This window comes from Arthrobacter sp. LAR12-1-1.1, from assembly GCF_040676555.1.
Lineage (GTDB): Bacteria > Actinomycetota > Actinomycetes > Actinomycetales > Micrococcaceae > Arthrobacter.
Genome location: NZ_JBEGIG010000078.1, coordinates 1 through 57,205 on the forward strand (window position 1 = coordinate 1; position 57,205 = coordinate 57,205).

Annotated in this window: 51 protein-coding genes (1 of these 51 cut by a window edge); 31 read left to right on the top strand and 20 right to left on the bottom strand. The window is 67.5% G+C overall.

All coding sequences use genetic code 11. The features are described from left to right. Positions 1–1,418, top strand: a 1,418-nt coding sequence (locus tag MRBLAR12_RS22115) for a transketolase-like TK C-terminal-containing protein (protein WP_414645564.1), incomplete at its 5' end; no start/stop codon positions are given. Positions 1,419–1,498: 80 nt separating this feature from the next. Beyond that, positions 1,499–2,122 carry a nicotine blue oxidoreductase gene (gene nboR / locus MRBLAR12_RS22120; protein WP_364748471.1) on the top strand — a complete coding sequence of 208 codons (624 nt, stop codon included), beginning with the start codon at positions 1,499–1,501 and terminating at the stop codon, positions 2,120–2,122. Here nboR and MRBLAR12_RS22125 read toward each other — a convergent pair. The 6 genes from MRBLAR12_RS22125 to MRBLAR12_RS22150 form a co-directional block, all read right to left on the bottom strand. Then, positions 2,119–2,754, bottom strand: a complete 636-nt coding sequence (locus MRBLAR12_RS22125) for a uracil-DNA glycosylase (protein WP_364748474.1) — start codon at positions 2,752–2,754, stop codon at positions 2,119–2,121. The two genes, nboR and MRBLAR12_RS22125, sit on opposite strands and share 4 nt — an antisense overlap. Then, complete coding sequence (locus MRBLAR12_RS22130; protein ID WP_364748477.1) at positions 2,755–5,616, bottom strand: molybdopterin-dependent oxidoreductase; 2,862 nt, start codon at positions 5,614–5,616, stop codon at positions 2,755–2,757. 2 nt (positions 5,617–5,618) lie between these two features. Further along, the gene (locus MRBLAR12_RS22135; protein ID WP_364748479.1) at positions 5,619–6,557 is read right to left on the bottom strand and encodes an FAD binding domain-containing protein; all 939 of its coding nucleotides are present in this window, start codon (positions 6,555–6,557) and stop codon (positions 5,619–5,621) included. Beyond that, a complete protein-coding gene (locus tag MRBLAR12_RS22140; protein WP_364748482.1) occupies positions 6,548–7,831 on the bottom strand; it encodes an XdhC family protein in 1,284 nt (427 codons plus the stop codon). The genes MRBLAR12_RS22135 and MRBLAR12_RS22140 overlap by 10 nt, the downstream gene beginning before the upstream one ends. A 17-nt stretch (positions 7,832–7,848) precedes the next feature. Next, complete coding sequence (locus MRBLAR12_RS22145; RefSeq protein ID WP_364748485.1) at positions 7,849–8,343, bottom strand: nucleoside deaminase; 495 nt, start codon at positions 8,341–8,343, stop codon at positions 7,849–7,851. Between the two features lie 264 nt (positions 8,344–8,607). Further along, complete coding sequence (locus MRBLAR12_RS22150; RefSeq protein ID WP_229995486.1) at positions 8,608–8,790, bottom strand: hypothetical protein; 183 nt, start codon at positions 8,788–8,790, stop codon at positions 8,608–8,610. Positions 8,791–9,173: 383 nt separating this feature from the next. Between MRBLAR12_RS22150 and pucL the strand changes: the two genes are divergently transcribed. Further along, the gene (pucL, locus tag MRBLAR12_RS22155; RefSeq protein WP_229995485.1) at positions 9,174–10,082 is read left to right on the top strand and encodes a factor-independent urate hydroxylase; all 909 of its coding nucleotides are present in this window, start codon (positions 9,174–9,176) and stop codon (positions 10,080–10,082) included. Between the two features lie 108 nt (positions 10,083–10,190). Next, positions 10,191–11,717, top strand: coding sequence for a nucleobase:cation symporter-2 family protein (locus MRBLAR12_RS22160; RefSeq protein ID WP_364748490.1), 1,527 nt, complete (start codon positions 10,191–10,193; stop codon positions 11,715–11,717). Between the two features lie 98 nt (positions 11,718–11,815). Here MRBLAR12_RS22160 and MRBLAR12_RS22165 read toward each other — a convergent pair whose 3' ends face one another. Next, the gene (locus tag MRBLAR12_RS22165) at positions 11,816–12,571 is read right to left on the bottom strand and encodes an IclR family transcriptional regulator (RefSeq protein ID WP_229995483.1); all 756 of its coding nucleotides are present in this window, start codon (positions 12,569–12,571) and stop codon (positions 11,816–11,818) included. A gap of 205 nt (positions 12,572–12,776) precedes the next feature. Between MRBLAR12_RS22165 and MRBLAR12_RS22170 the strand changes: the two genes are divergently transcribed. From MRBLAR12_RS22170 to bcp (MRBLAR12_RS22225), 12 genes are all read left to right on the top strand, one after another. Beyond that, positions 12,777–14,189, top strand: a complete 1,413-nt coding sequence (locus tag MRBLAR12_RS22170) for an NAD-dependent malic enzyme (protein WP_229995482.1) — start codon at positions 12,777–12,779, stop codon at positions 14,187–14,189. Positions 14,190–14,224: 35 nt separating this feature from the next. After that, positions 14,225–15,823: a malate synthase A gene (gene aceB, locus MRBLAR12_RS22175; protein ID WP_229995481.1), complete on the top strand. Its 1,599-nt coding sequence runs from the start codon at positions 14,225–14,227 to the stop codon at positions 15,821–15,823. Between the two features lie 78 nt (positions 15,824–15,901). Next, positions 15,902–17,188, top strand: coding sequence for a DUF6986 family protein (locus MRBLAR12_RS22180; RefSeq protein ID WP_364748747.1), 1,287 nt, complete (start codon positions 15,902–15,904; stop codon positions 17,186–17,188). Continuing rightward, complete coding sequence (locus tag MRBLAR12_RS22185) at positions 17,185–17,997, top strand: bifunctional allantoicase/(S)-ureidoglycine aminohydrolase (RefSeq protein WP_229995480.1); 813 nt, start codon at positions 17,185–17,187, stop codon at positions 17,995–17,997. The genes MRBLAR12_RS22180 and MRBLAR12_RS22185 overlap by 4 nt, the downstream gene beginning before the upstream one ends. Before the next feature lie 126 nt (positions 17,998–18,123). Then, the gene (locus MRBLAR12_RS22190) at positions 18,124–18,285 is read left to right on the top strand and encodes a glycine zipper domain-containing protein (protein WP_229995479.1); all 162 of its coding nucleotides are present in this window, start codon (positions 18,124–18,126) and stop codon (positions 18,283–18,285) included. Between the two features lie 367 nt (positions 18,286–18,652). After that, entirely contained in the window at positions 18,653–19,453 is an 801-nt protein-coding gene (locus MRBLAR12_RS22195; RefSeq protein ID WP_229995572.1) for a hydroxypyruvate isomerase family protein, read from the top strand. Positions 19,454–19,657: 204 nt separating this feature from the next. Beyond that, positions 19,658–20,536 (top strand): 2-hydroxy-3-oxopropionate reductase, encoded by an 879-nt coding sequence (locus tag MRBLAR12_RS22200; protein WP_229995573.1) that lies wholly within the window; start codon positions 19,658–19,660, stop codon positions 20,534–20,536. A 107-nt stretch (positions 20,537–20,643) separates the two neighbouring features. Then, positions 20,644–22,434, top strand: coding sequence for a glyoxylate carboligase (gcl, locus tag MRBLAR12_RS22205; RefSeq protein ID WP_364748497.1), 1,791 nt, complete (start codon positions 20,644–20,646; stop codon positions 22,432–22,434). Between the two features lies 1 nt (position 22,435). Continuing rightward, positions 22,436–23,647: a glycerate kinase gene (locus tag MRBLAR12_RS22210; protein WP_364748499.1), complete on the top strand. Its 1,212-nt coding sequence runs from the start codon at positions 22,436–22,438 to the stop codon at positions 23,645–23,647. Further along, a complete protein-coding gene (gene allB, locus MRBLAR12_RS22215) occupies positions 23,640–24,983 on the top strand; it encodes an allantoinase AllB (RefSeq protein WP_364748502.1) in 1,344 nt (447 codons plus the stop codon). Before MRBLAR12_RS22210 ends, allB begins: the two co-directional genes overlap by 8 nt. Continuing rightward, positions 24,980–25,666: a winged helix-turn-helix domain-containing protein gene (locus tag MRBLAR12_RS22220; protein WP_229995577.1), complete on the top strand. Its 687-nt coding sequence runs from the start codon at positions 24,980–24,982 to the stop codon at positions 25,664–25,666. Before allB ends, MRBLAR12_RS22220 begins: the two co-directional genes overlap by 4 nt. A 45-nt stretch (positions 25,667–25,711) precedes the next feature. Then, the gene (gene bcp / locus MRBLAR12_RS22225) at positions 25,712–26,191 is read left to right on the top strand and encodes a thioredoxin-dependent thiol peroxidase (RefSeq protein ID WP_229995578.1); all 480 of its coding nucleotides are present in this window, start codon (positions 25,712–25,714) and stop codon (positions 26,189–26,191) included. Between the two features lie 64 nt (positions 26,192–26,255). Here bcp (MRBLAR12_RS22225) and MRBLAR12_RS22230 read toward each other — a convergent pair whose 3' ends face one another. After that, positions 26,256–27,251 (bottom strand): serine hydrolase, encoded by a 996-nt coding sequence (locus MRBLAR12_RS22230; RefSeq protein WP_364748504.1) that lies wholly within the window; start codon positions 27,249–27,251, stop codon positions 26,256–26,258. Positions 27,252–27,424: 173 nt separating this feature from the next. Between MRBLAR12_RS22230 and bcp (MRBLAR12_RS22235) the strand changes: the two genes are divergently transcribed. Next, positions 27,425–27,904 carry a thioredoxin-dependent thiol peroxidase gene (bcp, locus tag MRBLAR12_RS22235; protein WP_229995580.1) on the top strand — a complete coding sequence of 160 codons (480 nt, stop codon included), beginning with the start codon at positions 27,425–27,427 and terminating at the stop codon, positions 27,902–27,904. Between the two features lie 350 nt (positions 27,905–28,254). Here bcp (MRBLAR12_RS22235) and MRBLAR12_RS22240 read toward each other — a convergent pair whose 3' ends face one another. Then, positions 28,255–29,103 carry a class I SAM-dependent methyltransferase gene (locus MRBLAR12_RS22240; protein WP_364748507.1) on the bottom strand — a complete coding sequence of 283 codons (849 nt, stop codon included), beginning with the start codon at positions 29,101–29,103 and terminating at the stop codon, positions 28,255–28,257. 90 nt (positions 29,104–29,193) lie between these two features. On the opposite strand from MRBLAR12_RS22240, the gene MRBLAR12_RS22245 reads away from it, so the two are divergent. The 3 genes from MRBLAR12_RS22245 (at position 29,194) to purM (ending at position 32,489) form a co-directional block, all read left to right on the top strand. Next, positions 29,194–29,574: a hypothetical protein gene (locus MRBLAR12_RS22245; RefSeq protein WP_229995582.1), complete on the top strand. Its 381-nt coding sequence runs from the start codon at positions 29,194–29,196 to the stop codon at positions 29,572–29,574. A gap of 66 nt (positions 29,575–29,640) precedes the next feature. Continuing rightward, complete coding sequence (gene purF / locus MRBLAR12_RS22250; protein ID WP_229995583.1) at positions 29,641–31,323, top strand: amidophosphoribosyltransferase; 1,683 nt, start codon at positions 29,641–29,643, stop codon at positions 31,321–31,323. Then, positions 31,320–32,489, top strand: a complete 1,170-nt coding sequence (purM, locus tag MRBLAR12_RS22255) for a phosphoribosylformylglycinamidine cyclo-ligase (protein ID WP_229995584.1) — start codon at positions 31,320–31,322, stop codon at positions 32,487–32,489. The genes purF and purM overlap by 4 nt, the downstream gene beginning before the upstream one ends. Positions 32,490–32,573: 84 nt before the next feature. On the opposite strand, the gene MRBLAR12_RS22260 is transcribed toward purM, so the two are convergent. From MRBLAR12_RS22260 to MRBLAR12_RS22275, 4 genes are read right to left on the bottom strand one after another with little or no spacing between them, the layout of a single operon-like run. Then, positions 32,574–33,356, bottom strand: a complete 783-nt coding sequence (locus tag MRBLAR12_RS22260; RefSeq protein WP_364748510.1) for an amino acid ABC transporter ATP-binding protein — start codon at positions 33,354–33,356, stop codon at positions 32,574–32,576. Continuing rightward, positions 33,353–34,279, bottom strand: coding sequence for an amino acid ABC transporter permease (locus MRBLAR12_RS22265; RefSeq protein WP_364748513.1), 927 nt, complete (start codon positions 34,277–34,279; stop codon positions 33,353–33,355). The genes MRBLAR12_RS22260 and MRBLAR12_RS22265 overlap by 4 nt, the downstream gene beginning before the upstream one ends. 8 nt (positions 34,280–34,287) lie before the next feature. Then, positions 34,288–35,211: an ABC transporter substrate-binding protein gene (locus tag MRBLAR12_RS22270; protein WP_364748516.1), complete on the bottom strand. Its 924-nt coding sequence runs from the start codon at positions 35,209–35,211 to the stop codon at positions 34,288–34,290. Between the two features lie 4 nt (positions 35,212–35,215). Next, positions 35,216–36,283 (bottom strand): succinylglutamate desuccinylase/aspartoacylase domain-containing protein, encoded by a 1,068-nt coding sequence (locus tag MRBLAR12_RS22275; protein ID WP_364748517.1) that lies wholly within the window; start codon positions 36,281–36,283, stop codon positions 35,216–35,218. A 112-nt stretch (positions 36,284–36,395) separates the two neighbouring features. Between MRBLAR12_RS22275 and MRBLAR12_RS22280 the strand changes: the two genes are divergently transcribed. Next, complete coding sequence (locus MRBLAR12_RS22280; protein WP_364748520.1) at positions 36,396–37,022, top strand: GntR family transcriptional regulator; 627 nt, start codon at positions 36,396–36,398, stop codon at positions 37,020–37,022. 77 nt (positions 37,023–37,099) lie between these two features. Here MRBLAR12_RS22280 and MRBLAR12_RS22285 read toward each other — a convergent pair whose 3' ends face one another. Then, on the bottom strand, positions 37,100–37,882 hold the full coding sequence (locus MRBLAR12_RS22285) for a VOC family protein (protein ID WP_364748522.1): 783 nt from the start codon (positions 37,880–37,882) through the stop codon (positions 37,100–37,102). A gap of 245 nt (positions 37,883–38,127) precedes the next feature. After that, the gene (locus tag MRBLAR12_RS22290; RefSeq protein WP_018774150.1) at positions 38,128–38,361 is read right to left on the bottom strand and encodes a DUF3073 domain-containing protein; all 234 of its coding nucleotides are present in this window, start codon (positions 38,359–38,361) and stop codon (positions 38,128–38,130) included. A gap of 292 nt (positions 38,362–38,653) precedes the next feature. On the opposite strand from MRBLAR12_RS22290, the gene MRBLAR12_RS22295 reads away from it, so the two are divergent. Then, positions 38,654–39,406: a septum formation family protein gene (locus MRBLAR12_RS22295; RefSeq protein ID WP_364748525.1), complete on the top strand. Its 753-nt coding sequence runs from the start codon at positions 38,654–38,656 to the stop codon at positions 39,404–39,406. A gap of 140 nt (positions 39,407–39,546) precedes the next feature. Here MRBLAR12_RS22295 and clpB read toward each other — a convergent pair whose 3' ends face one another. Beyond that, entirely contained in the window at positions 39,547–42,204 is a 2,658-nt protein-coding gene (gene clpB / locus MRBLAR12_RS22300) for an ATP-dependent chaperone ClpB (RefSeq protein WP_229994103.1), read from the bottom strand. 818 nt (positions 42,205–43,022) lie between these two features. On the opposite strand from clpB, the gene MRBLAR12_RS22305 reads away from it, so the two are divergent. The 3 genes from MRBLAR12_RS22305 (at position 43,023) to MRBLAR12_RS22315 (ending at position 46,113) form a co-directional block, all read left to right on the top strand. Further along, entirely contained in the window at positions 43,023–43,514 is a 492-nt protein-coding gene (locus tag MRBLAR12_RS22305) for a carboxymuconolactone decarboxylase family protein (RefSeq protein ID WP_364748528.1), read from the top strand. Positions 43,515–43,753: 239 nt separating this feature from the next. Then, the gene (locus tag MRBLAR12_RS22310) at positions 43,754–45,091 is read left to right on the top strand and encodes an FAD-binding oxidoreductase (RefSeq protein ID WP_364748530.1); all 1,338 of its coding nucleotides are present in this window, start codon (positions 43,754–43,756) and stop codon (positions 45,089–45,091) included. A 152-nt stretch (positions 45,092–45,243) separates the two neighbouring features. Next, entirely contained in the window at positions 45,244–46,113 is an 870-nt protein-coding gene (locus MRBLAR12_RS22315; protein WP_364748533.1) for a DUF4031 domain-containing protein, read from the top strand. A gap of 58 nt (positions 46,114–46,171) precedes the next feature. Here MRBLAR12_RS22315 and MRBLAR12_RS22320 read toward each other — a convergent pair whose 3' ends face one another. The 3 genes from MRBLAR12_RS22320 to MRBLAR12_RS22330 form a co-directional block, all read right to left on the bottom strand. After that, entirely contained in the window at positions 46,172–46,645 is a 474-nt protein-coding gene (locus tag MRBLAR12_RS22320; protein ID WP_364748535.1) for an SRPBCC family protein, read from the bottom strand. A gap of 69 nt (positions 46,646–46,714) precedes the next feature. Further along, on the bottom strand, positions 46,715–47,128 hold the full coding sequence (locus tag MRBLAR12_RS22325; protein WP_229994098.1) for a YccF domain-containing protein: 414 nt from the start codon (positions 47,126–47,128) through the stop codon (positions 46,715–46,717). A gap of 143 nt (positions 47,129–47,271) precedes the next feature. Beyond that, positions 47,272–47,823: a YceI family protein gene (locus tag MRBLAR12_RS22330; protein ID WP_229994097.1), complete on the bottom strand. Its 552-nt coding sequence runs from the start codon at positions 47,821–47,823 to the stop codon at positions 47,272–47,274. A 322-nt stretch (positions 47,824–48,145) separates the two neighbouring features. Here MRBLAR12_RS22330 and MRBLAR12_RS22335 point away from each other — a divergent pair, with 322 nt between their 5' ends. Further along, on the top strand, positions 48,146–49,282 hold the full coding sequence (locus MRBLAR12_RS22335) for a metallophosphoesterase (RefSeq protein WP_364748538.1): 1,137 nt from the start codon (positions 48,146–48,148) through the stop codon (positions 49,280–49,282). Between the two features lie 58 nt (positions 49,283–49,340). Here MRBLAR12_RS22335 and MRBLAR12_RS22340 read toward each other — a convergent pair whose 3' ends face one another. Beyond that, entirely contained in the window at positions 49,341–50,066 is a 726-nt protein-coding gene (locus MRBLAR12_RS22340) for a glycoside hydrolase family 16 protein (RefSeq protein WP_364748541.1), read from the bottom strand. Between the two features lie 608 nt (positions 50,067–50,674). Between MRBLAR12_RS22340 and MRBLAR12_RS22345 the strand changes: the two genes are divergently transcribed. The 5 genes from MRBLAR12_RS22345 to MRBLAR12_RS22365 form a co-directional block, all read left to right on the top strand. Continuing rightward, positions 50,675–51,526, top strand: coding sequence for a glycosyltransferase family 2 protein (locus MRBLAR12_RS22345; protein ID WP_364748543.1), 852 nt, complete (start codon positions 50,675–50,677; stop codon positions 51,524–51,526). A 1-nt stretch (position 51,527) separates the two neighbouring features. After that, the gene (locus MRBLAR12_RS22350) at positions 51,528–52,526 is read left to right on the top strand and encodes a glycosyltransferase family 2 protein (RefSeq protein ID WP_364748544.1); all 999 of its coding nucleotides are present in this window, start codon (positions 51,528–51,530) and stop codon (positions 52,524–52,526) included. A gap of 99 nt (positions 52,527–52,625) precedes the next feature. Next, the gene (locus MRBLAR12_RS22355; protein WP_229994092.1) at positions 52,626–53,726 is read left to right on the top strand and encodes a hypothetical protein; all 1,101 of its coding nucleotides are present in this window, start codon (positions 52,626–52,628) and stop codon (positions 53,724–53,726) included. An 11-nt stretch (positions 53,727–53,737) separates the two neighbouring features. Then, complete coding sequence (locus tag MRBLAR12_RS22360; protein ID WP_364748547.1) at positions 53,738–55,828, top strand: glycosyltransferase; 2,091 nt, start codon at positions 53,738–53,740, stop codon at positions 55,826–55,828. An 8-nt stretch (positions 55,829–55,836) separates the two neighbouring features. After that, on the top strand, positions 55,837–57,205 hold the 5' portion of the coding sequence (locus MRBLAR12_RS22365; protein ID WP_364748549.1) for a hypothetical protein. Its footprint extends 527 nt past the window's final position; the window shows 1,369 of its 1,896 coding nt (coding positions 1–1,369); its start codon is at positions 55,837–55,839; its stop codon lies off the right edge, out of view.

Consider the following 57,205-nt stretch of genomic DNA (forward strand, 5'->3'; position numbering starts at 1 on the left):
TCACCGACGAGCAGCTGGAAGCGGACCTCTACCGGCCGCCGTACTACCACCCCGGCATGGACTCCCCCGAGATCCAGTACCTGATGGGCCGCCGCAAGGAACTCGGCGGCTTCGTCCCCGAGCGGCGGCCGGACCACACGCCCGTGGAACTTCCCGATCCCGCAACATATGAGGTGGCCAAAAGAGGTTCCGGGAAGCAACGGGCCGCCACCACCATGGCCTTCGTCCGCCTGCTCAAGGACCTGCTCCGGGACAAGAACTTCGGACACCGCATCGTCCCGATCGTGCCAGATGAATCCCGCACGTTCGGCATGGACGCGTTCTTCCCCTCGGCGAAGATCTACAACCCGGATGGCCAGGGCTACCTGTCCGTGGACCGGGATTTGGTCCTTGCCTATAAGGAATCGGCCAAGGGCCAGCTGATCCACCCGGGCATCAATGAGGCCGGGGCCGTGGCCGCGTTCACCGCCGCGGGCACGTCCTACGCCACTCACGGCGAACCGCTCATCCCGGTCTACGTGTTCTACTCCATGTTCGGGTTCCAGCGCACCGGCGATTCCTTCTGGGCCGCCGCGGACCAGATGACCCGCGGGTTCATCATCGGCGCCACCGCCGGCCGCACCACGCTGACCGGCGAAGGCCTGCAGCACGCCGACGGCCACTCCCCCATCCTGGCCGCGACCAACCCGGCCGTCATCACCTACGACCCGGCATACGGGTACGAAATGGGCCACATCATCCGGGACGGCCTGGAGCGGATGTACGGTCCGGAGTCGGAAGACCGGAACCTCATGTACTACCTCACGGTCTACAACGAGCCGATCTTCCAGCTGGCCGAACCCGAGAACCTCGATGTCAACGGCGTGCTGAAAGGCATCTACCGGGTGTCGGCGTCGGGCGCGGAAGGGCCTAAGAGCCAGATCCTGGCCTCCGGCGTGTCCGTTCCCTGGGCCCTCGAAGCCCAGCGGATCCTCGCCGAGGACTGGGGCGTCTCCGCCGACGTCTGGTCCGTGACGTCCTGGACCGAACTGCGCCGCGACGCCATGGCCGCCGAGGAAGAAGCCTTCCTCAACCCCGGCCGGCCCGCCCGCGTCCCGTTCGTGACCCAGCAGCTCGCCGGCGCCACCGGCCCGATCGTGGCAGTCACGGACTACATGAAGGCCGTGCCGGACCAGATCCGCCAGTTCCTCCCGCACCAGTTCGCCTCGCTCGGCGCCGACGGCTTCGGCTTCTCCGACACCCGCGCCGCGGCACGCCGCTTCTTCAAGAACGACATCCACTCGATTGTGGTGAAGACCCTCCAGCTGCTCGCCTCGCGCGGAGAGGTCGACGGCGGGGTGCCCGCCTATGCGATGGACCGCTACAAGCTCCTGGATGTCACCGCCGGGACCACCGGCGGAACGGGTGGCGACGCCTGACGCCACCGAGTGGGCAGTTGACGGCAGTGTTCCGCCCCGGGACTGCCGTCAACTGCCATCCGGGTGCATAGGCTGGGACCATGGCTGACTCATCGGAACCGCTCACGACGGCGGGATCAACGACGGCGGTGCTGCTGGCCGCCGGAGCCGGGACGCGGCTGGGGCTCGGGCCCAAGGCGCTGCTCCCCTTCCATGGCCGCACACTGGTCGAAGTGCTTGCTGACGTGCTGCTCGCGGGCGGCTGCCGGGAAGTTGTGACAGTCCTCGGCGCGGACGCGGCAACGGTCCGCGCCGCCACCGACCTCAGCCGGCACCGGGTCATCGACAACCCTGGCTGGGACACCGGGATGGGCAGTTCGTTCCGGGCGGGAGTTGCCGCGGCGGCCCCCGAGGACCATGTGCTCGTCGCGCTGGTGGACCAGCCCGGCCTCACCCCGGAGACCGTGGCCCGGCTGCTGGCAGCCCACCGGCCGGGCCGGGCGACGGCGGCCGCCTACCGCGATGCGGAGGGGAAGCTGCAGCGGGGACATCCGCTGCTGCTCGACGCCGGACTTCGCGCTGAAGCCGCGGAAACAGCAACGGGCGACGCCGGAGCACGTGTCTTCCTGCGGGCCCACCCGGACCTGGTTGATCTGGTGGACTGCAGCGACCTCTCCGGCGGCGAGGACCTCGACTCACCCGACCAGCTGCACCTCCTCGATTAAGCCAACAGCTCCTGCAGGCCACGCTTGAACCCGGCCCTGCCGCCATGGGCCGGATGCCTGATTTTCGGGACGTCCAGGCCGCTCCTCTGCAGGCTGCGGTGCGCCACATTGCCCACGGCCACCACGGTTTCGATGCGAAACGCCTCGATCAATGCCTGCCAAAACGGAGTTCCAAGGGCGGCCTCGGAAGCCCTTGGCGTGCGGTTGGACAGCGGCCGCCCGGGCACGTGGGTGTGCCACGGGCAGGCACTCCAGAGCAGGGGCAGGAACTCCAGCTCCGCCAGGACCTGCCACATCACCGTGGCCGTCGGTTCCGCGGCTATGCCTTCGGAATCGGCCGGAAGCACGTACCCCTTCCCCGGCCCAAACAGCCCAAACTCGTTGGCAGGGCCTTCGAGCATGGAGCGGTTTGTGAAGGGAATCCCGGTGATCCTCATGCCCCGGAATCCCGGCGCTTCGCCCAGCAGCAGCACCTTCGGGCGCCGGTCCAGCATTTCCTGCAGATAGAGCTCCAGGTTCCGGCGGCGCACGGCATTGCCGGCAGCGGCAGAATCAAAGAAGTTCTGGCAGTCCGGCCCGGTCTGCACGGACGCCAGCCGATCGACGAAGGCCCGGATCGCGGGATCGGCCATTCAGTGCGCTCCCCGGGAAGGGACCAGCCCTGCTTCTTTCAGGCCCAGGTAGATCTTGTCCCGGGAGATCGGCAGCTCGGAGAACCTCACGCCGGTGGCGTTCCGGATGGCATTCGCGAGCGCCGGCGCCACCGGGTTGAACGGGCTCTCGCTCATGGACTTCGCACCCAGCGGGCCCAGCTTGTCGCTGGTGTCGGCGAAGTAGACCTCGCTGCGCGGCACGTCGGCGAAGGCGGGGACGTGGTACTGCCGCAGGACGTCCGTTCTCACGCGGCCGGCGTCGTCCACTTTGACCTCCTCGTAGAGCGCGGAGCCGAGGGCCTGCGCGATCCCGCCTTCGATCTGGCCGCGGCACTGGCGCGGATTGACCACCACGCCGGCATCGGCAGCCTGCACGCTCTGCAGAATCCGCAACTCCCCTGTCCCGGTGTTCACTGCCACCCGAAAGCCCTGGACGTTGAACGCCACTGAGCGCGGGGTCCCGCCCCAGCGCCCTTCGGCGGCGAGCTCGACGCCGGCCTGCTCCGCGGCGTCGTAAATCTCCGTGAGCGGCACCCGCGTTCCCTCGCAGAGAACGGCATCCTGCTCCAGCACGCAGCCGGAGGGCTGCACGCGGCGGCTGCCGGCGGCGAAGACGCGGATGCGGAGGGCGAGCTCCTCTGCGGCGGCCAGCGTCGCCTTGCCCGCCACCACGGTGCCGGCAGATCCGAACGCACCGGAATCGTGGTCCACGAGGTCGGTGTCGGACTGCCGCACAGTGACCCGGGCGGCAGTGGTGGACAGCGCGGTGGCCGCGAGCTGCGTGTGGACGGTGGTGGTGCCGTTGCCGAATTCTGCCGTCCCGACGTCGGCGGCGTACGTCCCGTCGGGCAGCAGCCGGAGCCTGGAATGGGCAAAGTGGCCGCGTGGCGGGACGGTGTCGATCATGGACAGGGCCGTCCCCTCCCCGAGGACCCAGTCAGGGTCCAGCCTGTCGAGGCCGGCCGCGCGGTAGCGTTCCTGTCCACGGGCCAGGGCGTCCTCCACCAGCTTTATGCACTGGTCCAGGCCGTAGCTGCCGTAGCGGACGTCCTCTTGGGGCTCGTCGCGGGTGGAAAGCATGTCGTCGCCTTCCCGGACCATGTTCCGGCGGCGGAACTCCAGGGGGTCCATGCCGATCCCCGTCGCGAGCTCGTCGATGCCTGATTCGATCGCGAAGATCATTTGGCTGAGCCCATAGCCGCGGAAGGCACCCGCCGGCACGGTGTTGGTGTAGACGGCGTGGGCGTCCACTTTCTTGTTGGCGCACCTGTACACCGCCAGCGACTCGCCGCAGCCGTGGAACATGACGCCGGTCGCGTGGTTGCCGTAGGCGCCGGTGTTGGTGAGCACCTCCAGCTTCAGTGCCGTCAGCCTGCCGTCGCGGCTGGCGCCGGCCTTGAGATGGATGGTGAAGGGATGCTTGGTGGTGGCGGCGGTGAACTGTTCGGTCCGGGTGAATTCAAGCTGCACGGGGCGGTTGAGCTTCAGGGCTGCCAGCGCCACGACGTCCTCGGTGAGCACCTCTTGCTTGCCGCCAAAGCCGCCGCCTACCCGTCCCGCCACCACCCGGATCTGCTCTTCCGGCAGACCGAATACCCGGCACAGGGTCCGCCGCACCAGGAACGGGACCTGGCTGGACGTGCGGATCAGCAGCCGCCCGTCGCTGCCGAAGGAGGCGATGGAGGCATGGGTTTCGAGCGCCATGTGCTGCACCCGTTGGGTCCGGTAGGTGTGTTCGTGGATGAAGTCCGCCGCGGCGAAACCGGCCGACACATCGCCGAGCTCGGAATGCAGCTCGGCCACGACGTTCCGTTCGGGCCGGCTGATGCGGGCCGCGGCTGCGTCCTTGTCCCCATGGAGGGCGGGGGCCCCGGGGAGCATGGCGTTCTCCGGGGTGAAGACGGCGTCCAGTACCTCGTAGTCGACCTTCAGGGCCCGCACGCCTGCCTCCGCCGCCGCCACCGTGCCGGCGACCACGGCCGCGACCCGCTGGCCGATGAACCGCACCACGTCGTCGAACACGCGGGTGTCGTCAGGATCGTCGGTGTAGAGCTCGTGCTGCGCGGTCGAAAACAGCTGCGCCGGGGAGTCTTCGTGGGTGAAGACCGCCGCGACGCCGGGAATCGCCAGCGCGGCCGCGGCGTCGATGGAGCGGATCCGGGCGTGGGCATGCGGGGAGCGCAGCAGCTTCACGTGCAGCAGCCCGGGCAGTTCTTCGGCCGGGACGTCCAGGGTGTAGCGGGCCTGCCCCGTGACGATGGCGAGGCCGGCGGGTGCCGGAACGTCGTCGCCCAGTTGTCCGGGTCGCGGCTCCGGCCGGCCGCGCCCCTCCGATGCTGTGTCCGTACCAGGGGTGTCCGTACCAGGGGTGTCCGGCTGGCTCGCCCTCCCGCAGACGGCGTCCTCGATGGCCGTGTACCCAGTGCACCGGCACAGGTTGCCCTTCAGGTTCCGCGGCAGGTCCGCCTTCTGCTGGTCATCGAAGGTCGCGGCCGTCATCACCATGCCGGCCGTGCAAAAACCGCACTGGAAGCCCTGCCGGTCCAGGAACTGCTGCTGCATCGGATGGAGTGCGGTGCCGTCGGGGTCATCGGATCCGCCGGAGGCGCAGGTGGCGGCCAACCCTTCCACCGTGGTGACGGCGCGGCCCTCGGCGCGGACGGCGGGATAAATGCAGCTGTGCACCGGCACCCCGTCCACATGCACGGTGCACGCGCCGCAGTCGCCGGCGTCGCAGCCCTTTTTCACGCCGAGGTTCCCCTGTTCGCGAAGGAACGTCCGCAGGCACTGCCCGGGACGGGGTTCGGCCTGCGCCGGGCTGCCGTTGATCTCGATTGACATGTTCAGGCCTCTTCCGTCCGGGACCCGGCGCTTAAGGGCTTGCCCCGCGGCGGCCAGAAATCACCGGATACGCGTAGCGGATCACGGCCTGCCGGTGCGGTGAGCTCGGCCCGGATTTCATGGGCCAGCCGGTACGTCATGTCCTTGCGCCAGGCGGGCAGGCCGTGGACGTCGTCGTGGTACAGCTCATCGGGGATGGCGGCATCCAATGAGGCGGAGAGGGCGTCGGCGAGCGCCGCCGCGGAGGACGTCAGGCGCAGCTGCACGGGGCGTTTGGTGGCTGAGGTGACGGTCAGGACCAGGGAGCCGCCGGCGTCGAGCCTTCCGATCAGCAGCACCGCGGACCTGCCCAGGTTGCTCAGCGACAGCCGGCGGAAGGCCACCCGGGAGGACAGGGCCGCCGCCGGCAGGCTCACGCTGCGCAGGAGCTCGCCGGGAGCGAGGGCGTTGGTCCCGTCGCCCGTGACGAACTCCAGCACGGGGAGCGTGCGGCGGGCGCCGCCGGGGCCCAAAATGGTGGCCGTGCCGTCGAGCGCCGCGCAGAGCGAGATCATGGGCCCGGCCGGCAGGGAGGTGCACAGGTTGCCGCCCACGGTGGACATGGTCCAGACCTTGAAGGAGGCCACAAAGGACTCGCAGCAGGGGCGGACGAGCTCCACGCCGGGCCAGTCCCCGGCCAGTCCCCGGCCAGCGTCCGAATCAGGGAAGGCATACAGTTGCGCGATGGTGCAGGTTGCCGCCAGCTCGATGCCCGCCGCTGAGACGGCCAGGGGTGTCCAGTCCGTGAAGCCGAGGTCCAGGAGACGCCGGAGCGGTTCCTGTCCGGGGCCGGGGCTCCCGGCGGAGAAAAGCACGGTGCCCCCCGCGAGCCAGGCGTCGCCTTCGCGCCACTGCGCCGGATCCGCGGTGCGGACCACGGCCTCGATGGTGTTCATGTCCACTGGGCCTCCTGAGGTTCCGGCATGCCGGCGCTGCTGTCGTGATGGCTACTGTCGTGATGGCTGCTGGCGTGATGACCGCTGTCGTGATGACTTGCGGCGTAATGGTGAATGGGGCCGCTGACATCCTTCAGGGACACGCCGCCCTGGGCCAGGCCGGCGGCTTTGCTCCGGCTGGCCACGAGTTCTGCCGTGATGGACACCGCGACCTCTTCCGGTGTGACGGCCCCGAGGTCCAGGCCGATGGGTGAGTGCAGCCGGGCCAGGTCCCCGTCGGCCACACCGGCCTGCCGCAGGGCATCGATCCGCGCGCGGTGGCTGCGCCTGGACCCCATGGCGCCGACATAGGCCACGTCCAGGCCGAGGGCGGCCTGCAGGAGCGGGACATCGAATTTGGGATCGTGCGTGAGGACGCAGATCGCCGTACGGGCGTCGGTGCGGCCAGCCCGCGCCTGGTCCGCCAGATACCGGTGCGGCCAGGCAGTGGCCACCTCGTCCGCGGCGCTGAACCTGTCCTGCTGCGCGAACGCCGGGCGAGCATCGCACACCGTGACGTGGAAGCCCAGGAGTTTCGCGGCCGGCAGGAGTGCCGCACCGAAGTCATTGGCGCCGAAGATCAGCAGGCGCGCCGCCGGCAGCCGGCTCTCCACCAGCAGGCTCACGGGTTCCGGCTGGCAGTCCCCCGCGGGCGCGATCCGGACCAGTCCGGTACGGCCTCCCCTCAGCAGCGGTTCCAGCTGGGCTGCCGCGGCCAGCAGTACGCGCCCGGCACCGGCGGAACCGCCCGTTCCCAGCAGCGCGGCGAGCTCGGCCGACTCCAGTACCTGGAAAGCCGCCGGGTCAGGAACCACGACGGCGACGCCTCCGCCGGCGTCCACCCTGCGGATCAGCGCCGCCCCGCCAGCCGGATGCCGCCCGGCCAGGCCGGCCAGGCTGTCCAGCCATAGCCGGCCGGGCCCTGCGCCCAGGGGCTCGATGTGGATTTCCAGCCCACCGCCACAGGTTAGTCCGGCGGCGAACGCGTCCTCGGGGCTGTAGCCGAAGAACTCCCGGCGCGACCCGCCGTCGCGCAGTGCCTCCAGGGCCGCTTCCACAACGGCCCCTTCAACGCAGCCGCCAGACAGGCTTCCCAGCACCTCCCCGGTCTCCGAGACCAACATGGACGTGCCCACGGGCCGCGGCACCGATCCGGCAGCGCCCACCACGGTGGCCACCGCGCAGCGCTGCCCGGGCGCGGCAGGCCGCCATGTGCCCAAGTGCGGGAGCAGATCCAACATGGCCGCAGTCCCCGGCGCTAATAGTCGGTCCTGGACTCGAACGAGTTCCAGGCGTTGAAGGGATCCAGGGCCGCGGGAGCTTGCGGGTCTGTCAGTTCCAGCCTGCCCACCGGCATGAGCGCGCCGCGCTGATCGTTTTCGAAGTATTCGTAGAAGACGGCGTCATCGAACCCCGCGGACGCGGCATCGTGCCGGTCCGCGGCGAACACCACGCGTGACACCCGCGCCCACAGCGCGGACGCCAGGCACATGGGGCACGGCTCGCAGCTGCAGTAGAGCGTGGCTCCGCTGAGATCGAAGTTGCCCAGTTCGCTGCAGGCCCGCCGGATGGCCGTGACCTCGGCGTGCGCCGTGGGATCGTTGGTGGCGGTGACGCGGTTGACGCCTTCGAACGCTTGCCCGTCCGCAGTGACCACCACAGCGCCGAACGGGCCGCCGCCGTTCAGGACGTTGGCCGTGGCCAACTCGATGGATCTCGCCAGGAACTTCCGGGCCGTATCGGCTGTAGTCATGCTGCCACTCCCTAACCTGCGGAAGCCGGTACACCGCGACGGGAACGCAAGGGCCGGATGCGACAGTGACCAGTCTTCAGCATGTGCCTTGAAGGTTGCGCCTGGTAGATAGCTTCCCGGGATCGGGCTGCCCGCCATTGGCAAGATCGACAGTAGCACCGGGACGTCCGCGCGGCGCGCCCTAGTTGATGGAAGCCCGGTTTCGTTATGTGAAATCTCTATTTCCGGGTCTTCACGCCAACGCCCTACCGCCCCAAGTAACGCCTACCGGCCAAAGAGCGGCAGCGCGCGGAGCCATCGGGAAAAGCCGCGGTCCCTCCGCTCGCAGTCGGCCGGAATGTAGAAGTCCGGGTCCGTAGCACCGAAGTCCGTCGCGCCGAACGGCAGGTACAGCTCCTGCCCGGGCGCCGGAAATTCAATGGCACTGTCCTTCTCCTGCGAGTCCATGGACTCCTCCTCGTTCATTGTGTGGCCGCTTCCTCGCACCGGGATGGATCACTTCAGTGCAGTTCCGCAATTTGGAAATAATTTATTGTTATATGGAAAAGACTAGAAGCCTCCGGAGTCGGCGGTCAAGGGCTGCGGCCACCGCGGTCACAAACGGATTTTTCGAAAAGTGATGTACACCACGCCGGGTCCGGGCTACGCTTAATCCCAATTCGTGGCGCAGGTCACGTAACCTGGGAGCAGCAGGCAGGGTCGTAATGAGCTGGCATCAACTGATGTCGGCTCTTTTTTGTGGGCCGACGGAATGAGAAACGCGCAGGAAACAAGCGCTTAATTTCTATGTGGGACTTTGGTGCCACATACCTGAAGTTGGGAATCAGACCATGAGCAACAAGATCGTCCTCGGCCACAACCAGTACGGAAAAGCCGAAGTCCGCGTCGTCAAGATCACCAGGGACACCGACCGCCATGAAATCGAAGACCTGAACGTCACCTCGCAGCTGCGGGGGGACTTCGCGGCGGCCCACCTCGAAGGCGACAACAGCCATGTGGTAGCCACGGACACCCAAAAGAACACGATCTACGCCTTCGCCCGGGACGGCATCGGCTCCCCGGAAGCCTTCCTGCTGCGGCTGGGCAAGCACTTTACCTCGAACTTCGGCTGGGTCACCGGCGGCCGCTGGGCCGCCGAGTCCTACAAATGGGACCGGATCCAGGCCCACGGGGCCGGGCACGACCACTCTTTCGTCCGCAGCGGCCAGGAAGTCCGCACCGCGGTTCTTGTCCGCGACGGCGGTACCGAGCACCTCATCGCCGGGCTCAAGGACCTCACCGTGCTGAAGTCGACCCAGTCCGGGTTCAGCGGCTTCCCGCGGGACAAGTACACCACCCTCCCGGAAACGTCCGACCGCATCCTCGCCACGGACGTATCGGCCCGCTGGCGCTTCAAGGCCGGCACCGACTTCGGCACGTTCGACTTCAACAAGAGCTACGAGGACGTCAAGAGCCTGCTGCTGGAGGGGTTCAGCGAAAAGTACTCCCACGCCCTGCAGCAGACCCTCTTCGACATGGGCGCCAAGGTCCTTGAAGCGCACACCGAGATCGACGAGATTAAGTTCTCCATGCCCAACAAGCACCACTTCCTCGTTGACCTCTCGCCCTTTGGCCTCGACAACCCCAACGAGGTCTTCTTTGCCGCCGACCGCCCCTACGGCCTGATCGAGGCCACGGTCCAGCGTGAAGACGCTGCACCGGCCGAGATCGCCTGGTCCGGGATCGCCGGCTTCTGCTAGGACTCCCGAACAGGCCGGCCCGGGCTTCCGGCGCCGGCACTCAAGTAAACGTTAGCCAGACATTGTTAGCCGGACGACGACGTCCGCCATGAACCAAGAAGGTCTGCCATGAACGCACGCAAGAAACTGACCGCCCGGCTGCCACGCACCGGCGGCACCGGAGGCTCCGGCGGCTCCGGCGGCACTCCGCGCCCCGAAGACCAACGGCTCTCCGTCGGAAGCAGCTTCGCCTACGGCTTCCAGCACGTCCTGACCATGTACGGCGGCATCATCGCCGTCCCCCTGATCGTCGGCCAGGCCGCCGGCCTGGCGCCCGCCGACGTCGGGGTCCTGATCGCCGCGGCCCTCTTCATGGGCGGCCTGGCAACCCTGCTCCAGACCCTGGGCCTGCCGTTCTTCGGCTCCCAGCTCCCCCTGGTCCAGGGCGTCTCCTTCGCCAGCGTGGCGACCATGGTCGCCATCGTCACCGGCGGAGGTGGCCTCCCGGCCGTCTTCGGCGCCGTCATTGCCTCTGCAGCCATCGGGTTGCTGATCGCCCCGGTGTTCTCCAAGATTGTCCGGTTCTTCCCGCCGGTGGTCACCGGCACAGTCATCACCACCATCGGCCTCACGCTGATGCCCGTGGCGGCCAACTGGGCCATGGGCGGGAACAAGAAGGCGGAGGACTACGGGAGCGTGGCCAACATCGGGCTGGCGGCCATTACCCTGGCCCTCGTGCTCCTGTTGAGCAAGGTCGGCAACGCCACCATTTCCCGCCTGTCCATCCTGCTGGCCATGGTGGCCGGAACGGGGGTCGCCGTCGTGACCGGCATGGCGGACTTCTCGAAGGTCGGCGACGGCCCGATCGTCGCCTTCCCCGCGCCGTTCCACCTCGGCGCGCCCACTTTCGAGGCTGCCGCCATCATCTCCATGCTGATCGTGGTCCTGGTGATCCTGACCGAGACGATGGCCGACATCCTGGCCGTCGGCGAGATCGTGGGCACCCGGGTCGATTCGAAGCGGATCGCCGCGGGCTTGCGGGCCGATATGGTTTCCAGCCTCGTGGCGCCAGTCTTCGGCTCTTTCACGCAGAGCGCGTTCGCCCAGAACGTTGGCCTGGTCGCCGTCACCAAGATCAAGAGCCGCTACGTGGTGGCGGCCGGCGGTGTCATCCTGGTGCTGCTGGGCCTGCTGCCGGTGCTCGGCCGCGTGGTCGCGGCGGTTCCCACGGCCGTCCTGGGCGGTGCGGGGATCGTGCTCTTCGGCACTGTGGCCGCGAGCGGCATCCGCACCCTGGCCAAGGTGGAGTACCGGAACAATATGAACCTGATCATCGTCGCCGCCTCCATCGGTTTCGGGATGATCCCGATCGCCGCCCCCACCTTCTACGACAAGTTCCCCAGCTGGTTCGGAACGATTTTCCACTCCGGCATCAGCTCCGCGGCCGTCATGGCCATCACGCTGAACTTGCTCTTCAACCACTTGAAGAAGGGCAACTCGGAGAACCAGTCGGTCTTCGTGGCCGGAACCGGCCGGGTCATCCGCGAGGAAGACCTTCAGTGCCTGGCCGAGGGCGACCGCTATGAGAACGGCAAACTGATCGACTCCGACGGCAAGGAAGTCCCGGTGGAGTCCGCCGCGACATCCGGGCACTAGTCCCTGCGCCCCCGGCCGGCATGAGCGTTGCGGCCCCTCCCCGTGACGGTAAAGGGGCCGCAACGTGGCCTGGCAGAATGCGCCACGGCCGCTGGAGGTCAGCTCTTGTTGAGGTCCTGGGAAATCGCCAGGGCGGCCTCGCGCAGCAACGGCACCGCCCGGTCCGCGAAGGACTCGTCCACCCGGGATACGGGCCCGGAGACGGAAATCGCCGCGGGGGTCGGCGCATTGGGGATAGCAATCGCGAAGCAGCGGACGCCGATCTCCTGCTCTTCCTCATCGATGGAATAGCCGCGGCTGCGGATCAGCTTCAAGTCGGCGAACAGGGACTCGACGTCGCCGATGCTCTTCGGAGTGGGGGTGGGCATGCCCTTCCGGGTGACGATGCCACGCACCGTCTCATCGTCCAGCTGGGCCAGGATCGCCTTGCCCATGCCGGTGGCATGCATGTAACCGCGGCGGCCCACTTCGGTGATCATCCGCATGGAGTGCAGGGACGGGACCTGGGCCACGTACATCACCATGTCAGAGTCCAGCACGGCCATGTTGGCGGTCTCGCCGAGCCGTTCCACGAGGGACTGGAGCTGCGGCCGCGCGAGCGCCCCCAATTGCTTGTTCGCCGCCTCGCCCAGCCGGATCAGGCGCGGGCCCAGGGCATAGCGGCGGTTCGGCAGCTGCCGGATATAGCCCAGCGTGACGAGGGTGCGCAGCAGCCGGTGGATGGTGGGAAGCGGCAGATCGGTGGAGGACGAGAGTTCGCTGAGGGTGACGTCACCGCCGGCATCAGTAATCAGTTCCAGAAGTTCGAAAACGCGTTCAACGGACTGCACGCCTCCGGGGGCTTTTTCCGCCATAACTTTGCTCTCCTGAGGGGTTGTTTACGACAAATTTTATCCACATCGTGAAAAAAGTGCCTAGTGGACCCAAGATACAGTACCGCCAGCCCGCCGTCGACGGGCTACGGGGCTTGTATTTCCACAAAGTAGATAATAATATCCATAATACGAAATAACTGAGTTCAGCGAGAGCCCGTCAACGGGCCGACTAGGAGGAAATTCAATGGCGAATCCCAGCCCCGGAAATTCGATCACCCTGCGCGTGGAGGCTCCGTCCAGCGTCACGGCCACCAGCGAACTGGCCGCCGCCGTCGGAGCCGCCGGCGCCGCGATCACAGCCCTGGACGTCACCGAGTCCCACCACGAGACCCTGGTAGTCGACGTCACCTGCAACACCACGGACGACGCCCACGCCGCACGCGTCAAGGACGCGCTCAACGCGCTCGACGGCGTCACGGTCCGGAACGTCTCGGACCGCACCTTCCTGATGCACCTCGGCGGCAAGCTGGAGGTTGTCCCGAAGGTCGCCCTGCGCAACCGCGACGACCTCTCCCGCGCCTACACCCCCGGCGTCGCCCGTGTCTGCCTGGCGATCGCCGAAAACCCCGAGGCCGCCCGGAACCTGACCATCAAACGCAACACGATCGCCGTCGTGACCGACGGCTCCGCCGTCCTGGGCCTCGGCAACATCGGCCCGGCCGCCGCGCTGCCGGTCATGGAAGGCAAGGCCGCGCTCTTCAAGCAGTTCGCCAACGTCGACGCCTGGCCGGTCTGCCTGGACACCCAGGACACGGAGGAAATCATCCGGATCGTCAAGGCACTCGCCCCGGTCTACGGCGGCGTCAACCTTGAGGACATCGCCGCGCCGCGCTGCTTCGAGATCGAAACCCGGCTCCGCGAGGAACTGGACATCCCGGTCTTCCATGACGACCAGCACGGAACCGCAATCGTCACGCTGGCAGCCCTGACCAACGCCCTGCGCGTCGTGGACAAGAAACTCGCCGAGGTCCGGATTGTCGTTTCGGGCGTCGGCGCCGCCGGCTCCGCCATCATTGCGCTGCTCAAGGCGCAGGGGGCCCGCAACATCATCGCCGCCGGCCGCTCGGGAGCGATCCACTTCGGCGAACAGTACAACGACGAGCACCGCACCTGGATTGCCGAGAACACCAATGAACAAGGGTTCTCCGGCACCCTGCACGAAGCGCTCAAGGGAGCCGACGTCTTCATCGGCGTCAGCGCACCGCACGTGATCGGCGAAGAACAGGTGGCATCCATGGCCAAGGACGCTATTGTGTTCGCCATGGCCAACCCCACGCCGGAAATCGACCCGGTGGTCGCATCACGGCACGCCGCTGTGGTGGCGACCGGCCGCAGCGATTTCCCCAACCAGATCAACAACGTCCTGGCCTTCCCAGGGTTCTTCCGCGGGCTCCTGGACGCTGGGGCCGCAGACATCACCTCCGAGATGCTCGTGGCCGCCGCCGCGGCGATCGCCAACCGGGTGGCCGACGATGAGCTCAATGCCAGCTACATCATTCCCAGCGTTTTCGACCCCCACGTTGCCGCCGACGTCGCCGCCGCAGTTGCCGCGGCCGCCCATGCGACGGCCCCGGCCGCCGCGCCGACCCACGCCTGATTCGCCGCCTGATTCACCGACCAGGAAGGACCACAATGGCCCTCACCATTTCAGCCCGCCGCCCCGTTGACCGTGCGGAAGAGATCCTCACTCCCGAGGCGCTGGCCTTCATTGAGCAACTGCACCAGCGATTCGCCGCCACCCGCGGGGATCTGCTCAAGGCCCGCGCGGTCAAACGCGACGAGGTGGCCCGCACCGGCCGGCTCGATTTCCTGCCGGAAACCCGCGATATCCGTGAGGGCGACTGGACGGTGGCCCCAGCCCCGGCGGCCCTGCAGGACCGCCGGGTGGAAATGACGGGCCCGGCCGCACCGGCCAAGATGGCGATCAATGCCCTGAACTCCGGGGCCAAGGTCTGGCTCGCGGACCTCGAGGACGCCAGCACCCCCACCTGGTCCAACGTGATCGAATCGATCCTGAACCTCCGCGACGCCGCGGCGGGCACCCTGGCCTACACCTCCCCCGAGGGGAAGGAATATACGCTCCGGACCGATGCCCCGCTGGCCGTCGTTGTCGCCCGCCCGCGCGGCTGGCACATGGGCGAGCGCCATCTGCTGATCGACGGCGAACACACCGTGGGCGCCCTGGTGGACTTCGGCCTGCATTTCTTCCACACCGCCAGGCAGCTGCTGGCGAACGGCCATGGCCCGTACTACTACCTGCCCAAGATGGAGAGCCACCTCGAGGCCCGGTTGTGGAACGAGATCTTCGTCTTCGCCCAGGACTACCTCGGCATTCCGCAAGGCACCATCCGCGCCACCGTCCTGATCGAGACCATCCCCGCAGCCTTCGAAATGGACGAGATCCTCTACGAACTCCGCGACCACGCCTCCGGCCTGAACGCGGGCCGCTGGGATTACCTGTTCAGCATCATCAAGTACTTCCGCGACGCCGGCTCGCGCTTTGTGCTGCCGGACCGCGCCACCGTGGCCATGACCGCGCCGTTCATGCGTGCCTACACCGAACTGCTGGTCAAGACCTGCCACCACCGCGGCGCCTTCGCCATGGGCGGCATGGCGGCCGTCATTCCCAACCGCCGCGAACCCGAGGTGACCGCCCAGGCGTTCGAGAAAGTGCGCGCGGACAAGACCCGCGAGGCGAACGACGGCTTTGACGGTTCCTGGGTGGCCCACCCGGACCTGGTGCCGGTCTGCCGGGACGTCTTCGACGCCGTTCTGGGCGAGCGGCCGAACCAGCTGGACAGGCAGCGCCCGGAAGTCTCGGTCACCGCGGACCAGCTCCTGGACGTCGCCTCCGCCCATGGCACGGTCACCGAGGCAGGCATGCGCCTGAACCTCTACGTCGCCGTCGCCTACACAGCGGTGTGGATTTCGGGCAACGGCGCGGTGGCCATCCACAACCTGATGGAGGACGCCGCGACGGCGGAAATCTCGCGGTCCCAGGTTTGGCAGCAGATCCGCAACCACTCGGTGCTGGCCGACACAGGCCGGACCGTCACCCGCGAGCTGGTGTCCGGGATCCTGGCCGAGGAAACCGAGAAGCTCCGCGGCGAGGTGGGCGAGGACGCCTTCGCGAAGCACTACCTGCCCGCCAGCAAGCTCATTGGCGACATCTGCCTGTCCGAGGACTACACGGACTTCCTCACCACGCCGGCGTACGAGCTGGTGGGCTGAGCCATGGCAGCCACCTCCGCCAGCGCCAGGCCGCAGCCGCGCAGTCATCTACGGAGCCAGCCCCGAAGCCAGGGTCCGGTGACGCCGGCCCTCTCGGGGGCCGATCTCGCCCGGATCGATGCGCAGCTCGCCGACACCGACCGGCTGCTGGAGCGCAGCTACCCTGGCGATGACGGCTCCCGCCAGCCGGTGCACACCGTCTACGTCCCGGCCGACCGCTTCAGCCCGGGGTTCACCGCGGACTGGGGCGCCCAGGCCCTCGCTGCGGTGGACGCCCGCGGCGGAGTCGAAAACCTGTGCGCGCTGCAGGGCCAGGACCCCGAGCTGGCCGCCGCCGTCGCGCCGCGGGTCCGGGCCAAGCTCTCACGCGAACCGATCGAGGACCTCCGCCTGGACTTTGAGGACGGGTTCGGGGACCGGGGCGACGACGCCGAGGACGCCGCCGCTTCGGCCGCGGCATCCGCCGTGGCCACCGCGGTCGCCGCCGGGACCGCGCCGCCCTTCATCGGGATCCGCTTCAAGTGCTTCGAGGCCGCCACCCGCGCCCGGGGCCTGCGGACCCTGGATCTCTTCGTATCGCAGCTGGCCGCGGCCGGCGAACTGCCGGACGGGCTCATCCTCACCCTGCCCAAGGTCACCACGGTGGCGCAGGTGGAGGCCATGGCCTTCGCCGTGTCCCGCCTCGAGGAAGTCCACTCGCTCCCCGCGGGCCGGCTCCGCTTTGAGGTGCAGGTGGAAACGCCGCAGCTCATCCTGGGCCCGGACGGAACCTCGCCGGTGGCGCGCCTGCCGCACGCGGTGCCCGGCCGGATCAGCGGGCTGCACTACGGAACTTACGACTACTCGGCCTCGCTGCAGATCTCCGCCGAATACCAGTCCATGGAGCATCCCGTGGCGGACTTTGCCAAGGAAGTCATGCAGCTTGCCGTGGCCGGCACCGGGATCCGGCTCTCCGACGGCTCCACCAACATCATCCCGGTGGGCGAGAACGTGGAGCAGGCCTGGCAGCTCCACGGCCGCCTGGTCCGCCGCTCGCTGGAACGCGGTTTCTACCAGGGCTGGGACCTCCACCCGGCCCAGCTGCCCAGCCGGTTCGCCGCAACCTATGCCTTCTACCGGCAAGGGCTCCCCGCCGCCGCTGCCCGGCTCCGCAATTACGTGGAACAAACCGCCGGCGGCGTCATGGATGAACCCGCCACCGCACGCGCCTTGGCGGCCTTCGTTCTGCGCGGCGTCCAATGCGGCGCCGTCGGTGCCGAAGAAGTCCTGGCGCTGGCCGGCGTCGGGCTCCCCCAACTCACCGCGCTGGCCCATCCCCGGCTGGCCAACACCTCCACCCCCTCAGCTAAAGGAACGCACCCATGAGCAACTATTTCTACCCCGAGGGCGGGCTTCCGCCGCAGACCCAGCTCCTCTCGGACCGGGCCATCGTCAAAGAGGCCTACACCGTCATTCCGAAGGGCGTGCTCCGGGACATCGTCACGAGCACGCTGCCCGGCTGGACCAACACCCGCTCCTGGATCATTGCCCGGCCCATCGCCGGTTTTGCCACGACGTTCTCGCAGCTGATTGTCGAGGTGGGACCGGGCGGCGGAGCGGAAAAGCCTGAGCCCGAGGCCGGCGTCGAAGGCGTCATCTTCCTGACCAAGGGCGCCCTGGCCCTGACCCTCGAGGGGGAAATCCACAAGCTGGGAGAGGGCGGCTACGCCTATCTCGCCGCCGGGGCCCAGTGGTCCGTGGCGAACGAGTCCGGGGAGATCGCCAGTTTCCAGTGGATCCGGAAGGCCTATGAGCCGCTGGACGGCTTCACGGCGAAATCCTTCGTGACCCGCGACCAGGACGTCGAACCGCGGGCCATGCCCGACACCGACGGCGCCTGGGCCACCACCCGCTTCGTGGACCCGGAGGACCTCGCCCACGACATGCACGTCAACATCGTCACGCTCAAGCCCGGCGCCTCCATCCCCTTCGCGGAAACCCACGTCATGGAACACGGGCTCTTCGTCCTGGAGGGCAAAGCCGTCTACCGGCTCAATGACGACTGGGTTGAGGTGGAGGCCGGCGACTTCATGTGGCTGCGTGCCTTCTGCCCCCAGGCCTGCTATGCCGGCGGCCCGGGCAACTTCCGGTACCTGCTGTACAAAGACGTCAACCGCCAGATCCGCCTGACCTAAGACCGATCCACCAATACCGAATACGCAGTGGAGTCCGCCCCGTCTGACGGGGCGGACTCATTCGTGGTTCCGGAGCCCGCGGCCGGGAGCCCTTGTGGCCTGGGCGTTGCTTGCTAGCCTGAGGCTGTGAAGTACGAATCCCTGTGGATCGGATTGCTCCTTGGCGCGGCCTTCGGCTTCGCCATCGGAGCCGCCACCGCCGACAAACCGTTCACGGGCATGTTGATCGGCCTTGCGGTCGGCGCACTCGTGGGCCTGGGCGTCCGGAAGGACCCCAGGAAGCGGTAGGGATGCCCTTCGCCGGGATCAGACGGTTCCCGGCGGGGCAGTCACCCAATGCCGGCCCCCTGACCTGAAACGGCCCGCGCCGTGAAATGCCCGGGCACCAAAGCTGTGCCCGCCGCGCGAGGACCCCACAGTCCCAAGGCGCCGCCCAGACGCGCAGCCCGGCCCTTCCCCGACGCACCCCCATTGACTCTCCACCCCTTGACTCCCCTGCCCCAACTTCTCTACACTTTTCATAAAGCAGAATCTAAATTCCACCAAGCGGAAACCATGCAGGAACTAAGCAGGCAACGAAGTGGAATTAGTAATCGGATCTGCAAGGCAAAGACGCCCGGGATCCAGCTCCCGCCCACACCGGAAGGAACCCACAATGACGTACACCGTGAACTGCTCCATCCTCCTGACGGAGCTCCCCCTCTGGGAACGCCCGGCCGCCGCGAAGGCCGCCGGTTTTGACGCCGTCGAATTCTGGTGGCCCTTCGAAACCTCCGTCCCCACCGACGCCGAGGTTGCCCGGTTTGAGAACGCCATCACCGACGCCGGCGTGCAGCTCACGGGCCTGAACTTCAACGCGGGCGACATGCCCGGCGGGGACCGCGGCCTCGTATCCTGGCCCGCGCGCTCCACCGAATTCCAGGACAACATCGACGTCGTCGCCGGCATCGGTGAGCGCCTCGGCTGCAAGGCCTTCAACGCCCTCTACGGCAACCGCATTGACGGCGAATCCGCCGAGCAGCAGGACGCCATTGGCGCCGAAAACCTCGCGACGGCGGCCGCAGGCATCGCCCGCATCGGCGGCACGGTGCTCCTGGAACCCGTCAGCGGCGCCCCCAAGTACCCGTTGCTCACGGCCCAGGACGCCCTCGACGTCATCGCCCGGGTCAAGCAGGAATCCGGCGCCAGGAACATCAAGCTCCTCGCCGACTTCTACCACCTGGCAGTGAACGGTGACGACGTCGCCGCCGTCATCGAAAAGCACGCCAAGGACTTCGGCCACATCCAGATCGCCGACAACCCCGGCCGCGGGGCTCCCGGAACCGGGCAGCTTCCCCTCGGCGAATGGATCGCCCGCAGCCGCGCACTCGGCTACGAGGGCTACATCGGCCTCGAATACAAGGAACCGGCGGAGACCGCATTCAGCTGGGCCATCCGCCAGCGCGTCTCGCAGTAGTCCCCACCGGCACCCTGACCTCGCAAGCTCGGCCAGGGAACCCGGCCGGCGTGGGCCCACCCACCGGCACCCTGACCTCGCAAGCTCGGCCAGGGAACCCGGCCGGCGTGGGCCCACCCACCGGCAGCACCCGCACCCACCAGCCGCGGCACAGAAGCACACCTGCGCTAAAACGCATAAAAAGACTTCAGAAAGAGAACCACAATGAGCAACATCGCAGTCATCGGACTCGGCATCATGGGCCTGCCCATGGCCATCAACCTCGTCAAGGCCGGCCACACGGTCACAGGCTTCAACCGCAGTCAGGACAAGACCGACAAACTGGTCTCCGAAGGCGGCCGGGGCGCCGGCAGCATCGCGGAGGCCGTCAAGGGCGCCGACACCGTCATCACCATGGTGCCGGACTCCCCGGACGTCGAAGGCGTGGTCAGCGGCCCCAACGGCGTCTTCGCCAACGCCAAGCCGGGCGCCCTGTGGATCGATGCCAGCAGCATCCGCCCCGACGTCGCCAAGCGCCTCGCCGACGACGCCAGGGCCGCCGGAATCCGTCCCCTCGACGCCCCGGTCTCCGGCGGGGAACAAGGCGCCATCGACGCCGCGCTCTCCATCATGGTGGGCGGCCACGCCGCCGACTTCGAGACCGCCCAGGATGTCCTGGCCGCCGTGGGCAAGACCATCGTCCATGTGGGGCCCTCCGGCTCCGGCCAGACAGTCAAGGCAGCCAACCAGCTGATCGTGGCCGTCAACATTGAAGTCCTTGGCGAGGCGATCGCCTTCCTCGAGGCCTACGGCGTGGACACGGACGCCGCCCTCAAGGTCCTCGGCGGCGGCCTGGCCGGGTCCAAGGTCCTGGAGCAGAAGGGCCAGAAGATGCTGGACCGCAACTTCGACCCCGGCTTCCGCCTGGCCCTGCACCACAAGGACCTCGGCATCGTCACCTCCGCGGCCCGCGAGGCCAACGTCGCCGTCCCCCTCGGCGCCGTCGTCGCGCAGCTCGTCGCCGCCACTGTCAACCAGGGCGACGGCGGCCTGGATCACTCCGGCCTCTTCAAGCAGGTCCTCCAGCTCAGCGGCCGGAAGTAAACCGCCGGCCAGGCGCCGGTCACCACCTGAACCCAGCCTCCCGACGTCGTCAATGACGACGCCGGCACCTCAAGCACACCCAAAAACAGACTTTCAAGGAGCACACCATGACGAAGATGCGCACCGTAGACGCAGCCGTCGCCATCCTGGAAAAGGAGGGCGCCACCGAGGCGTTCGGCCTGCCAGGCGCGGCGATCAACCCGTTCTATTCGGCCATGAGGGCCCACAGCGGCATCCGCCACACCCTGGCCCGTCACGTTGAAGGCGCCAGTCACATGGCTGACGGCTACAGTCGGGCCAAGGACGGCAACATCGGCATCTGCATCGGCACATCCGGCCCCGCGGGCACGGACATGATCACCGGCCTGTACGCGGCGTGGGCCGATTCCATCCCGATGCTCTGCATCACCGGCCAGGCACCCGTTGCCAAGCTGCACAAGGAGGATTTCCAGGCCGTGGACATCGAGTCCATCGCCAAGCCCGTCACCAAGCTGGCCATGACCATCCTGGAGCCAGGCCAGGTTCCCGGCGCCTTCCAGAAGGCTTTCCAGCTGATGCGCTCCGGCCGCCCAGGCCCGGTCCTGCTGGACCTGCCGATCGATGTGCAGATGGCCGAGATCGAATTCGACATCGACACGTATGAGCCCCTGCCCGTGGAGAAGCCCCGGGCCAGCCGGAAGCAGCTGGAAAAGGCACTGGACATGCTCACCGCCGGCGAGCGCCCGGTGATCGTGGCCGGCGGCGGCATCATCAATGCCGGTGCCTCCGGGCAGCTGGTGGAACTGGCCGAGCTGCTGAACGTCCCCGTGATCCCCACCCTGATGGGCTGGGGCGCTATCCCGGATGACCACGAACTGATGGCCGGCATGGTGGGCCTGCAGACTTCCCACCGCTACGGCAACGAGAACTTCCTGCGCAGCGACTTCGTGATCGGCATCGGCAACCGCTGGGCCAACCGCCACACCGGCGGGCTGGACACCTACACCGCCGGCCGCAAGTTCGTGCACATCGACATCGAGCCCACCCAAATCGGCCGCGTGTTCTCCCCGGACTTCGGCATCGCCTCCGACGCCGCTGCCGCCGTGGACGGGCTGCTGGAACTGGCCCGGGAACGCCGCGCCGCCGGGTCGCTGCCGGACTACACCGCCTGGGTTGCCGAATGCTCCGGACGCAAAGCCACGCTGCACCGCAAGACCCACTTCGACAACGTGCCGATCAAGCCCCAGCGCGTGTACGAGGAAATGAACAGGGCGTTCGGCAAGGACACCACTTACGTGTCCACGATCGGACTGTCGCAGATCGCCGGCGCCCAGATGCTGCACGTGTTCGGCCCCCGCAAGTGGATCAACGCCGGACAGGCCGGCCCGCTGGGCTGGACCGCCCCCGCCGCGCTGGGCGTGGTCCGCGGCAAGCCGGACCAGACCGTTGTTGCCCTGTCCGGTGACTACGACTTCCAGTTCATGATCGAAGAACTGGCCGTGGGCGCGCAGTTCAACCTGCCGTACATCCACGTGGTGGTCAACAACTCCTACCTCGGCCTGATCCGCCAGTCCCAGCGGGGGTTCAACATGGAACAAAACGTGTCCTTGGCGTTCGAGAACATCAACTCCACCGAACTCTCTGCAACCGCAAGAGGCTACGGAGTGGACCACATCAAGGTGGCGGAGGGCCTGGGCTGCAAGGCCATCCGGGTGGAAAACCCGGAGGACCTTCCTGCCGCGTTCGACAAGGCCAAGGCATTCATGGGCGAGTTCAAGGTTCCGGTGGTGGTGGAGGTCATCCTGGAAAAGGTCACCAACATCTCCATGGGCACCGAGATCAACGCCGTCAACGAGTTCGAGGCCCTGGCCGAGACCGCCGGGGACGCCCCCACCGCCATCCTGGCCCTGCAGGCCTGAGATGCGGGTGGTCATTGCGCCGGACAAGTTCAAAGGCTCGCTCTCGGCCCCGGACGTCGCCCGGCACCTGGAAGCGGGGCTGCACGCGGCCGCCCGCGACAGCGGACAGATCAGTAATCTGGAGGTACTGCGGATTCCCGTGGCCGACGGCGGCGAGGGCACCCTCGATGCCGCCGTCGGCTCCGGCTTCACCCGCCGAAGCGCCGTCGTCAGCGGCCCCACCGGCGCGCCGCTCCGGGCAGAGTTCGCGCTCCGCGGCCGCGAGGCGGTCATTGAGATGGCCGCCGCGTCCGGCCTGGCCGTCCTGCCGGACGGCGTCAAGGACGCCAAACGCGCCACCAGCCTGGGCACCGGCGAACTGATCCGGGCAGCGCTCGACGCCGGATGCCGGCAGATCATTTTGGGCGTCGGCGGCAGCGCCAACACCGACGGCGGCGCCGGGGTCCTGCAGGGACTCGGCGCCAGGTTCCTCGACGCCCACGGCAACGAGCTGCCGCCCGGCGGCGCGGCCCTGGCCAGGCTGGACTGGATCGACTTCTCCGGCTTCGAATCCCGCCTGGACGGGGCACGCTTCGTGCTCGCCAGCGACGTGGACAACCCGCTGCTCGGCGCCCAAGGTGCCGCGGCGATCTTCGGCCCGCAAAAGGGCGCCACGGCGGAGGACGTAACTGCCCTCGACGCCGCCCTGGCCCACTTCGTGGACGTGCTCGCGGCCGAAATCGGGCCCCGCGCACGGAAGGCCGCGGACGCGCCGGGCGCCGGGGCAGCCGGCGGCGTGGGCTACGCCGCGATCGCCGTATTGGCCGCGACCCGCCGGCCGGGCATCGACGTCGTCCTTGAATTCACCGGGCTGGCCGACCGGCTGGCCGGCGCGGACCTGGTGATCACCGGCGAAGGCAGCCTCGACGAACAGACCCTGCTGGGCAAAACTCCGGTGGGCGTTGCCCGGGCCGCCCGCCGCGCCGGGGTTCCGGTAGTCGCTGTCTGCGGCCGGTCCGTCCTGACCGGGGAGCAGATCAGCAGTTCCGGGTTCCTCGCGGTCCACGCTTTGACGGAGCTGGAAAGCAATGTAGACACATGTATAGCCGAGGCCGCTCCTCTGCTGGAGCGCCTCGGACGGCAACTCGGCGAGCAATTGACCAACGCGGCGCACCCCGTCCCGGGTGCCCGCGCCCTGGACAGTGCTCCTGGAAAGGAGACCCTCCGTGTCTGAAGAAACCTACGACGTCGTCTTCCGCGGGCGGCAGGTGCTGACCACGGCCGGCCTCGCCGCGCGGGAAGTCGGCATCCGCGACGGCGTGATTACCGCGATCGCGCCGCTGGGCGACGGCCTCCCCGGCCGTGAAGTCATCGAGCTCGCCGACGACGAAACCCTCCTGCCAGGCCTGGTGGACACCCACGTGCACGTCAACGAGCCCGGCCGCACCGAGTGGGAGGGCTTCGCTTCCGCCACCCGGGCGGCAGCGGCCGGCGGCGTCACCACGATCATCGACATGCCGTTGAACAGCATCCCACCCACCACTACGGTGGCGGCCCTGAAACTCAAACGCGAGGTAGCAGAGGACCAGGTGTTCGTGGACGTCGGTTTCTGGGGCGGAGCCATCCCGGGCAATAAGCACGAACTGCGGCCGCTGCACGACGAGGGTGTCTTCGGCTTCAAATGCTTCCTGCTGCACTCCGGTGTGGACGAGTTCCCGCACCTGGAAGCGGACGAGATGGAAGAGGACATGGCAGAGCTGAAATCCTTCGACTCGCTCATGATCGTCCACGCCGAGGACGCCCACGCGATCGATCACGCACCCCACCCGGGCGGCGACCGCTACGCGATGTTCCTCGCGTCCCGCCCGCGCGGGGCCGAGAACAAGGCCGTCGCCGAGGTCATCGAACGGGCCCGCCGGACCGGCGCCCGCGCCCACATCCTGCACCTGTCCTCCTCCGATGCGCTCCCCTTGATCGCGACCGCCAAGCGCGACGGCGTTCGCCTCACGGTCGAAACCTGCCCGCACTACCTGACGCTGACGGCCGAGGAAATCCCGAACGGCGCCACAGCCTACAAGTGCTGCCCGCCGATCCGCGAAGCCTCCAACCGCGAACTGCTGTGGGCCGGGCTGCAGGACGGCACCATCGACTGCATCGTCTCGGACCACTCCCCGTCCACCCTGGATTTGAAGGACCTGGAAAACGGGGACTTCGCCGTGGCCTGGGGCGGGGTCTCCTCGCTGCAGCTGGGCCTGTCGCTGATCTGGACCGAGGCCCGGCACCGCGGCATCCCGCTGGAGCAGGTTCTCTCGTGGATGGCGGCCAGGCCGGCCCAGCTCGCCGGCCTGGCCAACAAGGGCCAGCTGGCGGTGGGGTACGACGCCGATCTCTCCGTGTTTGCCCCGGACGAGGCGTACGTCGTGGACGCCTCCAAGCTCAAGCACAAGAACCCCATCACCCCGTACGACGGGAAGGCGCTTTCCGGCGTCGTCCGGCAGACCTATCTCCGCGGCACCCTGATCGACGGCCGGACTCCGAACGGCAAGCTGATCCGCCGCGGCGACGTATGAGCCAGGCAGCCGTGGCCGGCACCGCACGCGCCGTTCACGGACGGGCCAGGCGCAACGGACAGCCGCGGCAGGCCGGCCTCGCGGCGAAGGGACTGGCTGTCTGGATCACCGTGCCGGACAACGCCGACCTTGACCCGGCCTGTCTGGCCCGGGCGGCCGAACTCGTGCTTGGCCGCGCCCTAAGAAGTGCCCCGGAGGCGGAAGTCCACTTTAGGCCCGCCGCCGGAGCCGCAACGTCCGCCGTCGTCCGGTCCCCTGGAGAAGACGGCGCCCTGCCGGGAACCCCGACCGGGGATCCCGCCGGGGACGGCACTCCGGACGACGACGGCGGGGCGGGCCCGGCGCCCGCCCCCGGCAGCATCAGCCGGCTCGCCGTCGACCTCGCGGCCGGGGACGCAAGGCTCGATGGCGAGCGGGTGCCCCTGACGGATCTGGAGTTCACCCTCCTGAGGTGCCTTGTGCAGAACTGCTCCCGCACGGTCAGCCGGGAGGAACTGCAGCATTGCCTCGACGCGTTCGACACCCCTGGCGCGGCAACCCGGTCCATCGACGTTTACGTCGGCCGGTTGCGCCGGAAACTCAAGGGCTGCCGGCACGCCGTCGTCACCGTCCGCAGCGGCGGCTACCGCTTCGTCCCCGGTCCGCGGGCGACCGTGCGCGGACCGGCGGAATACAGCATCTGAGGTCCGCTGCCACAACCATCCCGACCCTCGATCGAAGGAAACTGCATGCAATCCATCGTCACCACCAAACTGCGGGCTGGCACTCCAGCACCCGGGTTCACGCTGCCCGATGCTGCGGGCCGCCGGATTTCCCTGGCCGATTACCGCGGCAAAAGCGTCATTGTCTATTTCTATCCGCGCGCCGCCACGCCCGGCTGCACCACCGAGGCCTGCGACTTCCGCGACAGCCTTGCTGCCCTCCGGGGCGCAGGCTACGAGGTCCTGGGCATCTCGTCCGACGCCCGTGAGGCCCTCTCCGCCTTCGCCGCCGAGCACGCGCTGACGTTCCCCCTGCTCGCCGACGAGGACCACGCTGTGGCCCTCGCGTACGGGGCCTGGGGCGAGAAGCTGGTGGAGGGCGAGGTCCGCGAAGGAACGGTCCGGTCCACCGTGGTTGTCGGTCCCGACGGCAACGTGGTCCTGGCGCAATACCAGGTCAGCCCGCAGGGCCACGTGCGGGCGCTGCGGGAGGAACTCGGCATTTAGGGCACCGGATTTAGCGTTCCGGACGTCTGCGGGCGGCCCCTGACACGCTCGTCCTGGAGGCGGCCTAGAAGAGGGCGCCCGCCACCGCCTGCGTCAGCTGAAGGATCACCTCGGTGCGTTCCGGGACGTCGCTCAGGTCCTGGCCCTTGGTATAGATCACCAGGGCGTAGGCGGTGCCGTCCCGGATGAGGATGCCGGCGTCGTGCAGTTCACCGCCCAGGAGCCCGTACTTGTGGAAGACCGTGATCCCTTCCGGCACTGCGGCGGGAATGAGTGTTTCGTAGTTGGTGTCCTGCATATAGGACAGCAGCTGGGCGGTGTCCCCGGCATTCAGGAGCGTCCCGGAGTAGACGCGGGAGACGATTGTCGCCATTTCCGCCGGGGTCAGTGTATTGATTTTCGGGTCATAGCTCACGCCCAGCGACGCCGCATACTCGGTCAACTGCTCGTGGCCCACGGCATCCATGATCAGCGACCACGAGTCGTTGTCGCTCTGCTGGATCATCTCGCGGAGCTGGAATCCGGCGGTGTAGTTCCCCAACGGGTCATCGAGGCTGGCCGCCCCGGTTTCGACCAGGTGGTAGTAGGCCGCCGCGGCCAGGACTTTGGCAGTGCTCGCGGCCACGAACTTCTCCCGGACCCCGTATTCGTGGACGTCCGCGGAGCCGGCGCCCTGGGAGAGGTCGACCAGCGCCACGCCGATCTGGTACTGGCTGTTGGCATCGAGAATGGCCTGGATGCGCGTGTCCAGTGCCGCGTCCACCGCGTCCACCGCGCCCGCAGCCGGGGCAGATGCATCGGGACTGGCTGACGGCGACGCGCTGGCCTCCGCTGTGGTCGTGGCAGACGGCGCAGCCGACGCAGCCGACGTTGTCGTGAGATTCGCCGCCGTCGAGCGGGCTTGCGCAAAGGAATAGATACCTGCAGCCAGGACGACCGCCAGCACCGCGGCACAGGCCGCCCCCATCAGGGCCCGTGCCCGGCCGGTCCCTCGACGGGGCCCGCGGCCGGGAGTGCGCCGGAATCCGAATCGTCGCTGCTGTGGATTTTGCTGTTCCATAATGACTTCAATCTAGCTACGGCAGCTATGCCGGAGCTATGAAAAAGCTGTCAGGCCCGAGCCCGCCAAAGCCGCCCCGGAAGGGTCCTTGATAGGCTCAGGCGGCGGAATACAGCCTCGGTCCACGATGTTGTGCATCACAGACCCATTGTCCACTCCCCCGAAGGATCATCATGAGCGCAAACACGACCGTCAAGCTTCAGCCCGGCACCCCGGCCCCGGATTTCACCCTGCCGGACGCCGAAGGCAAGCCGGTTGCCCTGGCCGATTACCGCGGCAAGAACGTCATTGTGTACTTCTACCCGCAGGCCGCGACCCCCGGCTGCACCACCGAGGCCTGCGACTTCCGCGACAACCTCGCGTCCCTGCAGGGCTCAGGCTACGAGGTTCTGGGCATCTCCCCCGACGCCCCCGAGGCCCTGGCCCACTTCACCGGCGACTTCGCGCTGACCTTCCCGCTCCTGGCCGACGAGGACCACACTGTCGCCCTGGCATACGGCGCCTGGGGCGAGAAGCTGGTCCAAGGCGAGGTCACGGAGGGCATCGTCCGCTCCACCGTAGTGCTGGACCCCGAGGGCAAGGTGACGCTGGCGCAGTACCAGGTCAAGGCCCAGGGCCATGTTGCGTCGCTGAAGGAAGCGCTGGGCGTCTGACCCGCTGATCGTCTGACGCTGGAGTGCTCCCCCGGTGTCGGAGCGCTCGTCCGGCGTCGCCCGACTGGGTGCACCCGCGTGCCCTGACGTGGGCCGTACCTGTTTCCGCGGCGGTTTCGGACCCTCGCTGCTGAATCGGATACATGCAGCGAGGATCCGGGGCGCGCCCGTCCGATAGCTGGGCGCGTGCCTGAAACTGCCGCGGAAAAGTTCTCCACACCCGGCCCGCGGGTGGTTGTCCGGCCCAGCGTGGCGGACCACCATCGGGGCATGGAACTACCTCGGTTGCAGCGCGGGTCCTCGGTGCGCCCGTCCGAAAACGCCGCGAATACCCGCCCCGTCCCGCCGAGCTACACCTTGGTTCCCGCCACCACCGTGGCGGTGGACCGGAGCCGGATCGCGCCGTCGTGCTCGTAGCGGCCCAACAGCGCGAACACATCCGAGCGGATCAGGGCCCGCGACTCCTCATCCGCCTTAGCCAGCCCCATCGCCACGGTGGTGGCGATGTCGGTCATGAACTCCCAGTAGCTCTCGGGGGATTCGTGCACCAGGTCGGTGCTGACTTGGCGCTCGCTCACCTCTGTCAGCCCGGCGTCCTTGAACATCCGGGTCATGAACCCGGTTGGTGCGCAGCGGAACAGACCTGGAGTGCCCGCGGGCGGGATGGGCAGTTCCCGGTGCCGGGCGATCGTGCCCAGGATCAGGCTGGCCCAGGGATTTGCCGCCGCGCGCCCCCAGACGACGGCGCCGACGCGGGCACCGGGTTGGGCGGTGCGCGCCATCTCTGCCATGGCCGCGGACATCACCGGAAAGAACATCAGCCCGAAGCGGCAGTACACGGCGTCGAACGTGCTGTCCCCGAAGGGCATGGCTGCGGCGTCGCACACCTCAAAGTCCAGGTTGGTCAGGCCCCAGGCCGATGCCTTCTCCTCGGCCACGCGGAGCATTCCCGCCGAAATGTCGGCCAGGACCACCCTGCCCTCCGACACTCGCTTGGCCACGGTGAGTCCAGGTTCCCCCGTGCCTGCCGCGACATCCAGCACCCGGGAGTCGGGGCGCAGCGGCAACTCCTCGAGCAATGCCTCCCCGAACGGAGCCTGCCAGCCGAGCAGCTCAGCGTCCCATTTGTTCCAGCCCGCCGAGAACTCATTCCAGATTATGCGCTGCTGGTCGCGAATGCGGGCGGCTGAGGCTAACATGGCCGTTCCTTAGCTCGTCTGTACGTAGCCCCTAGTCTGCTCCGGGAACCGGGCCCCGGCAATGAGTCCAAGGGCAGTACGCTTAATGGCATGTCTTCCCACGAAACCCCCGGCACAGCAGGCACCGACCCCCAGCGGGAGCCGGCCCAGGGCAGCGTTCCGGAGCGCCGCGAGGTGACCGTCCGCCGGGCGCCGAAATATGTGCCCTTCCTGATCCTGGGCGGGCTCGTGGGCGTGGCCGCCGCGGCCGTGATCGCCTACGCTTTCCCCGGTGACGCGAGCTACGACCGCGGCTCGGTCTTCGGCTTCTTCATGGTCCTTTGCGCGGCCGGCGGCGTCATCCTGGGTGCCGCGACAGCCCTGGTGCTGGACCGGATGAGCGTCCGCCGCGCCGAGCACGCCGTCGTCGAGTCCGCAACGGACGCACCGGAGACTCCGGATACCTCGGACGACGACGAGAACCGCGCCTGAGCAGGCCGGCAGGTCATAAAACGGCCGCCGGAAAAGTCTTAGCGCACATCGTGAGATAATCGACCAGTGGCACGCGGCGATGGAAAACTTTCTCATGATCTTCTCCCAGGCGAAAAAGGCCCTCAGGACGCATGCGGCGTCTTCGGGGTCTGGGCACCCGGTGAAGAAGTAGCAAAACTCACCTACTACGGGCTGTATGCACTGCAGCACCGCGGTCAGGAGTCGGCTGGCATTGCAACCAGCGACGGCAAGCGGATTAACGTCTACAAGGACATGGGACTCGTTTCCCAGGTCTTCGACGAGACCACGCTGAACACCCTGACCGGGCACCTGGCCGTCGGCCACTGCCGCTATTCCACTACCGGTGCGAGCCACTGGGCCAACGCCCAGCCCACCCTGGGCGCGACGTCCACGGGCACCGTGGCCCTGGCCCACAACGGCAACCTGACCAACACGGCCGAGCTCAAGGCGATGATCGAGGACCGCAACGGCGGAAACCTCAGCGGCGAGATGAAGCAGGGCAACACCTCGGACACAGCCCTGGTCACCGCACTCCTGGAGGGCGAAGAGGGCAAGTCCCTCGAGCAGACCGCCATGGAGCTGCTGCCCAAGATCAAGGGCGGCTTCTGCTTCGTCTTCATGGATGAGGGCACCCTCTACGCGGCCCGCGACACCTACGGGATCCGCCCGCTCTGCCTGGGCCGGCTGGAACGCGGCTGGGTGGTTGCCTCCGAGCAGTCCGCCCTCGCCACTGTCGGCGCCAGCTTCATCCGCGAAATCGAACCCGGCGAGTTCATCGCGATCGACGAGGACGGCGTCCGCTCGCAGCGCTTCGCCGAGGCGACGCCGGCCGGCTGCGTTTTCGAGTACGTCTACCTCGCCCGCCCGGACGCCTCCATTGCGGGCCGCTCGGTGTACGAATCCCGTGTGGAAATGGGCCGCCAGCTGGCCCGCGAAAACACCCAGGAAGCGGACATCGTCATCCCGGTGCCGGAATCGGGCACCCCCGCGGCCGTAGGCTACGCCGAGGAATCCGGCATCCCCTTCGCGCACGGCTTCGTCAAGAACTCCTACGTGGGCCGCACGTTCATCCAGCCTTCGCAGACGCTGCGCCAGCTCGGCATCCGGCTCAAGCTCAACGCCCTCGAATCCGTGATCCGCGGCAAGCGTGTTGTGGTGGTGGATGACTCGATCGTCCGCGGCAACACCCAGCGCGCCATCGTGCGGATGCTCCGGGAAGCCGGCGCCGCAAGCGTCCACATCAAGATTTCCTCCCCGCCGGTCAAGTGGCCCTGCTTCTACGGCATCGACTTCGCCTCCCGGGCGGAACTGATCGCCAACGGCGCCACCATCGATGAAATCACCCAGGCCATCGGTGCCGACTCACTCGCCTACATTTCCGAAGACGGCATGATCGACGCCACCCGGCAGCCGCGCGAGCGCCTCTGCACCGCCTGCTTCACCGGCAAGTACCCGATCGAGCTGCCCGGGGCGGACAAGCTCGGCAAGAACCTGCTCGAACGCACGGACCTCGGCGGACTTCCCTCTGCCTCCGCCACGGCTGCTTCCGGCACGGCGCCGTCCGCGGCTTCCGCGGCGCCCGACGCCGAACCCGGCACCGCAATCTCCGACGACCCGGCCGAAAAGGCCGGCGCCACCGGCTGCGATCCAGGGCCGGATTCCGAATTCGAAGAACTGCTCACCGATGCCGACCGCGTCACCACAGCCGACAAGAAAGAGCCAGTATGACTTCCGCCTCCCCGGCCGCTGACATGAACGCCGCCCAGAACGCCGGCATCACCTACGCCTCCGCCGGCGTCGACGTCGAAGCGGGAGACCGCGCCGTCGAACTCATGAAGGACGCCGTCAAGGCCACCCACAACGCCTCGGTGATCGGCGGCGTCGGCGGGTTCGCAGGCCTCTATGACGTCTCCCGGCTGCTCACGTACAAGCGCCCGCTGCTGGCCACCTCCACCGACGGCGTCGGCACCAAGGTGGCAATCGCCCAGGCCATGGACATCCACGACACCATCGGCTTCGACCTCGTCGGCATGGTGGTGGACGACATCGTCGTCGTGGGCGCCGAGCCGCTCTACATGACCGACTACATCGCGTGCGGCAAGGTGGTCCCGGAGCGTATCGCCGACATCGTCCGCGGCATCGCGGCCGCCTGCTCGGTCGCCGGCACCGCCCTGGTGGGCGGCGAAACCGCCGAGCACCCGGGCCTGCTGGGCGAACACGAGTATGACGTCGCCGGTGCCGCCACCGGTGTTGTCGAGGCCGATGCGCTGCTCGGCCCGGACCGTGTCCGCGCCGGGGACGTGGTGATCGGCATGGCCTCCTCCGGCCTGCACTCCAACGGCTACTCTCTGGTCCGCCGCGTCATCAACCACGCCGGCTGGGCCCTGGACCGCCAGGTCTCCGAACTCGGCCGCACCCTGGGCGAGGAGCTCCTCGAGCCCACCCGCGTCTACGCCGCGGACTGCCTGGACCTGGCACGCACCTTCCCGGTCAACGGCTCCGCGGCCGGCAAGGCCGTCCACGGCTTCAGCCACGTGACCGGCGGCGGCCTCGCCGCCAACCTCGCCCGGGTCCTCCCGCAGGGCCTGCTGGCCACCGTGGACCGCTCCACCTGGGAACTCCCGGCCATCTTCAAGCTGGTCTCCGAACTCGGCAACGTCCCGCTGGCCGATCTGGAGCGCACCCTGAACCTGGGCGTCGGCATGGTCGCCATCGTGTCGCCGGAAGCAGCCGACGCCGCCGTCAACCGGCTCAACGACCGCGGCCTGCCGTCCTGGGTCATGGGCACGGTCGAGGTGAACTCGGACTCCATCGTCAAGACGGGCCCGGACTACGTCCAGGGCGCCAAGGGCGTCGACGGCGGCGCCGTCCGGCTGGTCAACGCCTACGCCTAGACCGCCTGCCCCGACGTCGAGTGCTCCCCACCGGCCGTTTTGAGTCCTGAAAACGGCAGGTGCGGAGCACTCGATGGTTAAGGCCTAGAGCACAGCGGACAGGAAGGCTCGCGTCCGTTCGTTCTGCGGATGGTTGATGACCGCTTCGGCGGGGCCTTCCTCAAGGATCCGGCCACCGTGCATGAACACCACGCGGTCGGCCACATCCCGAGCAAACCCTATTTCATGCGTGACAACGATCATGGTCATGCCGGTCCGGGCAAGGTCCTTCATAACACGAAGGACTTCACCGACGAGTTCCGGATCAAGGGCGGATGTGGGCTCGTCAAAGAGCATCAGTTTCGGTTCCATGCAGAGCGCGCGGGCAATCGCCACGCGCTGCTGCTGCCCGCCCGAGAGGTGCCGGGGGTAGGCCTGCGCCTTCTCGGCCAGTCCCACTTTTTCCAGGAGCCCGAGCGCCCGACTCCGGACCTCGTCCTTGCGCTGTTTGAGCACCCTCACCGGCGCCTCCATGAGGTTTTCCAGGACTGTCATGTGCGGGAAGAGGTTGAAGTGTTGGAAAACCATGCCGATGTCGCTCCGGTCCACGCAGATCTCATTGTGGGACTGCTCGTGCAGCTTGTGGCCCTTGAGCCGGTAGCCCACCACACGGTCCTCCACCCGGAGCAGGCCGCCGTCGATCTTTTCCAGATGGTTCACGCACCGCAGGAAGGTACTCTTTCCCGATCCGGAGGCGCCGATGATGCACACCACTTCACCGCGCCGGACATCAAGATCGATGCCTTTGAGGACCTCGTTGTTGCCAAAGCTCTTACGGACGCCCTCGGCCCGCACCAGCGGCCTTGGCTCTGCTATCTCGGTGGTCATGATTGGCTGCCCCTTCCTGAGGCTTGCGGGGAGTGGATCCTGAAGAAACGCCGCAGGCGTTCGGCGGCCGACGGCGGCACGGACCGGGACGTACCGCGGGAGAACCGCCGCTCCACGTATCCCTGGCCCACACTGAACACGGTGGTGACGATGATGTACCAGATGCTGGCCACGAGCAGCAGCGGCACCACCTGGAGATTCTTGGAATAGATGATCTGGGCCGAATACAGCAGTTCCGGGACGGCGATGACGCTGACCAGCGAGGTCATCTTCAGCATGCCGATGAACTCGTTACCGGTGGGCGGGATGATCACGCGCATCGCCTGCGGCAGAATCACCCGGAACAGGGTCTGGAGGCGGGACATGCCCAGCGCCCCCGCCGCCTCGCCTTGCCCCTGGTCGATGGACTGGATGCCGGCCCGGACAATTTCCGACATGTAGGCCGCTTCGTTGAGCCCCAGGCCCAGGATTGCCGCGGCCAGGGGTGTGATGAGCTGGTTGGCATCCAAGCTGACGCCCGGGATGCCGAACGTGATTTCCGGGTACAGAGCTGAGAGATTGAACCAGAACAGCAGCTGGACCAGCACCGGGGTGCCGCGGAAAACCGTCACGTACATACCGGCCGAGCCCTTGACCACCGGGTTGGCGGAGAGCTGCATCACGGCCAGAACGACGCCCAGGGCGACGCCGCCCGCCATGCAGACGACGGTCAGCATCAGCGTGATGCCAATGCCGTTGACGATTGTGGTGTCCCGGAAGTACAGGGCCACCTTGTCCCAGCCAAAGCGCGGGTTCGTCACAGCCGAGATAAGGAACAGAACGACGACGGCGGTGACCGCCGCTGCAGCGACCCAGCGCCACGGGTGCCGGGCCGTCACCACGGTGTACTCTCCCCTGGTGCTGGTGGTCTTTGAAAGGCTCATGGTGCCGCTCATCGGGAGGCACCCGCGCCGACCTGGTCCGCGCTGACCTTCACGGAATCGGGGATGCCGTACTTGGCGTTGATTGACGTGTACGTGTCGCTGGCCACGAGCGCCTCGACAGCGGCCACGACGGCCTTGGTCAGCGGCGAGTCCTTCGGCAAGGCGATGCCCACAGCCGTGGGATCCCAGCCGGCGCCGGGGGCGAGCTCGAAGGAGCCTCCGGAGAGTTTGCTGGCGTAGGCCATGCCGATATCGCCGGACAGGACGCCGTCCACGCGGCCGGAGGTGAGGGCCAGGTTGGCCTCGTGCTGGGAGGGGAAGAGCTGGATGTCGATCGCGGACTGGCCCGCATCCGTGCACTGCTTCGAGAACGCCGGCAGTGTTTCGATGCCCTGGGAGGTTCCCTTCTCGCCGCCGATCCTGGTGCCGCACAGCGTCATGGCATCAAGGGCGAGATTCTTCGGGTTGCCCTGCTTGACGGCCAGGCCCGAGCCGCTGTTCATGTAGGTGGCGAAGTCGGCGTTCTTTTTCCGTTCTGCGGTGACATTGAATCCGGAGATCCCGACGTCATATTTATGCGATCCGACCCCGGGGAGGATGGTGTCAAAGGTGGCCGGGACCATCCGGGCTTCCAGCCCAAGGGTCTCCCCAAGTGCCTTGGCGAAGTCGGCGTCCCATCCCGTCACTGTCTTGTTGTCCTCAGCGTAGAACTCGTAGGGCGGGAACGTGGGGTCCGTCCCCACCAAGAGCGTTCCCTTGGACCTGACCTCCGCGGGCAGCAGATCCGCGGCTGCCTGGTTGAGCGGCGCGGCGGCTATGGCACCGCCCTGCCCGGGCAAGGGCTGCGCGGCGGCGCTTCCGGCGTCGAGGGACGCGTTGGTGCAGCCGCTCAGCCCGACAAGGGCTGCGAGCAGCAAAGTGCCGGTGGTCATGAAATTACGATGTGACATAGTTGCCTTCCGGGTGGGTGGTTCCGTGGTCAACGGCGATGTTGACCAGCGTGGTGCCGACGTTGACGGGGGCCGGATGCCGAACGATGGCAACCACCCCGTCTATGGGTGCGAAGAATTCCTTGGCCGGGCGGTCGAGTTCCTCCACTGAATGAACCCTGGCCACGCGGTCCCCCGCCGCGACTCGTTGCCCCAGTTCAACGGTGGGTTCGAAGAGCCCGGCCATAGTGGAGTTCACCGGGGACTGCGGCGTGAGCTCCACCCACTGGACCGTGGATTGGAGCGGGGATTGGGCCGGTGGCCGTTCCGGGGATCGTTCCGCGGGCGGATCGCCCGGGAGAAGTCCCCAGTGGCCCAGGAGCGACCGGAGTCCCGTCCGTGCGCGCTCCAGGATCTGCAGCGAAACCGTCCCCCTGCCGCCCAGTTCGGTGGAGATCATGGGGACGCCGGCCCGGTCGGCGGCGCCGCTGATGGAACCGGATTTGAGCATGGGCTGCACCACGACGGAATACGGCACGTTGAAGGCAGCCACGGCTGCGGTCTTTTGTGCCCAAAGTTCCGGCGTGGGTCCGTGGTAGACGAAGGCCGAGGGCACGTATTCCGAGGCGATTCCGCCGGAATGGATGTCCATGACGAAATCCGCCAGCGGGATGAGGTCCTCGGCCACGATGGAAGCTATCTGCTGTGCCGGACCCCCGGCGGCGTTGCCCGGAAGGGACCTGTTGAGGTTCACCCCGTCCACGCTGGCAACGCGGCGTCCTTCCCGGACGGCGGCGATATTCAACGCGGGCAGGACAATCAGGCGACCGCTGACTTCCGCCGGGTCCATGCACCGAATGAGCTCCTGCAGCAGGATCTGCCCCTCGTACTCGTCGCCGTGGGTGCCGGCGATCAGAAGGACCGTTGGCCCGGCCCCGCCGCTCAGGACGGCGATGGGGGACGGGATGACGGCGGCGTCGTGGGCGTTGTCTGAATGTTCGATCTCCAGATAGCCGAGCTGCCTGCCTGTGGCAAGGAAATCGACACCGGGGATTCGGGGAATGTGCAGGGGCATGGGCTGACTTTCAGCTAGGCTGGGAAGGATTGGATTCACTGTATACAGTGAATACTGTGATGTAAAGCACGTAGACTTGATGAATTCGTGGGATCAGAAGGGGATGAGGCGAATGGCTGCGCAAGTTGCCAAGAAGATGCGGCCGTTGAGCGAGCAGGTCTACGACCGGATCAGCGATGAGATCGTCAACGGCGTGGTTGAGCCGGGCGCTCCACTGGTCCAGGAGCAGCTGGCGGACGAATACGGGGTTTCCCGCACCCCGATCCGCGACGCGCTGAACCGGCTGGTGCACGAAGGCCTGGCGACGCTGGTACCCGGAGCCGGATACTTCGCGACGACGCTCACGCCGTCAAACGTTGCCGAGGTCTATGAAGTCCGCAAGGCACTGGAGATCATGGCCATCCGGCAGTGCGGCGCCAAGTACACGCCCCTGGATCTGGCCCGGCTGGAGCTGCTGATCGCCGAGGGATCCGCCAGCGCCGACGCGGAGGCGCTGTTCATCGCAACCCGGGGCTTTCATTTGAGCCTGGCCGCACCGTGCCCGAATAGATTCCTTCTGACCACTCTCGAATCCGTCTGGGACAACCCCGTCCAGCGCCTGATCAGCCGGTCCTATCCGCTGGATGATGCCAAGCTGGCCCGCGTTGCGGATTCGCACAGGAAAATTCTGGCCGCCGCGCGGGCCGGCGACCCGGAAGCCCTGATTCCGCTGCTGGACCTCTGTCACGAAAAGGACTGAGGACCTAAACCTCATCGAGTGCTCCAAAACGGCCCCCTAGCAGCGCCAAAAGGGCTGTTTTGGAGCAATCGATCTGTTTAGACCTCCAGCAGGCTGAAGACGCCGCCCTGCGGGTCCTTGAGTGTGGCGATGGTGCCGGCTTCCTCGACCTCGTCCGGTTCGATCAGCACGACGCCGCCCGCGGACACAGCGGCCTGCACCGCCGCCGCGACGTCGGAGACGCCGAAATAGACCTGCCACCCCGGCTCGAGGGTCTCCTGCGCATCGCCGGGAACCCGGGCGATGCCGGCCACTTCGGCGCCGCCCACCATGAGCGTGGTGTAGGTGCCGCCGTCGTCCTGGGGGTATTCGGTCACCTCGTGCCCGAAAAGCTGCTGGAAGAAGCCGACGGCGGCCTGCGGCTCGGGTGTGAGGAGCTCGGCCCAGGCCAAGGTGCCCGCCTCCTGGCTCCGGCCGGCCCCGAAGTGGCTGCCCGCCTGCCAGGCCCCAGTGGTGCCGCCGCCGGGCGGGGCGAAGAAGACCATGACGCCGGTGCCACCGATCGCCTCGGGGCCGAATTCAAGCTGCCCGGGGGAATGGGCCAGTTCCCCGGCCAGGTCCCGGGCGTCCTCGACCGCGAAATATACGTTCCACCGGCCCGGTCTGCCGGCGGCTTCCTGCTCGGGGGTCTGCGGCGCGAGCACGGTAACCAAAGCGTCGCCGAGGAAGGCTTTCGCGTAGCTGCGTCCGTCCGGGGTGGGCAGATCCTCGTACCGCCAGCCGAAAACCTCCGCGTAGAAGGCCTTCGCCGCCTCCACATCGCTGGTCTGGAGGTCCGTCCAGCAGAGCTCGCCCTCAGCGAATTCTGTGCGCATGGTCATGGCAGTCCTTCCGGGCATCGGGGTCGCGTCCGGGAAAATCCGGCACCAACAACCTAGCCCGCGGCCCCGTCGGAGACAACTGCGCCGGCGAAACCATGGCGAAACGACGCGGGCAGACGGTACGGGCACAAGAGAGGCCGCCGGCCACACCCAAAACAGGTGTGGCCGGCGGCCTGAAAATCTTTGGCTGGCACAGCAGTGCCGGAAGGATCCCCCCGGGGAGAACTGCCGGAAGGAAGCGTCGACTAACCTATGCGACGGGAATCTACCTCGTCGTCGTCGTCTTCCACATCGTCCGCGTACTTATCCACATACGCTGAATAATCCGGTTCGACCGGGTCATCCGCGAAGTGGCTCGTGGCACGACTTCCCGGGCCCGTGAGCTCGCGCTGAAGGGCCGAATAGTCAGTGTTCGGGGAGTAGTACTTGATGTCCCGAGCCTGCTTGGTAGCTTTTGCCTTTTGACGGCCGCGCCCCATGGCGTGACCCCCTTTTGTACTTGGACCGGAGGTGGTCACCTTTGGCGATCGGTGAGGCCCCGGAATGTTTGGTCAATTTGTCGTACACCTAGATTACATGCTTTCGGCGTCAACTGCTCGCCGGCGTGCGCCTTGTGGACAGTGTGGCGCGTCCCGGAACGGCGGCCGCGCCCACCGGCACATGCGCCGTGCCGCGCATCTTCGATAGAGTTTCGTGATGTGCGCCCAGAAAAGGGCCGCGACGCCGGACTTCCAGCTCCGGCAAAGACGCACGGAAGTGGTGAATTTCTCAGTGACTGAAGAGAATCCAAGATACGACGCCGGGTCCATCCCGCCGCCGCCTTCGAGGCCGCCGACGTCCACCCTGCCCGTCATTACCGCCGACCCCGCACGGGCCACGAATCGCTCGGCGGCACCTGCTGCGGCGAAGCCCACGGGCCTCACCTACGCCGGCATCGTGAGCGTGCTCTCCCGGCGAGCGCGTCCCCTGGCGCGCCGGATCCGCCTGCAAGGGCCCATGCGGCTCGGCGTGGCCGCGGCCGTACTCGTCGCGCTTGGGATTTTGGTCTGGTGGGCGGTGGCCGCATTTGCAGGCAACGGCCAGCCCTCCCCGGAAAGCGGCAGCCCGGCCCCGGCAGCTTCGTCGGCGTCGGCCCCGGCCCCGGCCCCGGCCCCGGCCAGCCGCGGTGCCTTGCCGCTGGAAGGCGTCAGCCCCATGGATTTCCAGTTGCGGGATTGCTTCAAGGACTTCGATCCGGATGCGCAACAGTCCACCGTCGTGGACTGCGCCACAGGTCACTCGGCGCAGCTGGTCGCCGTGGAGAAGTACGGGGCAGATGAGTCCTACCCCGGCCGGGAACAGCTCAAGCAGAAAGCGCGCAATGCCTGCAAGGAAGCACCGCTGACGGACAAGGCGGGAGATTACGACCTGAGCTACAAGCTGGCCTACCCGAGCTCGCGCAGCTGGGACAAGGGCGACCGCCGGGTCGACTGCTACGCCGTGACGGACACCGGAAACGTCATCATGGAGTCCCTGCTGCCCTAACCTTGCCCGGCTTTACTGCACTGGATTAGCGCATGGCCGTAGCCCGCCGGCATGGCGCACGGCTTTAGACCAGTTAGCCCGCCGGCAGCCGGGACGGGCCCGGCTGCCGGCGGCACTTAGCGCGCTCTAGCCGCCGGCGCCTATTCCTTGCGCCGGACCGAGAGCCCGGTGCCGGTGGCCGCGCCGCCGTCGGGCAGACCACTGCCCTCCAGCCCGCCCATGGTGAGTTCCATCAGGTCCGGCGCGGTGTCCACCAGGACGGTGTCGCCGTCGGTGATTTCGCCGGCCAGGATGGCCTTTGCCAGCCGGTCGCCGATCTCGCGCTGCACCAAGCGGCGCAGCGGCCGGGCGCCGTACGCGGGATCGAAGCCGGACACGGCCAGCCAGGCGCGGGCGCCCTCGGTCACTTCGAGGTTCAGCCGGCGGCCCTTGAGCCGCTCGCCGAGCTCCTTGACCTGCAGTTCCACGATCTGGGACAGTTCCTCCACGGTCAGGGGATCGAACAGCACCACCTCATCGAGCCGGTTCAGGAATTCCGGTTTGAAGGAGGCGTTCACCATGGCCATGACGGCGTTCTTCTTGGCCGCGGCGTCGAGGCCGGGGTCCACCAGGAACTGGCTGCCCAGGTTCGAGGTGAGCACCAGGATCACGTTGCGGAAGTCGACGGTGCGGCCCTGACCGTCGGTGAGCCGTCCATCGTCGAGCACCTGAAGGAGGATGTCGAAGACCTCCGGGTGCGCCTTTTCCACCTCATCCAGCAGCAGGACCGAGTACGGGCGCCGCCGCACGGCCTCGGTGAGCTGGCCGCCCTCCTCGTAGCCGACGTACCCGGGGGGCGCCCCGACGAGCCGGGCCACGGAGTGCTTCTCCGAATATTCGGACATGTCGATCCGCACCATTGCGCGCTCGTCGTCGAAGAGGAAGTCCGCGAGGGACTTGGCGAGCTCGGTCTTGCCGACGCCGGTGGGGCCGAGGAACAGGAACGAGCCGGTGGGCCGGTTGGGGTCGCTGATCCCGGCGCGGGCGCGGCGTACGGCGTCGGAGACCGCGGCGACGGCCTTCTGCTGGCCGATCAGCCGCTCACCCAGGACGTGCTCCATGTTCAGCAGCTTCTGGCTCTCGCCCTGCAGCATGCGCCCCGCGGGGATGCCGGTCCAGGCCGAAATAACCTCCGCGATGTCATCGGCGGTGACCTCATCGGCCACCATCTGCCTCGATTTATCGGGCACGGCCGCCTCGGCCTCGGCGGCGGCGTTCAGTTCCCGCTCCAGGGACGGGATCTCGCCGTAGAGGATTCTGGACGCCGTCTCCAGGTCCCCCTCGCGCTGGGCTTTGTCGGCGGCGGAGCGGAACTCGTCGAGCTTGGCCCGCAGGTCGCCCACCCGGTTCAGGCCCGCTTTCTCGGCCTCCCAGCGGGCGTTCAGGCCCGCGAGCTCCTCCTTCTTGTCCGCCATGTCCGCGCGCAGGGCCGCAAGGCGTTCCACCGAGGCGGGGTCGGTCTCGCCGGCAAGGGCCAGTTCCTCCATGGTCAGGCGGTCCACCTGTCGGCGCAGCTGGTCGATCTCCTCCGGGGCGGAATCGATTTCCATGCGCAGCCGGGACGCGGCCTCGTCCACGAGGTCGATGGCCTTATCCGGCAGCTGCCGGCCGGAGATGTACCGGTTGGAGAGGGTCGCGGCCGCCACGAGGGCGGAGTCGGAGATGGACACCTTGTGGTGGGCCTCGTAGCGTTCCTTGAGGCCACGCAGAATGCCGATGGTGTCCTCAACGCTGGGCTCGCCCACGTAGACCTGCTGGAACCGGCGCTCCAGGGCGGGGTCCTTTTCGATGTTCTCGCGGTACTCGTCCAGCGTGGTCGCCCCGATCAGCCGCAGCTCGCCGCGGGCCAGCATGGGTTTGAGCATGTTGCCGGCGTCCATGGAGCTGTCCCCCGTGGCTCCGGCGCCCACCACCGTGTGGAGTTCGTCGATGAACGTGACGATCTGCCCCTCGGAGCCCTTGATTTCCTCCAGGACAGCCTTGAGCCGCTCCTCGAATTCGCCGCGGTACTTCGCCCCGGCCACCATCGAGGCGAGGTCCAGCGCGATCAGGGTCTTGCCGCGCAGGCTTTCGGGCACGTCGCCTTCCACGATCCGCTGGGCGAGGCCCTCGACGACGGCGGTCTTGCCGACGCCGGGCTCGCCGATAATAACGGGGTTGTTCTTGGTGCGGCGGCTCAGGACCTGGATGATGCGCCGGATCTCGGCATCGCGGCCAATCACCGGGTCCAGCTTGCCCGAGCGGGCCACCGCCGTGAGGTCCGTGCCGTACTTCTCCAGCGCCTGGAACGCGTTCTCCGGGTCCGCGTTGTCCACTTTGCGGTCGCCACGGACGCCCGGCAGGGCGGCCAGCAGCGCCTCATGGGAGGCGCCGGCCTCGCGCAGGAGCTTCCCGACGCCGTCGCTCCCGGCAGCAAGGCCCAGCAGCAAATGTTCGGTGGAGACGAAAGTGTCCCCGAGGCGCTCGGCCTCGTTCTGGGCATTCTTGATCGTCTGCAGCCCGGCCCGGGACAACTGCGCCTGCTGCACGCTGCTCCCGGACGACGACGGAAGCGCCTTGATGGCGGTGCTCGCCTGGACGCTGACGGCGTCCGGATCTGCGCCGGTGGCCCGGAGCAGTGCGACGGCGACGCCCTCCCGCTGGTCCATGAGCGCTTTGAGCAGGTGGGCGGGCTCGAGCTGCGGATTACCCGCGGTCGAGGCGTTCATGGCGGCGGCAGCGAGAGCCTCCTGGCTCTTGGTGGTGAATTTGGCGTCCAAAGAGGGCTCCTTCCGGAATGGTCCTGTGTCAAAGTTGAGTCTACATCGCTCAACTTTGCCATGAGGGACGCTGGCTCCATGTTTGCCGAGAGCGAAACGCCTGTCTAGGGGCCGAATGCCCGCGGGCCGGGGCGGTCCGCGGGCATCCCTCCTCGGCCCGCTCCGGCCCGGAAGGCCCCGGCCCGGAAGGGACATGCCCTCCTGTCGGCCCAAGGACTGGACATAGTCCCAATATGTCCACAGCCCGGGTCCAGGGCTGGGCATGTCCCCTCGACCTGGTCTCGAACGATGGGCATGTCCCCTCGACCTGGTCGCGAACGATGGGCGTGTCCCCTCGACCTGGGCGCGACCACTGGACATGCCCTCTGCTGGCACACACAGCAGGACATGCCCCCCGCCGCCAGAAGCGACCGCCGGACATGCCCTCCGTTGGCACGCACCGGTGGGCATACTCCCCATATGCCCACTCTTAGGCCCGACGACTGGACATGTCCCACGCTGCTGGATGTGGCCACGGGACATGCCCTCTGCTGGCACGCACAGCTGGACATGTCCCCAGTTAGATCTGGCGGAGTTCAGAGGGGCGAGGCTCAGCCCGGCGGAGTTCAGCGAGGCTCGGCTCGGCCTGGCGCGGCTCAGCGGGGCGCAGCCTGGCCGCCGTGACAAGGCCAGGTCGGAACGGGCGGTCCGGTGGCTGGGTCCCCCAAGGAGCCGGCCACCGAACCAAACACCCCCACCCCCAAAGCTTGTCACATGTTTGACAGGATTGTCACACGCCGCTCCCGGCCGTACCCAAGCTCATCGGTATTGTGGAATCCATGAATGAGACGGCGGCACCGCAGAATCCCGATCAGCGGAGTGTATTCCTCGACAAAGCGCACCCTGCTGCCTGGCGCGCACTCAACGGGCTGGGCTTGAAAGTCAAGGAAGCCGCCGGGGAAGCCGGGCTGGACGGGACGCTGATCGAGTTGCTCAATGTCCGCATTTCGCAGATCAACGGCTGCGCCTACTGCCTTGACATGCACGTGGGCGATGCCATCAAGAACGGTGAGTCGGCCCAGCGCCTGGCCGTGCTCTCCGCATGGCGCGACACCACTCTTTTCTCCGAAAAGGAACGCGCAGCCCTGACGCTGGCCGAGGCCATCACCACCATCTCTGACGCCCAAACCCGCGACCACGAAGGCGCACAGGCCCGACGGCACCTGACGGCCGAAGAGTTTTCCGCCGTCAGTTGGCTGGCGATCACGATGAACGCGTTCAACCGCGTCTCGATTGTCAGCCAGCACCCGGTCAGCGCCGCCCGCGACTGACCCGCCCGCGACTGACCGGCTCCGCGCCGCCGTTCCGAACCCGCCAGCAGGCTGACCCGCCCGCGGCTAACCGCCAGGACACCCCTCCAGGACGCCCGGTCGGCGCGCATCCGAGCGTCCGAGATGCCATAGTCATCAACGAGGTGCGGCTGGCCAAACAACTGGCGGTAGCCACAGCTGGCGCACGGTCGTAAGCTCGGAAAGTGGGGCGGAGCCGCGGTCACCGAGGGAGCACTGCCATGAGGTGGGTCAGGCCGGGTCACCCGGAATACGACGAAACACGACGACTCTTCAACGCCATGATCGACCGCCATCCGGCCGTCATTGCCCCATGTGCCGACGCGGAAGGGGTGGCCGACGCGTTGGCGTATGCGCGGACGCACGGCCTCGATGTCGCCGTCCGCGCCGGCGGCCATTCCGTGGCCGGCGTGTCGATGAACGACGGCGGCCTTGTGATCGATGTTCGTCCGATGAAATCCGCCCGGGTGGACCCGGAGGCCCGCACTGCCACGGTGGGTGCAGGGCTCACCTGCGGCGAGTTTGACCGCGCCACTCAGGAATACGGCCTAGCACTCACCGGCGGGCGGGTCTCCACGACAGGTCTCGCCGGTTTCACGCTTGGGGGCGGGTCAGGCTGGCTCGAGCGTGCCTTCGGCTTCGCGTGCGACGACCTCGTCTCCGTGGATCTGGTCACGGCCGCCGGTGAGCAGGTGACGGCCAGCGCCCGGGAGAATCCCGAGCTGTTCTGGGCCTTGCACGGAGGCGGTGGGAACTTCGGCGTCGCCACGTCGTTCACCTTCGGCCTGCACCAGCTCGGGCCAAAAGTACATGCCGGAGTGCTGATGTGGCCGGGGGACGCGGCGCCGGAACTCAGCCGCGGGTACCGGGACCTGGCCGTCGCGGCCCCCAACGAAGAGTCCGCCACCCTCATCTACGGGATTGCGCCGGCGGAACCCTTCGTGCCCCCGAACATGGTGGGCAAGATGGCGGTGTATGTCGTGTATGTCTTCGCCGGGGACGCCGAGGAAGGCAAAGAACATGCCAAGGCCTACCGGGAGCTTGGCCCTGTTGTGGACCTGGTGGAGGATACTGGCTACGCAGATTTCCAGTGCTCCCTCGACGACCCGCCGGGCAAGTACAACTACTGGAGCGCTGACTATCACGACGAACTCTCCGACGACGCCTTGGATGTCATCATCGAATCGGCGCGGAACCTCCCCGGGCCAAGTTCCCAGCAACTGATAGCCCATTGGGGCGGCGCGGTGAGCGGGCCTGCAGCATCGGCGACGCCGCTCCTGAACCGGAGTGCCAGCTGGGTGAGCCACCCGTTCGGCCTTGGCGACACCCCGCAGGGCGGGCAGGAAGCGAAGGCATGGGTCAAACGCTTCCGGCGGGACATATCCCCCTACGCCACCGGAGGCGTCTGGCTGAACTTCATCGGCGAAGAAGGACAAGCCCGGATCCGCGCGGCCTACGGCGACGAAAACTACAACCGGCTGGCAGAAGTAAAACGCGAGTTTGACCCCGGGAACGTTTTCCGCGGCAACCAGAACATTCGCCCCGCCGTCGCGGTGTGACCCAGGCCGCCGCGGCGTAAACCAGTCCGTCGCGGTGCGACCCCCGCCGTCGCGGTGTGACCCCGGCCCGCGCCCGTCCGACGCCGGCCGGGGCACGTCCCCGCCCGCGCCGGCGCCGAGTTCGTGCCCGCGGACGGGGCTAGAATGCCCCCATGGCCGTCTACGTCGATCCGCCCCTCTGGCCTGCCCACGGAACCCACTTTTCCCACCTCGTTTCGGACACCTCGCTCGAGGAGCTGCACACGTTCGCCGCGGCCGCCGGCATCTCCGGGCGCGCGTTCGACGGCGACCACTACGACGTCGCCGAGGACCGGTACAAGGCCCTGGTCTCAGCCGGTGCCATTCCAGTGGAGGGCCGGGTCCTGGTCCGCAAACTGATCGACAGCGGGCTGCGGATCCCGGCCCGCCGGCGCGGCAAGGCCCTCCGGGTCCCGCTCCTGAACCGCTGGAATCAGGCGCTGCCGGGCCACGACGCCCTCTTCCTGGACCTGCTGGACCGCTGGGGCGAGGAGCACCGGAAGTACCACGGCCGCACCCATCTGCTGGCGGTGCTGGAGGCCTTGGACCTGCTGTGCGATCCGGCCGATCCGCCCCGGACCGTGGTGCTGGCCGCCTGGTTCCACGACGCCGTCTACCGCGGCGTGGCGGGACAGGACGAGGAAGAATCGGCGCGGCTGGCCGAAGACCGGCTCCGGCATGCCGGTCTCCCGGCCGCCGAGGTGGACGAAGTGGTGCGCCTGGTGCTGATGACGGCAGACCACCGTCCGGAGCCCGGGGACGACGGCGGCGCCTTGCTCAGCGACGCCGATCTCTCCGTCCTCGGCGGGGAACCGGAGGCCTACGCCCGCTACCTCGCCGCCGTCCGGGAAGACTTCGCGCATATCGGCGACGCCGACTTCGCCGCCGGCCGCGCCGCCGTCGTCCGCCGGTTGCTGCAGCTTGATCCGCTCTTCCATACTGACCGCGCCCGCGGTCTGTGGCTGGAGCCAGCCCGCCGTAACCTGCAGGGCGAGCTCGCCTGACGGTGTCACCGGCGGGCCACCGGCAGGCACCCGGCAGCCCAGCCGCAGCCGGTGAGGCTCAGGCGGCAACGCTGAGGTGATTCGCCAGCCGGTCGAACGACTCGCGCCACCCTTCGCCGTGGCGGTCGCGGCTGGCCGCGGAGTCAAACGGACCCTGGGTAAATGTCATCTGAGTGCCGCCGTCGATCTCCTCCAACCGGATGGTCACCTCGGTCTCGAAGCCGCGGGTGCCGTCCGGCCTGTCCCAGGCATGGGTGAACACGAACAGGTGCGGCGGCTCAACATCCGTATGCACCCCGCTCCACCAGAATTGCTGCCCGGTACTGTCCTGGATCATGCAGGCGCGGTACAGGCCGCCGACTTCGAGGTCCGCGTCGACGCTCTCACGCGGGACATGGAAGCCGCGCGGACCCCACCACTGCGGAGCCTGGTCCGGGTCCGTCAACGCGGACCACACGCCCCGGATCGGGGCCCTGAACTCGCGGACAATGACAAGCATGAGGTCCGTGTCCCCGGACGCCGGTTCGCTCATGGTCTTCTCCCTCGGATTGCTTGGACTGACAGGGGAAGTGCCCCTCGGCCCCCTGGCTGCGCTGCCGCCCTAGCGTCGGCTGGGGCTGTAGGCGACCACATAGCGCGAATTGCTCGGAACGATCTGTTTGCCGAGCGGCATCAGCGAGACAGGGATGAGCTTGAGGTTCGCGATCGCCAGCGGGATGCCGACAATCGTGATGGCCATGGCGAAGGCCGTGACGACGTGCGCGATCGCGATCCAGATGCCTGCCACCAACAGCCAGATGACGTTTCCCAGCAGGGCAAACACGCCGTTTCCGCCCGGCTTGTCCACCACCATGCGGCCGAAGGGCCACAGGGCATAGGACGCGATGCGGAACGAGGCGACCCCCCACGGAATGGTGACCACCAGCACGCAGCAGACGACGCCCGCCAGGAAATATCCAAGGGCCAGCCACAAGCCGCCAAAGAACAGCCAGATGATGTTCAGGAGTGTCTTCATGGATTCATTCTCGCCCGTAGGAGTGACATTCGGATTAATGGTTCACCCGGAAAAATCCCTGACTTTCGCGCCCGGCCCGTGTCCGGCACCTGGCAACCGGCTTCCATGTCCCGGCTCCTGGTTGCGCCCGGCCTCTTCGGCGCTTACGTCTCGGCCTGCTTGACCATGGCGGCCTCAACGTTGATCTTGACCTTGTCGCTGACCAGCAGCCCGCCCGCTTCGAGGGCGGCATTCCAGGTCAGGCCGAATTCCTTCCGGCTGATGTCCGCCTCAGCACTGAATCCGGCCCGGGTGGCGCCGAAGGGGTCCACCGCCACGCCGGTGTACTCGACTTCGAGTTCCACGAGCTTGGTAACACCGCGGATAGTGAGCTCGCCGGTCAGCACGTAGTCATCCCCGTCGCCCCGGATCCCTGTGGCCCGAAACGTCATGTCGGGGTACGTCTCGACATCGAAGAAGTCGGGGCCGCGGACGTGGCCATCACGGTTGGCGTCCCCCGAATCGAAACTGGCGGTCTTGACTGTGGCGTGCAGGCTGGCGTCCGCCAGCGACTCGCGCACCCGCGCCTCGGCGGAGGCCTCGTTGAACCGGCCGCGGACCTTGCTGATGCCCGCATGGCGGACGCTGAAGCCGATTTCGCTGTGGGACATGTCCAGCGTCCACACACCGGGGGTCAAACCTTCGGGCAGAGTCACAACGGTCTCCTTCGAGCGGTGGCGGGGTCTGTCCCGCCGGGGGTGATGGGAGGGGTTTCCCCACTTTGCATGCTAACGAGGAAGCCCGCCCCGGGCTAGGTCCGACCGGCCTTAGATGCGGGACACGCGACTCGCGACACGCCAGCGGGCACGCTGCCTTGGGACTTCCGGATTTCCGACGGCGGATTCCGCTTTCCGGGACCGACGCGTTCTCTGGCCTTCGCTCCGCGGCCGGGTTACTCTGGCCTATAAATGCCGGGCAATCACCAAATTTCGCAGAACTATTCGCACAGTCCTGATCAACCAAGTGATGTGAGGAATCGTGGCCGGGTCCCTGGGGAAACGTGGCAAGGCGGGCATCGGCGCTTGCTTGCTGAGCCTGGGCCTGCTGCTTTCGGCCTGCCTGCCCGGCCCGCCGGAACCCGCACCGCGCCCGAGCCCGGGCACGCCGTCGTCCGCACCGCCGTCGTCCGCACCGCCGTCGTCCGCACCGCCGTCGTCCGCACCGCCGCCGTCGTCGCCTGCCGCGCCACCAGCTGGCGAGCCCGTGCACTTCACCGCCCAGGGGGACATCGGCGTGGGCGCGGGCGCTAAAAAGGTGCTCGACGTCGTTGCCGGCCTCAATCCCCACCTGAACCTCGCCCTCGGTGACTTCACCTACAAAGCCGGGCTCGAACAGCAGTTCTGCGACATGGTCACTGACCGCCTCGGCAACGAATTCCCCTACCAGCTGGTGACCGGCAACCACGAGAGTGACGGCCATGACGGCGACATCGAGAAATTTGTCCAGTGCCTGCCCAACAAGCTGCCCGGCCTGCAGGGCGAATACGGCACCCAGTGGCGCGTCGATGTCCCCGAGCAGAATCCCGTTGTCCGCTTCATTCTTGTCTCCCCCGGCATCGAGTTCCGGGGCGGGGAGCCGCTGGACTACTCAAGGGGCAGCGAGCGCTGGCGCTGGACCGCGAACGCCATCGACGAGGCCAAATCGCAGAACATCCCCTGGACCGTGGTGGGCATGCATACCCCGTGCCTGAGCGTCGGCAACTATGACTGCCAGGCGGGGCAGGACTTCACCAACATGCTGATCGAAAAGGACGTGGATTTGGTCCTGTCCGGCCACGACCACGTCTATCAGCGGACGCATCAGCTGGCCACGGGCGGAAGCTGCGCGGAACTCGTTCCCGCCAGCTTCACCTCCGGATGCCTGGCCGATACCGATGGCACTATGGTCCAGGGCTCGGGGACCGTGTTCGCCACCGTTGGCGTTGGCGGCGTGGGACTCTACAACGTCAGATCCGATGACCCGGAAATGCGCTATTTCGCCAGCACATCCGGCAAGAACCGGGAACCGGCCTTTGGGACCCTGGACGTCAAGGCCACCGTGGATCAACTTGCCGCCCGGTTCGTTCCTGCGGACGGCTACACCTTCTCGGATTCTTTCACGCTCCGGCGCAAGTGATCCGCCACAAGCATTCGGCCACCGGTAATCTGCCGTGTAATCCGCCGGGGACTGAGTCTCAAGCCGGCACCCAGACGCTGATCCAGTCGAGCGAGACATGGCCTTGGGTTGCCGGGGCCGGGCAGCCGGTCAGGCAGGACTCGGTCTGCAGGATAAGGTGCATGGGCGATGTCGGCGCCTTGGTGCTGACGCCCAGGGAACGCCCGTCGAGGAAGAACTCGACCCGCCCGGGACTCCATTCCATCGTGGCTATATGCCACGATGTCACGGACTGGTCCGAATCGAATTTCTCGAAGGCGTCCGCGCCGTTCCGGTCATAGTGGACAGCGCCGTAAATGATTGCGGCCAGGTCCCCTTCGGGGAAGTCCACTTCGCCGTCCCGGGGCCAGACGCCGCTGTCCGGCCACAGCAGCCATGCCGTCTTGAATCCGGGCAGTGCATCAGCCCGGTAGCGGACCGAGTACCGGCCGTGGAGGAGACTGTTGGCGCGCGGCGGGTTGGAGCTGGCGTTGGGGATTTTGGGCGTCGGCGCCGCCCCCATCGAGATCCCGTTCTCCGAGTGCAGGTACCAGTCCAGCGAGCCATTGCGGACACTAAGCACCTTGGACGGGTAGTAGCCGGACTTTCCACCGCTGCGTTGTCCGGCAGTATCCGGCGTCCCGTCCTTGTACCCGGCGCTCCACCGTGCGTTGTAGAGCGGGCCGGGGAAGCGGCCCAGCGGGACGTCGCCGGCGGAGAAATCCTCGACAAAGACCTGCTTCCAGCCGGGCAGGTCACCTGTCATTGTCACATCCGTGGTCGGGACCGGAAGCTGTGCCGGGCCGGGTGCGGATTGGGGCGCGGGCGGACTTCCCGGCGACGGGGCGGGCCCAGTCACGGCACCACTTTCCGGAGCTCCCGTCGGCGCCCCCGGCGTGACGCCTGTGCCCGTGGAGCCAGTGTCCGTGGCGCCTGTGTCCGTGGCGCCTGACGGTCCGGCCGGCGACGCCGAAATCGACGTGAAGAGCGGCCGCTCGCTCCGTGGAGCACCATCCGCGACGCAGGCCGCCAGGGCCAGGACTGGGCCCAGGACCATGGCGGGAACCGCCATGAACCGGGAGGTGAGGAGACGCCGGCGGCTTGCCGGTACGCGCCCCCTTATAACGCGCGTCCGCATCCGCCCAGTGTCGCATGGAGGTAACCGTCCATCAACAGATTTCCTACATTTTTAGTTGAATTATCAAGTTAATCCAAGGTTAATGCAAGGTGCCGTGAGCAGACTTTAACCCTGGGGTATATCACTAAGTTGTCCACAACTGTTCAGCGTCAGCGATGGGTCTATTTTCCGGTTGGAGGAGTCGGAAAAGCGCTGCAGTTGAGACGAGCAGAATACGTTATTGAGTGGTGAGGCCAGTGTCCATCCCGAATCTCAAGCCAAACGTGCGCCCCCAAACGACGCCCCCGCCGGCAAATCCCTCAGTCAGTGTGGTGATCCCCACCTTGAACGAGGCAATGAACCTGCCGTGGGTGCTGCGGCGCATGCCCTCCTACGTAGATGAGGTGGTAATTGTTGATGGCCGTTCCTTGGACGGCACAGTCGATGTGGCCCGGGCCTTGCGCCTGGACGTCGTGGTGGTGGCAGAACCCCGCCCCGGGAAAGGAAACGCCGTGCGGGCCGGATTTGCCGCGGCCTCCGGCGACATCATCGTCATGCTGGACGGTGACGGCAGCATGGACCCCCAGGAGATCGGTTGGCTGGTGAGTCCGCTCCAGCATGAATACGACTTCGTCAAAGGCTCCCGCTATGTGACTGGCGGCGGCTCGGACGATCTCACGTGGCTGCGCAGCGGGGGAAACAAGATGCTCACCGGGCTCGCCAATGCCGTTCTCCACAGCGACTACTCAGACCTTTGCTACGGCTACATCGCCCTGCGCCGCGAATGCGTGGACATTCTGGAGCTGGAGTCGGACGGGTTCGAGATCGAAACTGAACTGATTGTGCGGGCCTCAAGGGCCGGCCTCCGCATCGCCGAGGTTCCCAGTCATGAACTGTCCCGCATCTCGGGCCAGTCGAATCTTCACACGTTCCGGGACGGCTGGCGGGTCCTGCGCACCCTTGCCCGCGAGCGCGTGAGTTGGGAGGCCCCGACCGCCGGAGCCCGTCCCGAAGCCCTGCGTCGAGTCAAGTACAAGTACCCCAGCGAAATGTTCCCGCACGTTCCCACCGATCCCAGCAGCGTTCTGGGCGTACGGGCAGGCGAATAGGATGTCCGAAGACTCCAGCTTCCCGGCAGTATCCGTGGTCATCTGCTCCTACTCGGAGGACCGGTGGGACAGGCTGATGGGCGCCTTGGACTCGGTCCGCACCCAAACTGTCCCGCCCAAGCAGACGATCGTCGTCGTCGACTACAACGTCGACTTGTACAAGCGCCTCATCTTCACCGTCCCGGACGCCGTAATTGTCGAGAACACCGGGCCCAAGGGCCTCTCCGGCGCCCGCAACACCGGAGCGGGCATCGCCAAGGCGGAGATCGTGGCCTTCCTCGATGACGACGCCGAAGCCGAGCCGGATTGGCTCGAGCGGCTCGCGGCCCTGTACGACGATCCCGATGTTCTGGCTGTTGGCGGCCGGGTAGAGCCGCTTTGGGAAGCCGGGCGCCCGGGCCACTTCGCCAAGGAGCTCGACTGGATTGTCGGCTGCACGTACCGGGGGATGCCCAAAGTCGCCGCCGAGGTCCGCAATGTCATTGGCGCGAACATGTCCTTCCGCGCCGAGGTCCTGGACCGGGTCGGCGGTTTCAACACAGCCCTTGGACGCCAGGACGCCGTCCCGCTGGGCTGCGAAGAGACCGAACTGTGCATCCGCGCGGTGATCGGAGCTCCCGGATCCCGGGTGGTTTATGAGCCCGCGGCCCTGGTGCACCATCACGTTCCGGTCGAACGCGGCACCCTGCGCTACATCCTTGCGCGCTCCTGGGGCGAAGGGATTTCCAAGGCGCAGGTCAGCAGGGTGGTCGGCCACAAACGGGCGCTCGGCCCCGAACGGCGCTATGTCCGGCAGGTCCTGCCACGTGCAGTGTTTGCCGGAATCCGCGGCTGGCTCAGCGGCGGGGACCGCGCCGGTCTCGCCCGGGCGGCAACCATCCTCGCCGTTCTCGCGGCCACCGCGACCGGCTATGTACGCGGCCGCCGCCTGCCCGCCGCGCCCTCGCCGCTGAAAGCTGCCGCGGTGTCGACGGAAGAGCCTTGGAGGGAAGTCCAGTGAACCGCGCAATTTACGTGCCCGTCCCCGTACACCGCCCCGTGCAGCCCCTGCACGCGGAACCACCTGACCGCAGGAACCCGACCCCAGAAAGCTTGGATCATGAGCCAACCTGAACGCGACGTGAAACAGCCGATTGGCGCCTCTGCCGGAGCCTCCTTCGATGTCCACGGGATCGTGGGCATCGATGTCGAGGCCGGGACGCCGGGGGAACCGCAACTGAGGGACATGCTCGCCCCGTTCCTGGGGAACTCCGGCGCGCCACGGCGGATCACCATCGGCGCCACGATATCGCCCATTTCCAGCCAGTCGCATGCGGAGGATGCCTACCGGTTCACCGGGGAGTCCCTCTATATTCCGGCTGACCGCGTCCAGATTATCGAGACGAAGGACGGGTACCGGATCGAAGGCGCCGGCGAGCTCCTGACCTCTGTGATTCCGTTGCTGGACCGGCTGTGCGTCCAGGAGGAGACGGCGATGATCCATGCAGCGGTTGTGGACTTCCGCGGTTCCGGGGTTCTCCTCCCGGCCTGGGGCGGGGTCGGAAAAACCAGCACAGTGGCGAAGCTGGTGGCCATGCGCGACGTGCGGTTCATGGCGGACGACTGGGCCTTCATGGGCGCAGGCGGAATGCTCATGGGCTACGCCAAGCCGATGTTCATCAAGCCCCACCACCGCGCCATCTACCCGGACATGTTCCGCGGGACGCGCAAGCCCTTGGCCCCTGGATGGCTGACGACGCCCGTCGCCCACCTGGCCACGGCGGTCCATCCGGTGATTGTCCGCTATCCAAAAACAGCCGCCTTCACCCGGCGCTGGTCCCCCGAGCACCGCATGGTGCAGCCGGAGCATGTCTTCGGGGCGCAGCGGATTTCGTCCGCGGCGCCGGCACAGCTGGCCATCTTCCTTGAACGCTTCGACGGCGCGGACGCGCGGTTGGAGGCACGAAGTGCGGAGTGGATGACGTCCCGGATCGTCGGCAACTTCCATTCGGAACTGCCCATGGTCTCGCGGCGGCTCGTCGAGGCCCTCGGCGCCACCAGTCTGGTCCCCCTGGAGGAGCATTTTGGCCAGAAGGCGGCCGTGGTGCGCCGGGCTCTGGAGGACGTTCCCTGCTGGCTGCTCCGGCTGCCCGCCGCCTGGTCAGCGGACCAGGCCTCTGACTTCATCGCGAATCTGGTTCGTTCAAAACTGGATGAGTGAGGCGAGGCCACGTGAGCGATCTGAAGGTGTCGGTTGTCGTTCCGGCGCGCAATGCCGCAGCCTGGCTGGGCGAGTGCCTGGAGTCGATCCGCAGCCAACAGCCGCACGAGATGATCGTGGTCGATGGCTGCTCGACGGATGACACGGCCGCAATCGCCCGCGGCTGCGGGGCAACTGTCATCTCCGATGAGGGACGCGGCCTGCCCGCCGCAAGGATGCTCGGCGCCCGAAGCGCCACCGGGGAGGTAGTCGCCCTGATCGACGCCGACGTCGTCCTTCCGTCGAAGAGCCTGCCCCGGCTGCTGACCGAATTCGAGGCCGGCGGTTACGACGGCCTGCAATTCGGGCTCGCCAGCGAAGCCGACGGGCCCGGGTACTGGGGGGCCGCGCTGGCCTGGCACCACAACCACAGCCGGGTGCGCAAGTGGTTCGGCGTCAGCGCCACGCTGATGCGCCGCGACGTGCTGCTCGATGTCGGGTTCGACGACGAGTTCCGCTCCGGGGAAGATGTGGAGCTCAGGATCAGGCTGGAGCAGGCAGGGTACCGGCTCGGCGTCTCCGACTCCGTAGTGGTCAGGCACCGGTTCGACGACACGTTCGATTACGCCCGCGACCAGTGGCTCCAGGACGGGGCCGGGATGGCCCGGACCGTCCGCAAGCACACGGGCCACATCTGGCTGGTGATTCTACCCCTGCTGGCCACTGTGCGGGGCGTGGGCCTGTCCCTGGTCCGCGCACCCCGCTTCCTGCCGTATTGGATGGGCTTCCTGCTCTACAACTACCGCGCCATGGCCGGCGAGCTCCTGCGGCCGGCCCACAAACCCATCTCGGTTGGAGGGAACGCCGCATGGCTGGCTGCTGCGAGGATCGCCCCCATGGTGGCGGGCTTCCTGTTCTGGGCCCTCGCGGCCATCGCGCTCCCGCCGGAGCAAATAGGTCTTGGCTCCGCGGTGGTCTCGGCCGCGCTCTTGACCGTGCAGCTGGGGATGCTCGGCGTCGGGCCCGCCACCCTTACGCTTCTTCCCGCGGAAACTGATGGCGGCCGGCGCCTCATCGCCACCAGTCTGCTTACCGTCGCCACGTTCTCCCTGCTGGGCGCTGGCCTGCTGGTTGCCATCACTTATTGGCTCGGCACAGGTGTGGGCGAAGCCTGGGTCGACCCCCTGGTCACGGTCCTATTCCTGGCCACGGCCCTGCTCGCCGCCACCGCCTACCAGCTTGACCACGTGGGCGTAGCCCAGGAACGGGCCGACCGTACGCTGGTCAGAAGCCTCGCGCAGAGCCTCGTGCAGCTCGTCTTCCTGGCCGCCGCGCTCGCCGTCGGACTCCGTGACCTGGCGGTGATTGTGGGCGCCGTTGCCGCCGGCGCGCTGGCCAGCGTCTTCGTAGGCCTGCGCCAGCTTGGCCGGGCCCATGTGTCCCCGGACTGGAGGCATGGCCTCCGGCCGCGCCCGGCCCTAAAACTCCTGAAGCCGGGACTCCCCAACCACGCCCTCACGCTCGCCGACCGCGCGCCCGGCTACCTGCTTCCGCTCATCGTTGCAGCTACGTTGGGCCCCGCCCCGACTGCCGCCTGGTACGTGGTGTGGATGATGGCCTCGGCGGTGTTCTTCGTGCCGCAGTCGGCCGGATTTACCCTGCAAACGGCCCTCGCGGGGACGCGGGCACGGCCGGGCCTCCTCGCCTCCGCGCTGCGGGCCAGCTTCCTGTTGACTCTCCTGGCCGGGCTGATACTGATGCTGGCCGGGCCACTGCTTCTGGGCTTCCTCGGGCCGCAGTACGCGTCCGCTTGGGTCCTTCTTCCTGTACTCGTTCCGGCACTCCTCCTGAGTTGCGTGACCCAGGTCTACTACGGGTTGTGCCGGGCCCAAGGGCGGCTTTTCGAATCCACGGCAGTCGCCATCCTTGCCGCCATCCTGGTCGTGGCACCCGCCGCGGCCGTGGCGCAGCAATTTGGCCTCACCGGCGTCTCCGTCCTCTGGGCCATTGCCCAAGCGACGGCTGCGCTGGCTGCCGCTTGGCGACTGATCACCCTGACCCGAGTGAAGCCCGCCACCACCGCAGGCGAGATTCCTTCAGCGGCGCGCCACCAGCCGACCTGAATCGAGAAATGATGACACACGAAACGGCAACAAGTCTCCCGGTGCGCACCGCCCACCGGCACGAGGCGCAGGCGCATGCGCATGCACATGTCGGCGGCGCCAAACCGCCCACCCACCGCAACCTCGGACTGACGCCGTCGTGGCACATCGGTGCCCTGGCCGCGGCGGCCGCGGCTGCCCTCGCCCTCGGCGTCTGGAGCATGACCCAGGTCGATCCCCTTCGGATCGGCGGTGCCGGGCTCATTGGCGCCCTCCCGCCCGCCTATTTCGTTGCGCTCGCGCTCAGCCTGGCCGGATTTGTCGCCTCGTTGAGCCTCCGCCGCCTGGTTCCGGCACTTCTGACCTGGCAGCTCATAGTCACGGTGGTTCTCCTCGATGGCGCTGACCCGATCATCCATGGCTTGCCCCGGCTCGAGGCGAGTTTCCGGCATATGGGCATTGCCGACACCATTAGCCAATCGGGCCAGCTGGATCCGACCCTGGACGCGTACTTCAACTGGCCCGGATTCTTCAACCTGCTGGGAATGCTCTCCGGCGCAACGGGCGCCAAGGACCTTTTCGGCATCGCAACGTGGGCGCCGGTGGGAATCAACATCCTCCTGCTCGCCCCGCTGCTGGCCCTGGCACGGCGGTTGACGGCAAATCCGCGCCAGGCGTGGGCGGCTGTCTGGATCTTCTACCTGGCCAGCTGGATTGGGCAGGACTATCTGTCGCCGCAGGCATATTCGTTCGTCCTCCTGCTCACCCTAATTGCCTGCCTGCTCAGCGTCTTCGGCGGCTGGGCCTGGCCCACGGAGCGCACCAAGTTCTCCCGGTGGCTGGCCCGGAATGTCAGCAAGCTGGACAGCTCAGTCCCGCGGTACGGCGCCGTGGAGCCGCTCCGGGCGGACACGGCGGTGCTCGTCGTGGTCTGCGCGCTGCTCCTGCTGGCCATGACGGCTTCGCATCAGCTCAGCCCCTTCGCCGTGATCCCCATCCTCGCCGTACTGCTGCTGACCGGCCGTCTCCGGCTGCGCTTCTTGCCAGTCCTGGCCGTGGTGCTGCCCATGGGCTGGCTGCTCTTTGCGGCTTCAACATTCCTGGAGGGGCACTTCGGCCAGCTGCTCGGCTCGCTCGGTGACATCGGCGCGAACAGCCTCGGTGCGCTGAGCACCAGGGTCTCAGGCAGCGATGCCCACGTGTTCGTCGTCTACACGCGCATGGCCGAGGTGGCGCTGGTCTGGATCCTCGCCGTTGCCGGTGCCATCGTGGGCTACCGCCGGAAGGCACCGTGGCTGGCGGCCGCGGCCGCAGCGCTTGCGCCGCTGGTCCTGATTCCCCTCCAGCCATATGGCGGCGAACTGCTCCTGCGCCTGTACCTGTTCAGCCTCCCGTTTG

Excerpts from the sequence above, each read along its gene's own strand:
- nboR (WP_364748471.1), top strand. The coding sequence starts at position 1,499 with ATGGCTGACTCATCGGAACCGCTCACGACGGCGGGATCAACGACGGCG.
- MRBLAR12_RS22125 (WP_364748474.1), bottom strand. The coding sequence starts at position 2,754 with ATGGCCGATCCCGCGATCCGGGCCTTCGTCGATCGGCTGGCGTCCGTG.
- MRBLAR12_RS22130 (WP_364748477.1), bottom strand. The coding sequence starts at position 5,616 with ATGTCAATCGAGATCAACGGCAGCCCGGCGCAGGCCGAACCCCGTCCC.
- MRBLAR12_RS22140 (WP_364748482.1), bottom strand. The coding sequence starts at position 7,831 with ATGTTGGATCTGCTCCCGCACTTGGGCACATGGCGGCCTGCCGCGCCC.
- MRBLAR12_RS22145 (WP_364748485.1), bottom strand. The coding sequence starts at position 8,343 with ATGACTACAGCCGATACGGCCCGGAAGTTCCTGGCGAGATCCATCGAG.
- MRBLAR12_RS22150 (WP_229995486.1), bottom strand. The coding sequence starts at position 8,790 with ATGGACTCGCAGGAGAAGGACAGTGCCATTGAATTTCCGGCGCCCGGG.
- pucL (WP_229995485.1), top strand. The coding sequence starts at position 9,174 with ATGAGCAACAAGATCGTCCTCGGCCACAACCAGTACGGAAAAGCCGAA.
- MRBLAR12_RS22160 (WP_364748490.1), top strand. The coding sequence starts at position 10,191 with ATGAACGCACGCAAGAAACTGACCGCCCGGCTGCCACGCACCGGCGGC.
- MRBLAR12_RS22165 (WP_229995483.1), bottom strand. The coding sequence starts at position 12,571 with ATGGCGGAAAAAGCCCCCGGAGGCGTGCAGTCCGTTGAACGCGTTTTC.
- MRBLAR12_RS22170 (WP_229995482.1), top strand. The coding sequence starts at position 12,777 with ATGGCGAATCCCAGCCCCGGAAATTCGATCACCCTGCGCGTGGAGGCT.
- aceB (WP_229995481.1), top strand. The coding sequence starts at position 14,225 with ATGGCCCTCACCATTTCAGCCCGCCGCCCCGTTGACCGTGCGGAAGAG.
- MRBLAR12_RS22185 (WP_229995480.1), top strand. The coding sequence starts at position 17,185 with ATGAGCAACTATTTCTACCCCGAGGGCGGGCTTCCGCCGCAGACCCAG.
- MRBLAR12_RS22195 (WP_229995572.1), top strand. The coding sequence starts at position 18,653 with ATGACGTACACCGTGAACTGCTCCATCCTCCTGACGGAGCTCCCCCTC.
- MRBLAR12_RS22200 (WP_229995573.1), top strand. The coding sequence starts at position 19,658 with ATGAGCAACATCGCAGTCATCGGACTCGGCATCATGGGCCTGCCCATG.
- gcl (WP_364748497.1), top strand. The coding sequence starts at position 20,644 with ATGACGAAGATGCGCACCGTAGACGCAGCCGTCGCCATCCTGGAAAAG.
- MRBLAR12_RS22210 (WP_364748499.1), top strand. The coding sequence starts at position 22,436 with ATGCGGGTGGTCATTGCGCCGGACAAGTTCAAAGGCTCGCTCTCGGCC.
- MRBLAR12_RS22220 (WP_229995577.1), top strand. The coding sequence starts at position 24,980 with ATGAGCCAGGCAGCCGTGGCCGGCACCGCACGCGCCGTTCACGGACGG.
- bcp (WP_229995578.1), top strand. The coding sequence starts at position 25,712 with ATGCAATCCATCGTCACCACCAAACTGCGGGCTGGCACTCCAGCACCC.
- MRBLAR12_RS22230 (WP_364748504.1), bottom strand. The coding sequence starts at position 27,251 with ATGGAACAGCAAAATCCACAGCAGCGACGATTCGGATTCCGGCGCACT.
- bcp (WP_229995580.1), top strand. The coding sequence starts at position 27,425 with ATGAGCGCAAACACGACCGTCAAGCTTCAGCCCGGCACCCCGGCCCCG.
- MRBLAR12_RS22240 (WP_364748507.1), bottom strand. The coding sequence starts at position 29,103 with ATGTTAGCCTCAGCCGCCCGCATTCGCGACCAGCAGCGCATAATCTGG.
- MRBLAR12_RS22245 (WP_229995582.1), top strand. The coding sequence starts at position 29,194 with ATGTCTTCCCACGAAACCCCCGGCACAGCAGGCACCGACCCCCAGCGG.
- purM (WP_229995584.1), top strand. The coding sequence starts at position 31,320 with ATGACTTCCGCCTCCCCGGCCGCTGACATGAACGCCGCCCAGAACGCC.
- MRBLAR12_RS22260 (WP_364748510.1), bottom strand. The coding sequence starts at position 33,356 with ATGACCACCGAGATAGCAGAGCCAAGGCCGCTGGTGCGGGCCGAGGGC.
- MRBLAR12_RS22265 (WP_364748513.1), bottom strand. The coding sequence starts at position 34,279 with ATGAGCCTTTCAAAGACCACCAGCACCAGGGGAGAGTACACCGTGGTG.
- MRBLAR12_RS22270 (WP_364748516.1), bottom strand. The coding sequence starts at position 35,211 with ATGACCACCGGCACTTTGCTGCTCGCAGCCCTTGTCGGGCTGAGCGGC.
- MRBLAR12_RS22275 (WP_364748517.1), bottom strand. The coding sequence starts at position 36,283 with ATGCCCCTGCACATTCCCCGAATCCCCGGTGTCGATTTCCTTGCCACA.
- MRBLAR12_RS22280 (WP_364748520.1), top strand. The coding sequence starts at position 36,396 with ATGGCTGCGCAAGTTGCCAAGAAGATGCGGCCGTTGAGCGAGCAGGTC.
- MRBLAR12_RS22285 (WP_364748522.1), bottom strand. The coding sequence starts at position 37,882 with ATGACCATGCGCACAGAATTCGCTGAGGGCGAGCTCTGCTGGACGGAC.
- MRBLAR12_RS22290 (WP_018774150.1), bottom strand. The coding sequence starts at position 38,361 with ATGGGGCGCGGCCGTCAAAAGGCAAAAGCTACCAAGCAGGCTCGGGAC.
- MRBLAR12_RS22305 (WP_364748528.1), top strand. The coding sequence starts at position 43,023 with ATGAATGAGACGGCGGCACCGCAGAATCCCGATCAGCGGAGTGTATTC.
- MRBLAR12_RS22310 (WP_364748530.1), top strand. The coding sequence starts at position 43,754 with ATGAGGTGGGTCAGGCCGGGTCACCCGGAATACGACGAAACACGACGA.
- MRBLAR12_RS22315 (WP_364748533.1), top strand. The coding sequence starts at position 45,244 with ATGGCCGTCTACGTCGATCCGCCCCTCTGGCCTGCCCACGGAACCCAC.
- MRBLAR12_RS22320 (WP_364748535.1), bottom strand. The coding sequence starts at position 46,645 with ATGAGCGAACCGGCGTCCGGGGACACGGACCTCATGCTTGTCATTGTC.
- MRBLAR12_RS22325 (WP_229994098.1), bottom strand. The coding sequence starts at position 47,128 with ATGAAGACACTCCTGAACATCATCTGGCTGTTCTTTGGCGGCTTGTGG.
- MRBLAR12_RS22340 (WP_364748541.1), bottom strand. The coding sequence starts at position 50,066 with ATGACAGGTGACCTGCCCGGCTGGAAGCAGGTCTTTGTCGAGGATTTC.
- MRBLAR12_RS22350 (WP_364748544.1), top strand. The coding sequence starts at position 51,528 with ATGTCCGAAGACTCCAGCTTCCCGGCAGTATCCGTGGTCATCTGCTCC.
- MRBLAR12_RS22355 (WP_229994092.1), top strand. The coding sequence starts at position 52,626 with ATGAGCCAACCTGAACGCGACGTGAAACAGCCGATTGGCGCCTCTGCC.